We start from the raw sequence: 56,692 nt of genomic DNA, 5'->3' as shown, positions 1-56,692 counted from the left end.
CGCCGCGGCTCGCCACCAAGACCTTTCCCTCGGCCACGATCGAGGTCGCGAAATCGAGCACGATGGGATCCTTTCCCTGGCGCGGGATGCCGACACAATATGGCGCGGTGGAGAACCGCTTCTCGACTCCGCCATAGGGCGCCACCAGCAGTGAACCTGCGGCCGTGACGAAATGAATGGAGACGAGCCCCTCGGCGGCGGCCATTTCCGCCCAGTCGCCGACCCGGCCGAGATGGCCGGAATTGCGCAGCGCCAACGCAGCCAAGCCGCTCTTCTTGCAACGCTCGATGCCGATCCTCACGGCCTGTGGTGTCACGGTCTGACCGTAGCCGAACTTGCCGTCGACGACCACCAGCGACGGGGTGTCGACCACGACCTCTGCGGTCTGGTTGGGCACGATCGAACCCATCTTCTGCCAACGGATATAGACGGGCACGCGGATCACACCGTGGCTGTCATGCCCTGTCAGGTTGGCCGTCGTCAGATAGGTCGCGATCCAGCGGGCCTCCTCCGGCGAGGAATTGGCGTGTTCGAAGACGTCGGCAACGAAATCGATGAGATGCGCAACCTTGATAGTGACCATGACAACTCGCGGGTTCGATCAGCATGCGAAAACAGAGTTAGCATGGTTTGCCATGCCTGCGACGCACGCCCTCTCCGCTCGACTGCATCGCTTCTTATCAAAACGCCGAACGGCCTGCCAAGCATGAGACCGCGTCATTGCGCTTGGTCCGCGGCGGATCAGCCATCGCCGTCGTCGGAGGCGTCGAGATCGCCGCCGATGCTCTGCTCCAGCTCGCCCAGCATCTTGTGCAATGCGGCAAGCTTGCGGGCCCCATACCGGCTGGCAATCGATGCATAGATCGCCTCTGAGCTCGGCGCGACCTGTGCGATCAGCTTCATGCCCTTGGCCGAAATCGACAACACGCCCCTGCGCATGTCGCGGCTATCGACTTCGCGCTGAATCAAGCCGCGCGCCTCGAGATCGCGCAGGATGCGGGACAGGCTGGGCCCGAGCAGGAACGCGACCCGCGCCAGCTCCGTCACCTCGATTACATCGACCGCCGCCAGCGCGCGCAAGATGCGCCATTGCTGCTCGGTCAGGCCGTGCTGTCGCAGATTGGGGCGAAACTGCCGCATCACGGCCTCACGCGCCCGCAACAAGGCCATCGGCAGCGACTGCGAGAAGTCGCGCATCGGCACCTTGCGCACCTCCTTCGCAGCCTGCCTGGCGACCTTGGCCCTGGTCTCGCTCACATCAACCTCCCGTGGGCCATCCTGAATATTTGCACTGCAGCAAACGCCCTTTCGGTTTGCCGGCTGAAACTTAACATGTTAATCATCTGCCGCCATCTCTTTTCTGAGCGATAGACCATGCCTCTTGCGAGCGACCAGATTCATAGCTGCGCCTTACGCCTGGATCAGGCCGAAAAGAGCCGCCGCCAGATCAGGCAGTTGTCGCAGGAGTTTCCCGATATCACCATCGCAGACGCCTATGCGATCCAGGAGGCCTGGATCAGCGCCAAGGTGGCCGCGGGCAGCGTCATCAAGGGTCACAAGATCGGGTTGACATCGAAGGCGATGCAGAGCGCGCTGAACATCGATGAGCCGGATTCGGGCGTGCTGCTCGACGACATGTTCTTTGCCGATGGCGGGCTGGTGCCGTCCGACCGCTTCATCGCGACGCGTATCGAGGCGGAGCTTGCCTTCGTCATAAAGCACCGTCTGTCTGGACCGGACTGCACCTTGTTCGACGTACTCAACGCGACGGATTTCGTAGTGCCGGCACTCGAGATCCTGGATACGCGGATCGAGCGGGTGGATCCCGCGACCAAGGCGACCCGCAAGATCTTCGATACGATCGCCGACAACGCCGCAAATGCCGGCATCGTGCTCGGCGGCCGGCCGCTGCGGCCGCTCGATGCCGACCTGCGCTGGATCGGCGCACTCTGTTATAAGAACGGTCAACTGGAAGAGACCGGCTTGGCCGCCGGCGTGCTGAACAACCCGGCAACGGCCGTTGCGTGGCTCGCCAACAAGATCGCGGCAAATGGATTGGCGCTGGAGCCGGGACAGGTGGTCCTTGCCGGCTCGTTCATCCGGCCGATCGAGGCGCGCAAGGGCGACACGATCCAGGCCGACTACGGCCCGTATGGGACGGTGAGCTGTTACTTCGCCTGACGCCTGCCCCGGAGCGACCGCATCATGCCGCATTTCAGCATCGAATACTCCGCCAATCTCGACGGCTTTGTCATGATGGGCAACCTTTGCGAAGTGGTCCGCAAGGCCGCCAGCGAGACCGGGATCTTTCCGATCGGCGGCATCCGCGTGCGCGCGATCCGCTGCGAGCACTACGCGATCGCCGACGGCAAGCCCGACTCCGCCTTCCTCGCCATGGTGCTGCGGCTCGGCGAAGGCCGCGACCTCGCGGCACGGCAGAAGGCCGGCGAGCACGTCTTCAAGGCACTTTCAGATTACCTCGACCCAGTCTTCGCCAGCAGCAAGTTCGCGCTGTCCTTCGACATGCAGATCAACGATGCCGCGACCAGCTGGAAGCGCAACAACATCCACGACGCCCTGAAAGCGGAGGCATCCCATGGATAAGGCCACTCCCAAGACGGACATCTACAAGGCCAATCTCGACCGCGTTGCCCCCCTGCTCGCGAAGCTGAAAGACGAAGGCATCGGTCACTTCATCGATGGCAAGGTCGTGCCGGCGATCTCAGGCGCGACGTTCGAGACGAAGTCTCCGATCGACGGTGCCGTGCTCGCCAAGGTCGCGCGCGGAAATGCCGAGGACATCGACCGCGCGGCGACATCGGCCGCACTCGCCTTCAGATCCTGGCGCGACATGGCGCCGGCGATGCGGCGCAAGCTGCTGCATCGCGTGGCCGACGCGATCGAGGATCATGCCGACGACATCGCCGTGCTCGAATGCATCGACACCGGGCAGGCCTACCGCTTCATGGCCAAGGCCGCGATCCGCGCAGCGGAAAACTTCCGCTTCTTTGCCGACAAATGCACCGAGGCACGTGACGGCCTGAGTACGCCGAGCGACGAGCATTGGAACATCTCGACGCGGGTGCCGATCGGCCCGGTCGGCGTGATCACGCCATGGAACACGCCGTTCATGCTGTCGACCTGGAAGATCGCCCCGGCGCTCGCCGCCGGCTGCACGGTCGTGCACAAGCCGGCGGAATGGTCGCCGATCACGGCGCAGTGGCTGGCCAAGCTCGCCAAGGACGCCGGCATTCCCGACGGCGTCCTCAACACCGTTCACGGCTTCGGCGAGGAGGCCGGCAAGGCGCTGACCGAGCATCCCGCGATCAAGGCAATCGGCTTCGTCGGCGAGAGCTCGACGGGATCTGCGATCATGGCGCAGGGCGCACCGACCCTGAAGCGGGTGCATTTCGAGCTCGGCGGCAAGAACCCGGTGATCGTGTTCGACGATGCCGATCTCGACCGCGCGCTCGACGCCGTCGTGTTCATGATCTACTCGCTCAACGGTGAGCGCTGCACCTCATCCAGCCGCCTGCTGGTGCAGCAGAGTATTGCCGAGACCTTCACGGCCAAGCTTGCGGCGCGCGTGCGTGCGCTGAAAGTGGGTCATCCGCTCGATCCCGCCACCGAGATCGGGCCGCTGATCCACGAGCGGCATCTCGCCAAGGTCTGCTCCTATGTCGACGTTGCACGCGAGGACGGTGCGATCATCGCCGTCGGCGGCAAGCGGTTCGACGGCCCGGGTGGCGGGCATTACGTCGAGCCGACGCTGGTGACCGGCGCGCGCCAGACCATGCGCGTGGCGCAGGAAGAGGTGTTCGGGCCGTTCCTCACCGTGATCCCGTTCCGCGACGAGGCTGACGCGATCGCGATCGCCAATGACGTGCAATACGGCCTGACCGGCTATGTCTGGACCGGCGACATGGGCCGCGCGCTGCGCGTCGCCGACGCGCTCGAAGCCGGCATGATCTGGCTGAACTCGGAGAATGTCCGCCACCTGCCAACCCCGTTCGGCGGCATGAAGGCATCGGGCATCGGCCGCGACGGCGGCGACTATTCGTTCGACTTCTACATGGAGACCAAGCACGTTTCGCTCGCCCGCGGCACCCACAAGATCCAGCGGCTCGGCGCCTAGGGAGAACAGCCCATGACCTCCCCTCGCCTCGCCACCTATGCCGTCGATGGCTCGGTCTGCTACGGCCTTGCGACCGACAAGGGCCTCGTCGATCTCTCCGCGCGGTTCGCCAGGGATTATCCGACCTTGCGTGAGGTGATCGCCGCGGCCGCCCTGCCCCGGTTGATCGATGCCGCAGCCGGGCTGTCGCCCGATCACGGCCTCGATGCCATCACCTGGCTGCCGCCGATTGCTTCGCCCGAGAAGATCATCTGCATCGGCGTCAATTATCCGGACCGCAATGCCGAATACAAGGATGGCCAGGACGCGCCGAAATATCCGTCGATGTTCATGCGGACGCCGCGCTCCTTCGTCGGCCATGAAACGCCCCTGGTGCGTCCACGCGCCTCGCCGCAGCTCGACTATGAAGGCGAGCTCGTGCTGATCATCGGCAAGGCCGGCCGTCACATCCCGGAGGCCCAGGCGCTGGATCACATCGCCGCACTCACGCTTTGCAACGAGGGCACCATCCGCGACTGGGTGCGGCATGCCAAGTTCAACGTCACCCAAGGCAAGAACTTCGATTCGACCGGCAGCCTCGGGCCTTGGATCGTGCCCTACACGAATGAGAGCCAGATTGCCGATATCCGGCTGACGACGCGCGTCAATGGCGAATTGCGCCAGGACGACCGCACGTCACGGCTGATCTTCGGCTTCCGCTACCTCATCAACTACATCTCGACCTTCACCACGCTCGTCCCCGGTGACGTGATCGTGACGGGCACGCCCACCGGCGCCGGTGCGCGGTTCGATCCGCCGCGTTATCTGAAGCCCGGCGACGTCATCGAGATCGAAGCCGAGGGCGTCGGCACCTTGCGCAATGGCGTCGTCGACGAAGCTCTGTAAAGTCAGCAACGGAATGTCAGCATGACCACCATGACCGGCGGCGAAGCCATCGTCAGCGGGCTCGTCGCCCACGGCGTCGACACCGTGTTCGGCCTGCCTGGAGCGCAGGTCTATGGCCTGTTCGATGCCTTCCACCAGGCGCAGCTCAAGGTCGTCGGCGCCCGCCACGAGCAGGCCTGCGGCTACATGGCGTTCGGCTATGCCCGCGCCAGCGGCAGGCCCGGCGTGTTCAGCGTCGTGCCGGGTCCCGGCGTGCTCAACGCCGGCGCCGCACTGCTCACCGCCTTCGGCTGCAACGAGCCGGTGCTGTGCCTCACGGGCCAGGTGCCGACCGACTATCTCGGCCGCGGCCGCGGCCATCTGCACGAGATGCCGGACCAGCTCGCGACCTTGCGCACCTTCGTCAAATGGGCCGAGCGCATCGAATATCCCGACAGCGCGCCGACGCAGGTCGCGCGCGCGTTCCAGGAGATGATGTCGGGGCGGCGCGGCCCCGCTGCGCTCGAGATGCCGTGGGACGTGTTCACGCAGAAGGCGGCCACCGCTGCGGCGATGCCGCTGGCCCAGTTCGCGCCGCCGCAGCCCGATCCCGACCGCATCGCCAAGGCGGCCGGGCTGATCACGTCCGCGAAGGCGCCGATGATCTTCGTCGGCTCAGGCGCAATCGAGGCGCGCGAGGACATCCTCGAACTCGCCGAGATGATCGACGCGCCGGTCGTCGCCTTCCGGTCCGGGCGCGGCATCGTCTCCAATGCACACGAGCTCGGGCTCACCATGGCCTCAGCCTACAAGCTGTGGCCGACCACCGATCTGATGATCGGCATCGGCACCCGCATGGAGCTGCCGACCACGTTCCGCTGGCCGTTCAAGCCGGATGGATTGATGTCGATCCGCATCGACATCGACCCGGTGGAGATGCGGCGCCTGATCGTCGACGCCGGCATCGTCGCCGATGCCAAGGCGGGCACGGCCGCGCTCGTCGCTGCTGTGAGCAAGACGGGCTACCGCAAGAGCTCGGGACGCCGCGCCGCGATCCGGGAGGTCACCGCAGCGACCTTGCAGGAGATCCAGAAGGTCCAGCCGCAGATGGCCTATCTGAACGTGCTCCGCGAGGTGCTGCCGCGCGACGCCATCGTCACCGACGAACTGTCGCAGGTCGGCTTCGCCTCCTGGTACGGCTTTCCCGTCTACGAGCCGCGCACCTTCATCACCTCGGGCTATCAGGGCACGCTCGGCGCGGGTTTTCCCACCGCGCTCGGTGCCAAGGTGGCGCATCCCGACAGACCTGTGATCGCGATCACCGGCGATGGCGGTTTCATGTTCGCCGTGCAGGAGCTGGCGACTGCCGTGCAATACAACATCGGCGTCGTCACCCTGGTGTTCAACAACAATTCCTATGGCAATGTCCGGCGCGACCAGCGTGAGCGCTTCGACGGCCGCGTCGTCGCCTCCGATCTCGTCAATCCGGATTTCGTCACGCTCGCCGAATCCTTCGGCGTCGCCGCCAGCAAGGTCACGTCACCCGATCAGTTCAAATCCGCGCTCGAGACGGCGCTGGCGCATGGCGGGCCATATCTGATCGACATCGAGGTGCCGCGCGACTCCGAGGTCTCGCCCTGGGCCTTCATCCATCCGTCGAAGCCTCCAGGGATCTGATCGACCTCACGGCGGGGACGCGCGGCGTCCCTGCAATCCGGCGGCGGCCATCGCCAGCAGGCCCGCGCCGGCCACGAGCCAGCACGCGACCGGCGCCCACTGCACCAGCGGCGCATAGTCTGGCAACTTCTGCAGACCGCCGGCGACGGCAGCGATCCGCGCGAAGGTTGCCAGCGCCAGCGCCGAGAACACGAGCCCGGTCACCTTGCCCTCGGCGCCGTTCGTCCCGATCGCGAGCGCCGCGGAAATGGCGCTCATCATCATGCAGCCCCAGGCCGCCCCGGCGATGAACTGCGCCACGATCAGCACGGTCAATGCGCCCGCGAGCTCGGCGATCACGATCGCGAGCGCACCGAGCAGACCGGCGAATCCCATCACGATGAGCCCGCCGCGATGCTTGACGACCACGCTGGCCGGGAACAGCACGAGGTTGAAGCCGATCCAGAACACCGGCATCAGCCAGGAAAGGTCCTCCGGCCTGGCGAAGCGGAGATAGAAGGCCGAGCTGTTGATGCTGAAATGCAGCTGGTAGCCGAGCGCGAGGATCACCATGGCGCCGATGAACAGCAGGGGCAGTCCCCGCAGTGGCCTGGGCTCGAGCTTGGCCGCTGCTTGCGCTGCCCGACCGCTATCCTGCGGAATGCGCGAGAGACCGAGCGCCGTCAGCAGCAGCACGGCCGATGAGATGACGAACGGCAGGCGCGGATCGTAGTCGCGCAGGATCACGCCGAGATAGGGCGACACGGCGCCGGCCACGCCATAGCCGAGCATGACCAGCGCTGCCAGGAACGGAATGGCCGGCCGGGCCGCATGGCGCCCGAGCAGCGTCAAGGGCGGCGCGCGCAAGACCGACGAGGTCAGCGCCCAGATCGCGATCAGTCCGATGAAGACCGCTGGACCTGCGGACGCCGCCACGAAAGGCAGCGCGACAAAGGCGGCGCAGGATACCGCAGTCAGCAGGCCGATGAAGAGACCGAACCGCGCGGCGGCGCGCCCGATGCGATCGGCCGCAAGTCCCATCGCGGTATCGGACAATGTGAAGATCGCCTGGTCCAGCATCAGGATCAGAACGACGGCGGAGGGCGCGATGCCGGCCTGGGCGGCGAGCTTCGGCAGATAGATCACGTAGGTCGTCCACAGCAGCGTGAACACCAGCTGCAGCAGCGCAAGGTGAAGTCCTATTCGCGCCGCCGCAGGCGCCCGCTCGTCCGCAAGTTCGACAGTGCTCATGGCCCCTCTCCCGGGCGCAGCATAGAGCCAGGGATGCCCGCTGCAAAATGAGGAACGTCACAGAGCGGCCAGGACTATCGGGCGCGGCGGAACGTCAGGTTGATGCGCCGGCGGCCGAGCCGAGCATGCTCGCCATCGGCGAGCGGCGCGACGCCGTGAAAGGCGAGCCGCGCCGGGCCGCCCCAGACGACGACGTCGCCATGGGCCAGCCGATAGCGTTGCGTCTTGTCGGAGCGCTTGAGGCCGCCGAACAGGAACGTCGCGGGAAGGCCCAATGACACCGAGACGATCGGCGCGCCGACGTCGCGCTCGTCGCGATCCTGATGCAGCGACATCTTGGCGCCGGGCTCGTAGCAATTGATCAGGCAGGCATCGGGCGCGAAGGCGGCAAAGCCTGCCTCGCTCGCCGCCTGCTCGGCGAGCTGTCGCAACAGCGGCGGCATCGCCGGCCACCTCTGTCCGCTGTCTGGATCAACGGGATCGTAGCGATAGCCGCTGCGGTCCGTCACCCAGCCGACCGAGCCGCAATTCGTCATGGCCACCGACATCTGGTGCCCGCCGGGCGTGATCATCCGGCGGAACGGCGCCTGCGCGGTGATCGCCTCGATCGCGGCCAGAAGCTCCGTCGCATGTGGCTGCGCAAAACCACGCAGCAGCACCGCGCCTGGGGCGAGCGGCTCGCGCGCCGGTCCGGCGATCTCAAATCCATCGAACAGATCCGTCATATGCTACTTCGCATCGTGAAAGATCACACCGAGCGTATGCCGCCGGCCGGAACGCAGCCGGCTCACGCCATGACGCATGTTGACGCGGTAGCTGCCGCGCGTGCCCTGGACCGGGCGATTGTGGACCGCGAACACCACGGCGTCGCCCTGCCGGAGCGGCACCACCTCGGCGCGCGACTGCATGCGCGGCCGCTGCTCGGTCAGCACGAACTCGCCTCCCTCGAAATCGCGCCCCGGCTCTGACAGCAGGATCGCGATCTGCAACGGAAACACGTGCTCGCCATAGAGATCCTGGTGAAGACAATTGTAGTCGCCCTCGACATATTGCAGCAAGAGCGGCGTCGGCCTGATCTGGCCGGCCTGATGACAGCGCGCCAGGAAGTCGTCGTGCTCGGCGGGATATTGGATGTCGATCCCCATCGTCGCATTCCAGCGGTTGGCGATCGCGACCAGATGCGAATAGAGCCGCGGCCGCAACTGCGCGATCGGATCGGGCAGCGGATAACTGAAATATTTGTACTCGCCGCGGCCGAAACCATGCCGCGCCATGACGACGCGGCTGCGGAAGTGCCGGTCGTCCGGATAGAACGCGGCCAGCGCGCGGCACGCGTCGGGCGACAGCAGCTGCGTCAACACGGCGCAGCCGCTGGAATCGAGATCGCGTTCAACCATCGCCCAATCGAGCTGGTCGATCCCGATCGCGGCGGGAGTATCGATGTCGAGCGTAGCCTGTTTGAGCCTGGTCATTCGGACATTCCAGCTGTCATTCCGGAGCGGCGCAAAGCGACGAGCCCGGAATCCATACGCACGGTCGTGGTTATGTATTCCGCGCCTGCGCGCAAGGGCGCGCATCCCGGAATGACGACAGTGTTACGGAGTGGCCAGCGGGGCACCACCCGATTTCCGGTAGCATCCATGTCGATGATACCGTAACGACGACAGGTTCCCATCCGGCGTCGGAACGCCGGGCTCTTTCCCTACTCACCCCCGCACCACGCCCTCGATGCCCGCCGCGATCTCCAGCAGCTTGCGGTCGTGGCCGCCGGACTGCGCCAGCATCAGGCCGACCGGGACCTCGCCGTGGCGGTGCGCCGGCAGCGAGATGGCGCAGCCGTCGATCATGTTGATGAAGGTGCAATTGCGCAAAGCGCGGATGTTCTCGCGGGCGAAGGCCTGGTCGTCGGCGAGATCGGCGATGACAGGCGGCGCGTTGGCCGTAGTCGGCATCGCCAGCGCATCGTAGGGCGCGATGCGTGCAGCGGCGCGCTTCACCAGCGAGCGGCGCGCGTTGAGCATCTCGATGTAGTCGGGCACGGTGATCGCCTCGCCGCGCATGATGCGGACGGACACGCGCGGATCGTAGACGTCGCCCTTGGCTGTGAGCAGGAAGCGGTGCCAGGCATAGCTCTCGGCGGCGGCGAAGCCGCCCTTCATGCCGATCAGGCCGACGTCGAGGAACTCGGGGAATTCGATACGCTCGATGAGCGCCCCCTGCTTCGCCAGCGTCTCCAGCGCCCGCTCAAAGGTCTCGGCGACCTCGGCATCGAGCTCGTCGAGCACGACCGTGGTGGGCACCGCAAGCCGCAAACCCTTCACCGGGCGCGACGCGAGCGGGCGGACCGGCTCGTCGGCCAGCACGGAATCGAGGACGGCACAGCAGGCGACCGTGTTGGCGAGCGGCCCAAAGCTGTCGAGCGTGGTCGACAGCGGCACGCCGCCGTCGAGCGGCACGCGGGCCTGCGTCGGCTTGTAGCCCGTGATGCCGTTGAAGGCCGCGGGAATGCGGCAGGAGCCGCCGGTGTCGGTGCCGAGCGCGCCATAGGCCATGCGGTCGACGATCGAGACCGCGGCGCCCGACGACGAGCCGCCGGGCACATGGCCGACGTCGCGCTTCCAGGCGCTCTTCGGCGTGCCGTAATGCGGGTTGATGCCGATGCCGGAATAGGCGAACTCGGTCATGTTGGTGCGGCCGATCACGACGAAGCCGGCCCGGCGCAGCCGCGCCACCGCCGGCGCATCGGCCTCGGCCGGCGCGGAATCCTCCAGCGCCCGCGAGCCGGCGCGGGTGACCTGGCCCTTGATGTCGAACAGGTCCTTGATCGAGACCGGAATGCCGGCGTAGGGCGACGGCGCCGCATTGGCCTTGCGCAGCGCATCCATGCCGTCGGCCGCCGCCAGCGCGGCCTCCTTGTCGACATGGATGAAGGCGCGCTGGCCCTCGCCGGCGGGATCGGCGATCCTGGCGAGACACTCCTCCACCAGCTTGCGGGACGTGGTGCGGCCGGCGGCGAGATCGTCGGCCAGCGCGGCCAGTGTCGGAATTGAAACGGTCATGACATCCTATCGCGTGTCTGCGGCATCGGCCGCGATGTCCAGATCGAGCAGCGCGGAACTCAGCGACTTGCCGTGCGCATCCAGCGCGAGCGACCGGGTGACCCCGCCGCCGAGCGCCCGGCTCATCGCGAAATTCAGCGCCGCAATGTTGGGCAGCTCATAGCGGACCACCTCGCCCTGGACAATGCCGGCGAAGTGCGCCTTCACACGCTCGGCCGTGACTTGTGCGAGCAGCAGCGGGTAATCCTTGGGGTCGTAGGCGATGACCGAGATGTTCGAGGTGTCACCCTTGTCGCCGGTTCTGGAATGGGCGATGTCACGCAGCTTCATCTCGGCTCCGATCATACTCCCAGCATCAAAGACCAATTTTCATCAGGCGGCAATTGCCGTCCAAACACCTCTGCGCCTCCCGGAGGGCCGCATGCGTGGCGTGATGGACCGTTGACGCGTCTGCGTCAAATGGCGCATCACGGATGCAAAGGAGCGGGCGACGGAGCCCGCCGCAGGGAGGATCAACCGGGATGGCCGAGCCGATGCGTGCACGCCCCAAACCGACACCCGAGACGCAGCATTTCTGGGACGGCACCCGGGCCGGCGAATTGCGGCTGCAGCGCTGCGACGCCTGTGCCCACGTCTACTTCCCGCCGCGCCCATTCTGTCCGGCCTGCGCCAGCCGCAAGGTCAGCATCTTCAAGGCCACGGGCAAAGGCACGCTCTACAGCTACGTCATCAACCATCGTCCCCCTGCGCCCGGCTTCACGCCGCCCTACGCCATTGCCGTCGTGGCGCTCGAAGAGGGCCCGCGCATGATGAGCAACATCACGGGCTGCCCGCAGACACCGGAGGCATTGGAGCTCGACATGGCCCTCGAAGTCACATTCGAGAAAATGGACGAGCAGATCACCCTGCCCCTGTTCCGGCCGGCGAAAGGATAGCGCCATGCGTCGAAACCAGGTGGCCGTGGTCGGCGCGGCCGAGACCACCGAGCTCGGAATCATCCCGACGATGTCGCAGATCCAGCTGCATGCGGACGCGGCACTGAATGCCATCGCCGATGCCGGGCTCAAGCTGTCGGACATCGACGGCTTCGCCACCGCGGTCGAGACGCCGCAGCAGATCTGCCATTATCTCGGCATCACACCGACCTGGGTCGATGGCACCTCGGTCGGCGGCTGCTCCTTCATGCTGCATGTCCGCCACGCCGCGGCTGCGATCGAAGCCGGGCTATGCAAGACCGTGCTGATCACCCACGCCGAGAGCGGCAAATCGATGATCGGCAAGCTGCCGCGCTCGATCCCGCCGGACAGCCTGCAGGGCCAGTTCGAGGCGCCGTTCGGCGTCTACGGGCCGCCCAGCATGTTCCCGATCCCCGTGCTGCGCTACATGAAGACGTACGGCATCACCCATGAGCAGCTGGCGATGGTTGCGGTCGTACAGCGCGAATGGGCGGCAAAGAACCCGCGCGCGATGATGAAGGACCCGATCACCGTCGAGGACGTGCTGAACTCGCGCATGATCGCCTATCCGTTCCGGCTGCTGCAATGCTGCCTCGTCACCGACGGCGGCGGCGCGCTGATCCTGACCTCGGCCGATCGCGCCAAAGATTTTCCGCAGAGGCCAGTCTATGTTCTCGGCACCGGCGAAAGCGTGGAGACGCCGATGGTCAGCCAGATGGAGACGTTCAATTCATCGCGCGCCTTCAAGGTCGCGGGCCCCCTCGCCTTCAAGGAGGCCGGCATCGGCCATGCCGACGTCGACCATCTCATGATCTACGACGCGTTCGCGCATCTGCCGCTGTTCGGTCTCGGTGATCTCGGCTTCATGCCGCATGAGGAGACCGGGCCGTTCATCGCCGCCGGTCACACACGGCCCGGCGGCAAGCTGCCGCTCAACACCAATGGCGGCGGCCTGTCCTACATGCATTCGGGCATGTACGGCATGTATGCGTTGCAGGAGAGCGTGCGCCAGATGCGTGGCATCGCCCCGGCGCAGGTACCAGGAGCCAAGATCTCGGTGTGTCACGGCGTCGGCGGCATGTTCGCCGCATCGGGGACGATCATCTTTACGAACGAGAAGTAGCAGCACTCGTCATTCCGGGATGGTGCGAAGCACCAGACCCGGAATCTCGAGATTCCGGGCTCGATGCTGCGCATCGCCCCGGAATGACAACAAGGAGAGCCTCTCATGACCAAATCGCTGCAGGACAAAGTCGTCATCGTCACCGGCGCCGGCCGCGGCATCGGCCGCGAGATCGCGCTGCTGTGCGCCGCCGAAGGTGCCAAGGTCGTCGTCAACGATCCCGGCGTGGCGTCCGACGGCTCGGGCACCAGCGCAGCGCCGGCGGAGGAAGTGGTCGAGGAAATCAAGAAGCGCGGCGGCACGGCGGTGGCGAATTTCGAGAGCGTGTCCGAAGCGATCCCGGCCAGCAAGATCGTGAAGGCCGCGACCGACCACTTCGGCAAGCTCGACGGCGTGGTCAACAATGCCGGCATCCTGCGCGACATGATCTTCCACAAGATGAGCATCGAGGCGTTCGAAGCGGTCATCAAGGTCCACCTGATGGGGTCGTTCTATGTCGCTCACTCCGCCGCGCGGCTGTTCCGCGAGCAGGAGAGCGGCTCCTTCGTCCATTTCACCTCGACCTCGGGCCTGATCGGCAATTATGGCCAGGCCAATTACGCCGCGGCGAAGCTCGGCATCGTCGGCCTGTCGAAGTCGATCGCGCTCGACATGGGCCGCTTCAACGTGCGTTCCAATTGCGTCTCGCCGTTTGCCTGGAGCCGAATGATCGGCACCATCCCGGCGGAGACCGAGGCCGAGAAGGAACGCGTCGAACGCATGAAGCGGATGGGGCCCGAGAAGATCGCGCCCGTCGTCGCCTATCTGCTCAGCGATGCCTCGAAAGACGTCACCGGCCAGATCTTCGCCGTTCGCATGAACGAGATCTTCCTGATGAGCCAGTCGCGCCCATTGCGCTCGGTGCACCGCGGCGAAGGCTGGACGCCGCAGACCATTGCGGAGCATGGCATGCCGGCACTGAAGCCGTCGTTCTACAAGCTCGATCGTTCCGCCGACGTGTTCGGCTGGGACCCGATCTGAGATTTGCAGCGCCCAAAATCTGCTTGCAGCGCACACCATCTCAAGTTGTTTTTTGTCCAAACGACCCGCGCGTTGCCATGATTTCGTCGTATGGTCGCCTCCCAACAAAACGTCGGGAGGACACAGATGACGAATTCACGACACGACATCACGCAGGATTCGCCGGCCGGAGCTGACGGCTTCGACCGGCGCACGCTCCTCAAGGGCGTCGCCGGCCTTGCCGCGGCGGCTGCGGCAGTCTCGCCGGCCCGTGCCCGCGATTTCGGACCGGGCGCGCAGCCGCAACGCTATCCCGATCCCGACATCGTCGTGATCGACGAGAAGCGTTTCAAGGCCAAGGTGGGCAACACCACGATCAAGCGCCTGTTCACCGGCTGCCTATGGGCGGAAGGTCCGGCCTGGAACGCGCAGGCGCAGTACCTGGTCTGGAGCGACATCCCGAACAACCGCCAGCTGCGCTATCTCGACGACGACGGCCACATCTCCCAGCAGTTCCGCAAGCCATCGAACGAATCGAACGGCAATACCTTCGATTACGAAGGGCGGCAGATCACGGCCGAGCGGACCCGCCTCGTCCGGTTCGAGCACAACGGCTCGGTCACCGTTCTCGCGGAGAAGGCGAACGACAAGCCCCTCAATGGCCCGAACGACATGGTCGTCAATCCCAGCGACAAGTCGATCTGGTTCACCGATCCCGGCTACGGCTCGATCAACCTGTATGAAGGGCAGAACGCCCGCAACGGCTCCAACCAGCCGTTCCAGAAGGAAGCCGTCTACCGCGTCGATGCGCAGTCCGGCGCGATCACCAAGGTCGCGGACGAGCCGTTCAAGCCGAACGGCATCGCCTTCAGCCACGACTACAAGAAGCTCTACGTCTGCGACACCGGCATCACGCACTATCCGAACGCCAAGAACGTGATCTGGCAGTACGACATCAATGGCGACAAGCTGGCGAACCCGAAGCCGTTCATCGACATGACGCTCGACGGCAAGTCGGGCTTCGCGGACGGGCTGCGGGTCGACATCGACGGCAACATCTGGGTCGGCGCCGGCTGGGTCGGCGAAGGCTATGACGGCGTCCACATCTTCGCGCCGGACGGCGTCCGCATCGGCCAGATCAAGCTGCCGGAGATCTGCGCCAATGTCTGCTTCGGCGGCAAGAAGCGCAATCGCCTGTTCATGACCGCGAGCCAGTCGCTCTATGCGGTCTATGTGGAGACGCAGGGGGCGCACATCTGTTAGCGAATAGCGAGTAGCGAGTAGCGAGTAGCGAGTAGCGAGTAGCGAGATCTACCCCCTATTCGCTATTCGCAACTCCCTATTCGCCCTCATCCGGTATTTCTCAACCCCGCCGAGATGCCGTTGATCGTCAGTTGAATCCCGCGCAGCACCTGCTCGTCCGGGTTCTGCGCGCGATGCTCCTTGAGCAGTTCGACCTGCACGTGGTTGAGCGGATCGAGATAGGGAAAGCGGTTGCGCACCGAGCGCTCCAGCAGCGGGTTGCCCTGCAGCAGCCGCTCCTGCCCCGTGATGTCGAGCAGCGTCTCGATCACCAGATTCCATTCGCGCCGGATGCGGCCGAAGATCTTTTCGCGCAGGGCCTCGTCCGGAACCAGCTCGGCATAGCGCGAGGCTATGGCGATCGAGCTCTTGGCGAGCACCATGTCCATGTTCGACAGCAGCATGCGGAAGAACGGCCATTCCTGATAAAGTTCGCGCAGGAACGGCATGCCCTGCTCCGGATTTTCCGCGATCCAGGTCTCGACCGCGCTGCCGAAGCCGTACCAGCCCGGCAGCATCAGCCGGCACTGCGCCCAGGAGAACACCCAGGGGATCGCACGCAGGTCCTCGATCGCGCGGGTTTTCTTGCGCGAGGCCGGGCGGCTGCCGATGTTCAAGGTCGCGATCTCGTTGATGACGGTCGAGGCCCAGAAATAGTCGACGAAGCCGTCGGTCTCGTAGACCAGGCCGCGATAGGCCTTGAACGCGAGCTCCGAGAGCCGGTCCATCGCGGTGAGATATTCGCGCTTCGGCGCCGGCTGCCGCGGATGCAGCAGGCTGGCCTCGAGCGTCGCGGCGGCGAGAATTTCCAGATTGTTACGTCCGACCTCGGCGTTGGAATATTTGCTGGAGATGATCTCGCCCTGCTCGGTGATGCGGATCTGGCCGTTCACCGCGCCGCCGGGCTGGGCGATGATGGCGTCGTAGCTCGGTCCGCCGCCGCGGCCGACCGATCCGCCGCGGCCGTGGAACAGCCTGAGCCGGATGCCGTGGCGCTCGAAGATATCGACGAGGCCGATCTCCGCCTTGTAGAGCTCCCAGCCCGAGGTGACGAAACCGCCGTCCTTGTTGCTGTCGGAATAGCCGAGCATGACCTCCTGCACGGCGCCGCGGCTGTCGACCAGGCGGCGGTAATCGTGCAGCGCCAGCATACGGTCCATGATGCCGCTGGACGCCTGCAGGTCCTCGATCGTCTCGAACAGCGGCACGATGTTGACGGCGCAGCGGCCCGAAGGGTCGATCAGGCCGACCTCCTTGAGCAGCAATGCCACCTCGAGCATGTCCGACATGCCCTTGCACATCGAGATGATGCACTGGGGAATCACGTCGGCGCCGAACGTCGCGTGCGCCTCGGCGGCGGCGCGGAACAGCGCGAGCTCGCCGACGGTCTCGTCGCTGTACTTGACGAATTGCGACACCAGCGGCCGCGCATTGCGCAGCTCGCTGACAAGCAGGCCGACCCTGGCATCCTCGCTCAGCGCCATGTAGGACATGCCGGGCATCGCGGTGTCGATCAGCTCGGCGACGGTGCGCTCGTGCACGGCCGAATTCTGGCGGATGTCGAGCCTGGCCAGATGGAAGCCGAAGCAATCCACGGCACGCCGCAGCAGCCGCAGCCGCCCGCGGGCGATCACCTCGGCATTGTTGGCGATCAGCGAGTGATGCAGCACGTCGAGATCATCCTGCATCTGCTTGACGCTGTCGTAAGGCGCCACCGCCGCCACGGGAAGGCGGCTGATCTGGATACCGAGCTTCTTCGCCGTCGCCGCCAAGCGCGCATAGATGCCGGACACCGCCAGACGATATGGCTCGCCGCGACGATGCGGCGACGTGTCCGGCGAGCGCTCGGCCAGCGCACGCAGCTCCTCGGAGACATCGGCGAGATGCGCGGCGATGGACAGCTCGCTGCCGAGCAGATGCAGTTCCTCGAGATAGTAGTGCAGCGCCAGGCTGGATTGCAGCTTGAGCGTCCCGCGCATCACCTCGGCGGTGACGAACGGATTGCCGTCGCGGTCGCCGCCGATCCAGCTCCCCATGCGCAGGAACGAGGCGAGATCGCCCGCCACCTCCGCTCCGTCATTGAGCCGATCCTCGAGCGAGCACAGCAGCCGCGGCACCTCACGCAGAAACGTGTAGTCGTAGAACGACAGCCCGTTGGTGACCTCGTCGAGCACCGTCAGCTTGGTCCGGCGCAGCAGGTTGGTCTGCCACAAGGTCAGCACGGCGCGGCGCAGCGCCTCGTCATTGGCCTCGCGCTCATCCGGCGTCAACTGCATCCGCTCGCGGCGGTCGAGCAGCATCGCGATCTCCATCTCGCGATCCATCGTGCTCTTGCGCCGCACCTCGGTCGGGTGCGCGGTCAGGACCGGGCTGACCAGCGCCGTCGAGAAGAACTTGCGCAGATCGGAAGCCTCGAACCCGGCGGATTTGGCGTGAGCGAGCGTTGCCGCCAGCATGCCGGCCCCGCCATTGGAGTCGCTCTTGGCACGCATGCGTCGGATGTTGTTCTGGTCCTCGGCAATGTTGGCGAGGTGCGAGAAATAGCTGAAGGCGCGGACGATGCGGACCGTCTCAGCCGTCGTCATGCCGTCGAGGATCTGCTCCAGCTCGCGCCGCGCCTGGCGGTCCTCGTCGCGGTGGAAGCGCACCGAGGTCTGGCGGATGCGCTCGACGAGGTCGAACAATTCGGCGCCTTCCTGGTCGCGGACGGTGTCGCCGAGGATGCGGCCGAGCAGCCGGATATCGTCCCGGAGCCGCGCGTCCTCCTCCATGGCCTGCGCCTCGGCGGCGCGGTTGGGACGGATTTCCTCTGTCATGGCTTGCGGCGACATGGATGCGCTCTCCAGCAGCTGCCCATTTACGGGTCAGTCTGCCGTATCTATACCGCAGCGCAAGATCAAGAAAGAGGCGTCGCCTGCCCTATTCAATGTCGGTCTCGTCTCCTTTCGCCGCCAGGTGCGGGCCCATCCTCATATCTTCCGCCCCGCCTGCTCCCAATGGGGATCGCGCAGCCGCCGCTTGAAGATCTTGCCGGAATCCTCGCGCGGCAGCTTCTCGTGGATCTCGATGTGCTTGGGCACCTTGTAATCGGCCAGCGACGCTCTCAGCCGGGCCCTCATCTCCCCAATGTCAAGCGTCATGCCCGGCTGCGGCTCGACCACGGCCATCAGGGCTTCTCCGAACTCGGCATCGGGGATGCCGAACACGGCGCAATCATGCACGCCGGGCACGGCATGCAGCACGGCCTCGATCTCGGCGGGATAGATGTTTACGCCGCCAGAGATCACCATGTCGCGCTTGCGGTCGCACAGGAAGACGTAGCCCTCGGCATCGATGTAGCCGACATCGCCCGAGGTGATGAAGCCGTCGCGGTCGATTTCGGCACGCTTCTCCGGCTTGTTGTGATAGGTGAAATCCGGATTGCCCGCGATGCGCGAATAGATCTCGCCGATCTCGCCCTGCGGCAGGATGCGACCGTCCTCGCCGAGAAAGCGCAGCTCCGCGCCCGGCGAGACCTTGCCGACGGTGCCGGGCTTGCGCAGCGCGTCCTCGGAGGTCGCGAAGGTCACGGCACCCGATTCGGTCGAGCCGTAGAACTCGTAGATGACCGGCCCCCACCAGTCGATCATCGCGCGCTTGACGTCGGCCGGGCACGGCGCGGCAGCGTGAATGACATGGCGCAGCGACGATACGTCGTAGCGGCGGCGAACCTCCTCCGGCAGCTTCATCAGCCGGATGAACATGGTCGGCACCATGAAGATGGTATCGATCCGCTCTGTCTGGATGACGTCGAGAAACGCCTCCGGCTCGAAGCGCGGCATCAGCACCAGCGCGCCGCCGAGCCGGCCCGCCCGCAGGCCGAAGGCGTTCGGCGCCGAATGATACAGCGGCCCCGGCAGCAGCGCGCGCGCGTTCGGCTTCAGCCCGTAGATCAACGCGCGCATGCGCTCGGCCGAGGCGGCCTGCTCCACCGTCGGCGCATTGCGGCGGACGCCCTTGGGATGACCGGTCGTGCCGGAGGTGTAGATCATGTTCTGCGGCTGCGGCACCTGCGGCCCCTCGTACGGGCTCTGCTGTGTCAGCCAGCTTTCCAGGTCGGTCGCGAACTCCGGTGTTGCGAGCAGATCCGCGCCGATCTTGTAGTTGGACAGGATCTCCGGCGGCGTCGGCACGCTGAGCACGGTGCCTCCGGGTGGAATCAGGCCGCGAAGCTGATGCAGCAGATCGGCGTGACCGATCAGCACCTTGGTCGCGGAGTCCTTGAGGATGTAGTCGATCTCCTCCGGCTTGAAGTGCCAGTTCACCGGCACGCCATAGGCGCCCAGCCGCATCGCGCCATAGGCCGCCTCGATGAAGGCGATGTCGTTGCGCATCAGCATGCAGACGCAATCGCCCTGGCGTACGCCGAGCTGCGCGAGGCCGCTGGCGATCCGCGCGGCGCGGTCGGCGATTTCGGCGTGGCTGCGCCGGCGCTCGCCGGAGATGATGCCGCAGAACAGGGAGGACGTTTCCATTTTCTTTGTTATCCGATCTGGCGTCGGTTTGAGTTTCCGCCATCAATCCGGGGCGATGCGCCGCGACAAAACGGCGGAGCCGTTTTGCGCGGAGCATCGAACTCAGGTGCGCAGTTGCGCACCGGAGAATCTCGAGATTCCGGGCCTGCTCCTTCGGGGCATCCCGGAATGACGGACTCAGTCCGCAAACTTCGGCGCGCGCTTCTCGATGTTGGCGCGCACCGATTCGAGCTGGTTCGGGCTGCCGATCAGCTTCTGCTGCTCGACCGATTCGGCGAGCAGCGCCGGCCCCGGATCGACCGAGAGATTGTTCAGCATCCGCTTGGCGGCGCGGATCGCATCCGGATTCTTGCCGGCAATCTCACGCGCGGTCTCCAGCGCAGCCGCGCGCGGATCGGCGCAGATGCGGGTGACGAGGCCGTAGGACTGGCCTTCCTCCGGCGAGAACACCCGGCCCGTGTAGGTCAACTCGCGCAGGATGTCGTCGCGCATCAGGGTGGCCAGGATCGGCGTGCCCGCCATGTCGGGCACCAGACCCCACTTGATCTCCATGATCGACATCTTGGTGTCCGGCGCGACGTAGCGCATGTCGGCGCCGAGTGCGAGCTGGAAGCCGCCGCCATAGGCGACGCCATGCACTGCAGCAATCACCGGCACCGGCAACTGCCGCCAGCCCCATACCGCCTGCTGCGCGAAGTTGGCCTTGCCGTGGGTGCGAATGGTGAGGTCGCGCTTCTCGCCGCCGGGTATGCCGTTGCCGCCGGAATCCTTCATCGCCGCGAAGCGGCCCATGTCGAGGCCAGCGCAGAAGGCGCGGCCCTCTCCGGACAGCACCACCGCCCGCAGACCCTTCTCCTTCGATAGCCGGTCGGTCGCCGCGACCAGCGCCTCGAACATCTCCATGTCCAACGCATTCATCTTGTCGGCGCGAACCAGGCGAACGTCGGCGACGCCGTCCTTGATCTCGATCGCGAGGCGGTTGTCCATCGAGCGGTCTCCCTACGGATGTCTTTGTGACTTTACAGAAGGCTGTCGGAGCGATTTAGTCAATCGACCAATTAACTCACAACATGTCAGGCGGAAACTCCCATGTTCAAGGACAATCTCCTCGAAGGTCGACGCATCCTGGTGACCGGCGGCGGCACGGGCCTTGGCAAAGCGATGGCTGCACGCTTCCTGCAACTCGGCGCCGAAGTGCATATTTGCGGCCGGCGGAAAATCGTCTGCGACGAGACCGCGACCGAACTCATGGACCTCTACGGCGGCCGTGTGACCAGCCACGGCGTCGACATCCGCAATGCCATGGCGGTGGAGGAAATGATCGAGGCCATCTTCCAGGAAGGCGGTCTCACCGATCTCATCAACAACGCGGCCGGCAACTTCATTTCCCGCACCGAGGAATTGAGCCCGCGCGGCTTCGATGCCGTCGCCAACATCGTGATGCACGGCACGTTCTACGTGACGCACGCCGTCGGCAAGCGCTGGATCGCCGCGAAGCAGCCGGGCAACGTCGTCTCGATCACGGTAACCTGGGTGCGCAACGGCTCGCCTTACGTGGTGCCCTCGGCGATGAGCAAGTCGGCGATCCACGCCATGACGATGTCGCTCGCGACTGAATGGGGCCGCTACGGCATCCGCCTCAACACCATCGCACCGGGCGAAATCCCGACCGAAGGCATGAGCAAGCGCATCAAGCCCGGTGACGAGGCCGGCGCGCGGACCAAGGCGATGAACCCGATGGGTCGGGTCGGCACCATGGAGGAGCTGCAGAACCTCGCGGTGTTCCTGATCTCCGGCGGCTGCAACTGGATCAACGGCGAGACCATCGCGATGGACGGCGCCCAGGCGCTGGCGATGGGCGGCAACTTCTATCAGCTGCGCGACTGGAGCGACGACGACTGGACCAAGGCCAAGGAGTCGATCAAGGCGCAGAACGAAAAGGATCGCGCGACGCGCACGAGCTGATGGCGCAATCACCCTGTTGATCGGCGACCTGCTCCCTGTAGACTGATCGAGAGATGCTTGCTCCGGCGCAATCCGGGGCGAGGACCACGACAAGACATCGAACAAAGAACAAGACGCAATCGGAGGGGAAACATGTCCGTCACGACGGCAGCGTCGACGCTCGTCGACGTCGTGCGCAGGCAGGCGGAAGCGCTTGGCTCCGCCACCGCCTATGAGTTCGAAGGCCGCCTCACCAGCTTCGCCGCATTCGACCGCAAGACCAACCAGGTTGCCAACGCGCTGAAGGCGATCGGCATCAAGCCGCATGAGCGGATCGCCTATTTCGGCAAGAACAGCGACATCTATTTCGAGCTGCTGGTCGGCGCCATGAAGGCCAACGTCGTGATGGCGCCGGTGAACTGGCGCCTCGCCGGTCCCGAGGTCGCCTTCATCGTCGAGGACTGCAAGGCGCCTGCCCTGTTCGTCGGTCCCGAGTTCGTCACGATGATCCGCAACATCCGCGACCAGATTCCGAGCGTGCGGCACATCATCACCACCGAAGGCGGCGCGCCGGAATGGCAGGACTACACGGCTTGGCGCGACGCGCAGAGCGCCGACGATCCCGGCGAGGCGATCACGCCGCAGGACATCGCGCTGCAGCTCTACACCTCCGGCACCACCGGCAAGCCGAAAGGCGCGATGCTGTCGCACGCCAACTTCCTCAACCTCGTCAACACCGGCAATCCCGAGGAGAAGCCGGACTGGAATAAATGGACGACCGACGACGTCTCGCTGATCGCGATGCCGATCTTCCACATCGGCGGCTCCGGCTGGGGCCTGATGAGCCTTTACCACGGCGCCCGCGGCGTGATCGCGCGCGAGTTCGATCCCACGAAGATCCTCGACTTCTTCGAACAGTCCGGCATCACCAAGCTGTTCATGGTACCCGCCGCGATGCAGTTCGTGGTCCGGCAGCCGCGAGCGCGGCAAGTCGACTTCTCGCGGCTCAAATACATGCTCTACGGCGCCTCGCCGATCCCGGCGGCGCTGCTGAAGGAATGCATCGAGGTGTTCAAATGCGGCTTCGTGCAGATGTACGGCATGACCGAGACCACGGGCACCATCATCGCGCTGCCGCCCGAGGATCACGTCGAAGGGCTGGAGCGGATGCGCTCGGCCGGCAAGCCGCTGCCGGGCGTCGAAGTCGCGATCATCGATCCCTCGGGCAACCCGCTGCCGCCGCGGCAGGTCGGCGAGATCGCCACCCGCTCCGGCTCCAACATGACCGGCTACTGGAACCTGCCGGAGGCGACCGCACGCACGCTCGGCAAGGACGGCTGGCTGCGCACGGGTGATGCCGGCTACATGGACGAGGACGGCTACGTCTACATCCACGACCGCATCAAGGACATGATCATCTCCGGCGGCGAGAACATCTATCCGGCCGAGGTCGAGAGCGCGATCTGCGACCACCCCGATGTCGCCGAGGCCGCGGTGATCGGCGTTCCCGACGACAAATGGGGCGAGGCCGTCAAGGCGATCGTCGTGATGAAGTCGGGCAAACGCGCCACCGAGACCGACATCATCAATTTCACCCGCACCCGCATCGCCGGCTTCAAGACGCCGAAGAGCGTCGACTTCCTCGACGCCCTGCCGCGCAACCCGTCCGGCAAGATCCTGCGAAGGAATCTGCGCGACCCGTATTGGGCGGGCAAGGATCGGCAGGTGAATTGATCAAGAACGAGGTGCTCGCTGAGACATTCTGGATCGCTTCGCCACGCTCGCGATGGCGTGGAGAGAGGGTACGCTCCTTCCACGCCGTCATTGCGAGGCGCCCTTGCGCCGAAGCAATCCAGGGGCCAAGTGACAAGGTCTGGATTGCTGGCTGACGCTCACGATGGCCGCCTTCAAACTACAACCGCCTCACCTCTTGTTCACCCCATATACCCGAACAGGAAGCCCGCCACCTTGCGCATCTGGATCTCCTCGCTGCCTTCGGTGATGCGGTAGCGGCGGTGGTGGCGGTAGATGTGCTCGAACGGCTTGTGGCGCGAATAGCCCATGCCGCCATGAACCTGGATGGCGCGATCGGCCGCCTCGCAACACAGACGGTTAGCCCAGTAGTTGCACATCGAGACCTTGTCGGAGAGTGTGTGCTCGACCTGCGCCTGGGTGAGCTGGTCCATCTCCCAGGCGGTCTTGCGGATCAGCAGCCGCAGCATCTCGGCCTGCGTCGCCAGCTCGACCAGCGGCCACTGGATCGCCTGGTTCTCGGCCAGCGCCTTCCCGAACGGTTTGCGCTCACGCGCGTAGTTCACGCTCTCATTGATGCAGAATACGGCCGCACCGAGCGAGCTCGCCGCCTGCCGGATGCGGTTCTCGTGCACGAAGCACTGCGCCAGCGACAGGCCGCGCCCGACCTCTCCGAACAGCGCGTCCTCCGGCACGAACACGTCGGTGAAGCTGACCCGCGGATGGTCGGTCGGCATGTTGAAGGTCCAGAGATACTCCTCGACCTTGACGCCCTCGCTCTTGGCCGGCACCAGGAAGCAGGTGATGCCGCGGGCATCGCCGTCCTTGCCCGAGGTGCGCGCGAACAGCGCGCAATGGGTGGCGACGTGCATGCCCGTGGTCCACATCTTCTCGCCGTTGATCAGCCAGCCCTTGACGTTGTCGCGAGTGGCCGGCTCCGCCTTGGTTTCCATGTGGGTTGCGTCCGAGCCGTGATGCGGCTCGGTGAGACCGAACGTGATGCGGTACTTGCCGGTGATCGAGCCGTCGATCATCGCCTTCTGGTCGTCGCGGCCATAGCGGTCGAGCATGGTGACGATCGGCAGATTGCCGACGATCGAATGCTCGTTCTGCAGATCGTTGTGCAGGCCGAGGCCCTTCGAGGCGAAATGCTCGCGGATCACCGCCATCCAGAGGTTCGAGCCGTCCTTGCCGCCGTAGCGCTTCGGGATCGCAAAGCGCAGATGGCCGGCCGCGTCGGCACGGTCCTTGGCCTTGCGCAGCAGCTGCTCCCACTCATGCCGCGGCAGGCCGCCATTCTCGAAATCGGTGCGCGCCCATTCGCGACGATGATCGAAGAAGCGGATGTTGTCGTCGGCCTGCTCCAGCGGCTTGATCTCGGCGGCGATGAAGCGATCGAGCTCGTCGAGGTAGGCGACCAATTCCTTCGGCAAGGAAAAATCCATGGCGTGTCTCCCTGTGCGTTTCGTTGTTGTTCTTGGTCCTGATGGGCGCGACCTCCCGTTGCGCGCTTGTGGCGCGCAGCGCCGTTGCGTATTTGGATGACTGCGACACCTGCGCAGGCGCTAAGCTGATGCGCGACAACCAATCAGAAAACAGGAGGAACGGCCGATGGAGCTGAAGTTTTCGAGAGTGACGCGCAAGGGGCCGATCACGATCGTTACCCTGGCGCGCCCCGAGGTCTACAACGCCCTGCACATCGAGGCGCATTACGAGCTCGAGCGCGTGTTCGACGGCTTCGCCGCCGATCCCGAGCAATGGGTGGCGATCGTCACCGGCGAGGGCGACAAGGCATTCTGCGCCGGCAACGATCTGAAATGGCAGGCGGCCGGCGGCGCGCGCGGCTGGGGCAAAAGCGGCTTCGGCGGACTGACCTCGCGCTTCGATTGCGACAAGCCGCTGATCGCGGCCGTCAACGGCGTTGCGATGGGCGGCGGCTTCGAGATCGCGCTGGCCTGCGACCTGATCATCGCCTCGGAGAATGCGACCTTCGCGTTGCCCGAGCCGCGCGTCGGCCTCGCCGCGCTCGCCGGCGGGCTGCAGCGGCTGCCGCGCCAGATCGGCATGAAGCGCGCGATGGGCATGATCCTGACCGGCCGCCACGTCGGCGCCCGCGAGGGCAACGAGCTCGGCTTCGTCAACGAGGTCGTACCGCAGGGCGAGGCGCTGGCGGCCGCGGAGCGTTGGGCCGACACCATCGCCAAGAACTCGCCGATGTCGATCCGCGCCTCCAAACAGGCGATCGAGAAGGGCCTCGCGGTGTCGCTGGAGCAGGCCATCACCGAGCAGCGCGACTACGCGGCGGTGCAGGCGATGATCCACTCGCAGGACTACGTTGAGGGACCGAAGGCGTTCTCGGAGAAGCGGCCGCCGAAATGGCTGGGTCGATAGAGCCTCACCGAGCTCGTTATGCCGGGGCGCGACGCAGTCGTGAGGGCGGGATCGATAACCACGATCGGGAGTATGGATTCCGGGCCTGCGCCTTGCGGCGCATCCCGGAATGACAGCTGAGGTGGTGGACGGACCTGCTCCGCTCTCACCACCGTCATTGCGAGCGAAGCGAAGCAATCCAGACTGCCTTTGCAGAAAGAATCTGGATTGCTTCGTCGCTGACGCTCCTCGCAATGACGGCGGAGAATTAGGCGCCATCTTGGCCTCTCCCCGCTTCGCGCTTGTAGGAGGCGTAGTTCGGCTGGTCGACGGCGAGCTTGTCGAGTGTGGTCTGCCAGAGGTGTTCCTTCAGCCCCGGCGTCGCGAGATCGACGGCGCCACTTGCAATCTGCTCCGCCAGCATGCGGTTGAGATCAAGCAAGGCAACGTCCTGTCCCAGCAACTCCCTCAACCGCGCATGCTCCGCAGCCTCCGCCGGTGCGGCCTGCGTCAGCTGCCGCACCACAAGATCGAGCGCGTTGATGCCGACCCTGAGCTTGAACGCCTGGTGTCCCGAAATCTGCGGCGCGATGTCGGTGCGCAGGAAATCCGCGACCGCCTTCACCAGCTCCGTCGGCGTCGGTTCGTCCTGCATCAGCCCTCTCCTCGCGGCGCCAAGAGCCGCAGCAGATCGATCTCTGTCTCCGACGCGCGGCGGCCGATCATGGCGCGCTCCATCGAGTGGTCGGGACCCAAGCGAAACCGCTGCATCATGCCGCAACACATCACGCCCCAGCGCAACGTGCCCATGACCTCCCAGAACTTCACCCTGCCGGCATCGACCGTGCGGCCAGCGGCCTCGTAGCCCGCGTACAGCTCCTCGCGCGAGCCAAAGCCGCCGACGGGCTTGTCGATCTCGCCGAAGCGCCAGGAGTTGACGCAGATCCAGCCGAGATCCTCCATGGGATCGCCGAGATGGGCGAGCTCCCAGTCGAGCACAGCGCGCACCCCGTCGGGGCCGATGATGAGATTGCCGTTGCGGAAATCGCCATGCACCAGCGTCACCTCCGCCGAGGGGCCGGGATCGTTGTGCGACAGCCAGCGCAGCGCGAGATCGAACACCGGGCGCGGCCAGTCGAAGCTTTGATATTCGCGCGCGAGCTCCGCGATCTCCCTGGTCGCGTTCATCTCGCGCAACGCGGGCAGCGTCTCGCGTCGAATCCCGTGGATGCCGGCAGCGATGCCGCCGAGCTGGCGCGCGAGGCGCGGCCGCGCCTCGGCGAATTCGGCATCGCGCAGGATCTTGCGCGCGATGGTCTCGCCCTCGACGCGGCGCATGATGAAACCGGCGCCGAGATCGTCCTCCGGCCGTAGCACGTGCAGTACCTCGGGCGACGGCACGCCGGCCGCACAAGCGAGCCGCATCAGCGCCGCCTCGTTGTCGAGCCCGGCGGCACGCCCGGGCGCGGCGCCGTAGCCCTTCGGCGAGCGGCGCAGGATGGCGCCGACATCACCACCGGGATGGACGATGTCGAAGCGCCACGTCTCCTGGCTGGCGCCGCCGGAGAGTTTCGCGGCGCCGCGCACGCCGGTCGCCCCCGGCATGAACGAGGCGACGCAGCGCGACAGCTCGGCCTCGATCATTGGCCCTTGAACTTGGCCGGGCGCTTTTCGAGGAACGCGGTGACGCCCTCCTTGAAATCCGACGTGCTGCCCGCGATGCGCTGCGACTGGAATTCGGCGTTGAGCTGCTCCTCGAACGAGTTCTCCGGGCTGTCCCAGTAAAGCTTGCGGATCTGCGCCAGCGCCACCGTCGGCCCGCTGGCGAGCTCGTGCGCGAGCTTCATCGTTTCCTCCTTGAGGGCCGCATCGTCATAGACGCGGTTGACGAGGCCCCATTGCAGCGCCGTCTCGGCCGGCAGCTTCTCGCCGAGCAGCGACAGCTCGATCGCGCGCGCCTTGCCGACGAGGCGCGGCAACAGCCAGGTCGAGCCGCAGTCGGGAACGAGACCGATGCGGCGGAAGGCTTGCAGGAAATACGCGGACTTCGCGCACAGGATCATGTCGCCCATCAGCGCGAAGCTCATGCCAGCACCGGCGGCCGGGCCGTTGACCGACGTCACGATCGGGCAATGCAGATTGCGCAAGCGGCGCAGGAACGGATGAAAGGCGGTCTCGAGCGCGGCGCCGGCATTGCTGCGGCCGGGCTTGGCCTGCGCATTGCGGCCCTGCAGATTGGCACCGGTGCAGAACGCTCGCCCCGCGCCGGTTACGACCAGGCAGCGCACCTCGGCCTTCTTCTCCTCGATCTCGTCGAGCGCCTCGGCGAGCCCGCCAAGCATGTCGATCGAGACCGCGTTCATGACCTCCTGATGATCGAGCGTGAGGACGGCGACGGGCCCGTCGAAATCGAGCGTGACGTGCTTGAACTGCATGTTTTCCTCTCAAGAGCTTTTCGGTCAGTGCATTCTTCGCCGCGGAAATTTGAAGCGCGGCATGGTTCTGTCAGCATATTTGATTTTTGCGCTTCGCTTGTCCATGGTTGGATCATCCCAATAACCGAAGCGGCGCGCAGCGCGCTCACATCATCACGGAAACGCCCAAGAGAACCCCATGAGCATGTTCGACCTCACCGGCCGTGTGGCCGTCGTCACCGGCGGCAATGGAGGCATAGGCCTCGGAATCGCCCAGGCACTTGCGTCCAGTGGCTGCAACGTCTCGATCTGGGGCCGCAACGCCGAGAAGAACAAGGCGGCTGCGGCGTCGATGGCCGCGGGGCCCGGCAGGGTCGATACCCATGTCTGCGACGTGACGAGCCCTGCTTCCGTCAACGCGGCGATGAAGGCGACACTGGACACCTTCGGTCGCGTCGACGGCTGCTTTGCCAACGCCGGCATCGGCGGCGGCGGCCGCAAGCCCTTCATCGAGCGCAGCGAGGAGGAATGGCGCACAATGTTCGCGACCAATCTCGACGGCGTCTTCCATGCCTTCCAGGCCGCCGCCAAGCACATGACCGCGCGCGCCGAAGCCGGCGATCCGTTCGGCCGCCTGGTCGCGACCTCCAGCCTCGCCTCGCTGTTCGGCACCGCGCGGAACGAGCACTATGCGGCAACCAAGGCGGCAATCAATGCGCTGTGCCGCGCGCTCGCCGTCGAACTCGCACGCCACGGCGTCACCGCGAATGCGATCCTGCCTGGCTGGATCAAGAGCGACATGACCGCAGGCATCATGGGAAACGAGAAGTTCGTTGCCAATGTCATGCCGCGTATCCCGGTGCGCCGCTTCGGCGAGCCGTCGGATTTCGGCGGCATCGCCGTCTACCTCATGAGCAAGGCGTCGTCCTATCACACCGCAGACTGCCTCGTGATCGACGGCGGCTATACCGCTTTCTGACTCCTCGGAGTGGAGGTGAGCCGGTGCGCCGGTTCACCAAACGCGGGTTGTTCCCGTGCTGCACTGCAAGATTTCGGAAATTTAATCCGCCCCTGGCTGCCACACCCCCGTGACCAGGGCGTTGTCGTCCATCACATAACGGAGAGACGTCCAAGGAAGGATACCATGAAGCGCGGTGTGACGGTTTTGGCCTGTGTGTCTGCCCTGGCTGTGGCCGGTTACTTTGCAATGGCCAAGTGGGGCATTCAGCACGAAAGCCGCGAGTTCTTCGATGCCGCGCGGCAGCGGTCGATCAATGTCGATGTCGCCGTGCGCAAGGACTACGAGATGAAGGCCAATGCCGGGCTGTGGCGGCTGCCGGTCGCCATCATCAGCAACGGCAACACAGTCAAGAACACCGAGTACTCCTTCCTCGCGAACGTGTTCGCCGCGCGCGGCTACCTTGTCGCCAGCGTCCAGCAGGACCTTCCCACTGATCCGCCGCTCGTCACCAAGGTCGGGATGCCTTATGTCGGCCGGCTCGACGTCTACCGGAAAGGCGAGGCCAACATCCTCTGCGTGCTGAACGAGATGAAGAAGCGTCATCCGAATGCCGACTACGATCACCTGACCCTGGTCGGCCACTCCAATGGCGGCGACACCGCGATGTATTTCGCCAAGGAGCATCCGAACATCGTCTCGCAGGTGGTGACGCTCGACAATCTGCGCGTTCCTTTCGTTATCAGGGACAAGCTCAAGATCCTGTCGTTCCGCTCGGATGATCCGCAGTTCAAGACCGACCCCGGCGTTCTGCCAACGCATGTCGACAAGAAGAGCGGCATCGACATCATCAAGACCGAGTTCCAGCACACCTGGATGAGCGACCGCGGCCCCTACACGGCGCGGGAACGGATCCAGGCGACGCTCGACAAATATCTCGGCGGCGATGCGACAAGCGAACTGGCCCCGGCAGACACCGACAATCTGATCGTGACCAACGGCGCAGCGGCCCTGCCCTGATCTGACGACACCTCAGCGCTGGCGTGCGATGGCAGCTGCGCGATTGCGCAGCTGCCATCGCAGGCGTCAGTCCTGCGGTTTGTTGGCCGGTGGGCCGTTCTTATTCCCCGGCATGCCCTTGATGTTCGACGGGTCCTGAGCGCTGACGTCCGGATTATGGCGGTTGATCGTGGACGAGCCGACGGTGCCGCCTTTCCTCTCAGTGCCCGGTCCGTTCTTGTTGCCAGGCGCGCCCTGGATGCCTGCTCCGGAATTCTGCGCACTCGGCGGCGGCGTGGTCTGTGGGCTGCCCTGCGCCAGCGCTGACGTGGCCGAGACGACGAATGCGCAAGCAACCAGACTGATCATTTGTTTCATGGGCGACCTCCATTTGTAGTTGCCGTGCTGTCCGAACGTGGCGCTGGCGGAGCCGTTCCCGGAAACATGGGAATTTCCCGCGACGACGCCGAGGGGCGCACTCCTTGCCCGCTTTATTGGCTTCCGGATCGCGTCACGGCCCACTACGGTCGGGGAACCGACGCATCAGAGGCCTCTACATGGAATACCTCGCCACCGATCTCAGCCCGCGCGAGCGCTACAAGATCCTGACCTCCTTCGTGCTGCCACGGCCGATCGCCTGGGTTACGACGAGAGGCGAGACCGGGGTGGTCAACGCCGCACCGTTCTCTTTCTTCAACGTGCTCGGCGAGGACCCGCCGCTGTGCGTGTTCGCGATCAACCTGCGGCCGGACGGCCGGATCAAGGACACGCTGGTCAACATCCGCCGCTCAGGCGAGTTCGTGGTCCACATCACCGACGAGCCCCTGGCGCAGGCGATGCACGAGACCGGCGGCGACTTTCCGCCCGAGATCGGCGAGCCGGATCACCTTGGGCTCAAGCTCAAACCGTCCCGGATGATCGGCGTTCCGCGGTTGGCGGAGGCACCGTTCGCGATGGAGTGCAAGACCTGGCAGCTCATCGACGTCAATGGCGATCGCGTGCTGGTGCTCGGCGAAGGCCTCGCCTTCCACATCCGTGACGAATTGTGGGACACCGAGAAGATGCGGGTTGAGATGGAGTTGTTCCATCCTGTCGGGCGCATGTTCGCCGACCGCTATTGCCGCACCGACGACCGGATGGATTTCCCGCCGGCCAAGGGCGCCAGCTGAGCGTTCGATGGCTTCCGCCGGCGCGAAACGTCAGTAGGTCGCGGCGAGATAGTCGACGATCTTGCCGACATCGGATTCATCGATCGGAGCACCATAGACCTTGATCATCTTGGTGACTTCGGCCTGCCAGAACTCCTTCTTGTTCTTCATCGGCGGCTGCGTCTTGATGTAGTCGGCGGAATGGCAGGCCGCGCAATTGCCCTGCACGACGGCGAGATCGGGCCCCGGCTTGAAGGCCGCCGTCTCCTGCGGAACCTTGTAGTTGACCGGTGCTGCGGTGAGGGAGACGGATGTGCCGGTAAGGCAGCCAAGTCCGACAGCCAGCATGGCGAGGAGGAAGGACGTCCGTTGCATGGTCATTCTCCTCAGGCGGCCGTGACGCGGACGGTTTCGACGACATTGCGCAGATAGCCGGCCGGGTTCCAGCGTGGCGTCTCTGGCTGAGTCTCGCCCGAATTGCTGGTGGCCCGCACCTTCAGATCGTGGGACCCCGGGGCAAGCTTCACCGCCAGCTTCCACTCCCGGAAGGAATACTTCCCGAGGTCCTTGCCGAGCTTGGCATCGGTCCAGGTCTGGCCGCCATCGGTCGAGACCGCGATCTGCTTGATCCCGCTTCCGCCGTCGAACGCGATGCCGCGCAGCGTCGCCGTGCCCGCCTTCAGCTTCGCGCCATCGCTCACGCTGGTGATGAAGGAACGGACCGTAAAGCGATTGATCGGAATCGTCGCCTTCGGCGCGGTCCCGGGCTCGATCGCATTGTTCGGCGTGTCCGGAATCCGATAGGCCGATTTCATCCAGAAGCCGTCGAACACGCTGTCGATGACGGTGATCTCGTTGAGGTGCTTGACCCAGTAGGTGCCGTAGTAGCCCGGCACGATCAGGCGCAGCGGAAAGCCGTTGAGGAACGGCAGGTCCTCGCCGTTCATGCCATAGGCGAGCATCACCTCGCCGTTCATGGCGTGATCGAGGTCGAGCGCCTTGACGAAGTCCGGCGTCTTGTCGATCACCGGGCCGTCCATACCGTTGAAGGTGACCTGCTTCGCGCCCGTCTGGACGCCCGCCATCTCGAGCACGGCCTTGAGCGGCACGCCCCGCCAGCGCGCATTGCCCATGGCGCCGTTGCCAAGCTGGCCACCTGCGACGCGCGGCTCGAAGAAGCCGCGGCTGTTGCCGGAGCATTGGTTGACGGCGACGATCTCGGTCGCCTTCATCTTGCGGATGTCCTTGAGCGACAGCTTGAGCGGCTTGTCGACCTTCCCCTTGACCGCGAGCGTGAACTTGTCCGGATCGAGATCGTAAGGCAGGCCCGCCAGATGATAGCGGACGAAGAAGGCATTGTTCGGTGTGATCACGCCGTCATTGAACACCCCGAATGGCGTTTCGAGTTGCGGCGGCCGGCTGGTCAGGCCGATCATCGGCCGCTTCTGCGGATACTTCACCAGCGGGCGCTCGCCGTTGGCGAAGGGCAACGTCACGGTGTCCTCGGCCAGCGCGCGAGTCGCGCCAAACCCGCCCAGCAGCGCCGCCAGCCCTGCTCCCTTGAGCAGATCACGTCTGTCGATCATGGCTCTCCCTCCGGAGTGGTCGTTCTCGCCCGGGGTCATCACCTCAAGACGATGTGGTCGGCTCGCGGCCTGCATTGCAGCGAGAGATGATTGTTGCACGATTCTCTTGTGACAAGAAAAGACATGAGCGTCAGAGATCAAACCATCGCGACTCATCGCACTGCGGCAAAACTGAAGACCGTGCGCGGGCCACGGAGTGCGCGCGAGTCGTGCCGGCGAAGGGGCCGGTTGGCGGGTCTCGTCGTCATGCGCGCGAAGCGAAGCAATCCAGAGCCCCACGTCGACTCTGGATGGCTTCGTCGCTGCGCTTCTCGCACTGACCGTTGTTAGGCCGTGCGCCTCGATCGCGCCACGGACTTATAGCCCGGATGAGCGCAGCGACATCCGGGGTCCCACGCGCCGTGTCGGTGAATCCGGATGTCGCTGCGCTCATACGGGCCATGGAGCCGCAGGCGAATTCCCTGCGGTACAGCGATAACCTCGGCGCGCCTTTGCCAAGGACAGTCGTGATGGACGGAGAGGCTACGGTGTGCTGGATGGCCCCACCTGCGCGGGGCATGACAGCAAGTCTTAGGCCCGATCGCGGCTCTAGCTCGCCTGCCCGATCTTGTCCTGCGTCTTGGTGTCGAAATCGCTGGCGTCGTGGCGCTCGTGGAGCTGGCTCTTGGGATCGCCGGAGACGCGGTTGACCATGCGGCCGCGCTTCACAGCGGTGCGCTGCGCGATCTGGTCGGTCCAGCGCTGGACATTCCTGTAGTCCTGCACCGAGAGGAACTCGCCGCCTTCGTAGAGCAGGCCCTTGGCGAGCGCGCCGTACCACGGCCACACCGCGATGTCGGCGATGGTGTAGTCGGGGCCGGCGAGATACTCGCTTTCGGCCAGGCGGCGGTCGAGCACGTCGAGCTGGCGCTTCACCTCCATCGCGAAGCGGTCGATGGCATACTCGATCTTGGTCGGCGCATAGGCATAGAAATGGCCGAAGCCGCCGCCGAGATAGGGCGCAGCCCCCATCTGCCAGAACAGCCAGGACAGGCATTCGGCGCGCTTGGCCGGCTCGGTCGGCAGGAAGGCGCCGAACTTCTCGGCCAGATGAACCAGGATCGCGCCGGACTCGAACACGCGGATCGGCTCCGGCCCGCTGCGATCCAGCAGCGCCGGGATCTTGGAATTGGGATTGATGGCGACGAAGCCCGAACCGAACTGATCGCCCTCGCCGATCCGGATCAGCCAGGCGTCATATTCGGCGCCGCTGTGGCCGAGCGCCAGCAGCTCCTCGAGCATCACTGTGACCTTTACGCCGTTCGGCGTTCCCAGAGAATAAAGCTGCAAGGGATGACGACCGACAGGCAATTCCTTCTCGTGCGTCGGACCTGCGATCGGCCGGTTGATGTTGGCGAAGCGGCCGCCGCTGGCCTTGTTCCAGGTCCAGACCTTGGGCGGCACATAGCTGTTCTGTTCAGACACGGCAGACTCCGGCGTGAGCGTCAGGAGCGAGCGTTTTAGGCGCATATGCCGTCGAGCGGAAGCCACGCTGCGCGCGGGCGCCATCAGCATTTTCTGCATTGCGCGGTCGAACCTGCGATGACAGAACGGAGACAAGACAACAATGACGGTCCGTCGCGGGCCGGCTCCTGGAAACGCCGATGACTGCAAGTCCCCTGCCCCCCGACCGCATTCCCGTGATCGTCGGCGTGGGCGAGATCGTCGATCGCCCCAAGGACATCGGCGACGGTCTCGAGCCGCTGGCGCTGCTCGAACAGGCGATCCGCCGCGCGGAAAATGACGCGGGCGCCAAGCTCATCCAGGACACCGGCTCGCTCGACGTCGTCAACTTCCTGAGCTGGCGCTACCGCGATCCCGAGCAGCTTCTCGCGCAGCGGCTCGGCGTGACGCCGGCGCACTGCCACTACGGTCCCGTCGGCGGCGAGAGCCCGATCAGCTTTCTGCACGAGGCCGCCTTGCGCATCGCGCGCGGCGAATGCGAGGTCGCGGTGGTCTGCGGCGCCGAGGCGCAATCGACGGCGACCAAGGCCGAACGCGCCGGCGTGCCCCTGCCGTGGACGCCGTTCGCGCATGACGTCGAGGAGCCGAAGCGCGGCGCTGCATTCCAGAAGCCGCTGGCGGTGAAGCTCGGCGTGTTCCGTCCGGTCACGGTCTATCCGTTCTACGAAGTCGCGAGCGCAGCCAAATGGGGCCAGACGACGCGGCAGGCGCTCGCCGAATCCTGCGAGCTGTGGTCGCGCTTTTCCGCGGTTGCCGCCTACAATCCCAACGCCTGGCTGAAGCGGCACTTCGCGCCCGAGGAGATCACGACGCCGTCGGCCGACAACCGCCCGATCGCCTGGCCCTACACCAAGCTGATGGTCGCCAATCCCATGGTCAACATGGGCGCGGCGCTGATCCTGACCAGCCTGGCCAAGGCGCGTGCGGCGGGCATTGCCGACAGCCGCATGATCTATCCGCTCGGCGGCGCATCGGCGGAGGATCCGCGCGACTACCTCACGCGCGATCAGTTCGCCGAAAGTCATCCGCAGAACGCCGTGCTGCGGGCCGCGATGAACATCGTCGGCGGCAACGGCGCGGCGTTCGACGTCATTGAGCTCTACAGCTGCTTTCCCTGCGTGCCGAAGATGGCGCGGCGGATCCTCGGCCTCGGCGCTGACGTGGAGCCGACCGTCACCGGCGGGCTGACCTTCTTCGGCGCGCCGCTCAACACCTACATGACGCATGCCGCCTGCGCGATGGTGCGGCGGCTGCGCGGCGGCGCCAGGCGCGGCCTGCTGTACGGCCAGGGCGGCTTCGTCACCAAGCATCATGCGCTGGTGATCTCGCGCGAGCCGCCGTCATCGCTGTCGCAGGAGGTGAGCGTGCAGGCCGAGGCCGATCGGCATCGCGCCGCAACGCCGGAGTTCGTCAGCGAGGCCGGCGGCGGCGGCAGGGTCGAGAGCTTCACCGCGCTGTTCGATCGCAACGGCGAGGTCGAGCATGGCGTGGTGATGCTGCGCACCGAGCAGGACACGCGCACGCTGGCGCGCGTGCCGGCGCAGGACGCAGCCACGCTGGCGCGGCTGATGGATCAGGACCGGTCGCCGGTCGGCGCGCTCGGCACGATCACGATGGCCGCCGATGGTGTGCCGGAGTGGCGGACGAATTAGTTCGCTTCCGTCGCCTCACACCTCCCGCGCCTCGTGCTGCCAGCGCGCATAGGCCGTCTCCCAATCGGGATCGCGCTCCGCCGCGAAGCCGAGCGTCCTGCCGCCACCGAGGTCGCGGAAGCCGATCATGGCGCGGCGGTGCGCGCCGCTTCTGACATAGGCGCGCATGCTGGCTTCGTCGGTCCAGACCGTCAGCGTGTGATAGATGCCATTCACCGGACGAAGCTCGACGCGCAGATTCCCGGGAGCCGCACGCGCCTGGCGGACGGCGCGCAGCGTGTGCCACCAGAATCGCGCCAGCCGCGTGAGGCCGCGATGCGGGCGGAAGCCGGTGACGGACACGTAGACGCTCATGGCGCGCTCCTGGATCGCAAACCGCCGCGCGATGGAACGGTCGCGCCGACAGGTGTGAGCACAACGCTGCCCACCGCGTCCTGGATGTCGAGTGCGGATCACGGGCCGGCGCTCAGCGCCCACTTCGCCTGGGCTTCACGTTGGCAGGCACCGTGCCCGTGGTCTCCGCAGCCGCCGGAGGCGCGCTGTCGTCGCCCGCCAATTGCTGGTCGCGCTTGCGCGCGAGCGCCTCGTCACGCCGGGCGGCCGCGACCGCCAATTCCGGATCCAGCTTGAGCGCCTGGTTGAAGTCGGCGAGCGCGCGGTCGTAGTGCCCCTTTGCCAGCCACACCGTGCCCCGGTCGCTGTACGTTGCGGCATCGCTGAAGCCCATGCGCACGGCGTGGTCGAGATCGACAAGGGCTTCGTCGAGATCTCCCTTGCGCTGGAACGCAAGTCCACGATCGTGGAACAGCATCGGGTTGTGCGGATCCAGCCGGATCGCCCGCTCATAATCGCCAAGCGCCCGGTCGAAGCGACCCATGCGGACCAGATCCTTGGCGCGGTAGTGATAGAGATCGGCATTGCGGGGCGCGAGCCGGATTGCTTCGTCGAAATCGGCGACGGCGCCCTCAAGATCGCCCTGTCGGCTGCGGTCCATCGCGCGCTTCACCAAGGATGCGGCGGTCATCGGCGCAGGCGGCACGACCGGCTCTGCCGCTTTCGGCTCTGCCGGCGGAGGCGGCGCGGGGGCCTCCGCCGCCGGAGGCGGCACCGGGAGCACGGCTCCGGTCGCGTCCTGGACGGCAGGCGCCGGGACGGTCTCACCTGCGACCTTGCGCTGCGGCCCCGATCGGGCCTGCGGCGACGGTGTCACGATCGAGCGCGTCGCCTGCCTGCTCATCCAGTCACCGGCGGAGGGCAACAGCAGAATCTCGAGGCCGATCAGGACCGCGCTGAGCACGGCGGTCGCCGCGGTAAACTGCAGGATGGCGTCCCAGCGTTCGCGGCGGACGCGGTCGCGCTCGGAGGCGAGATGGGCGTCGTATTCGGCACGCAGGCCCGCGTCGCGCAGCACGTTGTAGGCGACGATGATCAGCTTGAGCTGATGCTCCGACGCCGCATCGGCGCTGCCCCGGAGGTCGGGATGGTGCGCCTTGGCGGCCTGGCGGAACGCCCGCTTGATCGTGTCGAGATCGGCCCGCGGCGATACGCCGAGCACCTCATAATGCGTCGTCATGGCGCGATCCCGAACCTCTCTTCCGAGGCCGGTCCGGGATCACGCGGGGAGCAGGTCGAGCGCATAATGGGCGCCATCGCGGGTGAGCCGACCGAACGCGGCCCACGGAAAATGAGATCCACAAACCAACATCTTTTCTGCAACGATACGATCGAGCAATCTGCGCCGGCTGACCTCGGCAGCCGCGCCGTCCTGGTCATAGGCGCCGTGCCATTCCGGATGGCGCAGGCACAACGCCGGCACATAGGCGGTGTCGCCGGAGATCATCAGTTGCTCCGCTCCGGAGCCGAGATGAAACGCGGTGTGCCCCGGGGTATGACCGGGGACGCTGACGAAGCGGATGCCGGGCACCACCTCGTCCTCGCCCTCGACCGGCAGCACGTTCTTCCAGCCCGGGATCACGCTCTGGATGCGGCGCGCCAGCGCCTGCCGCCACGGCGGCAGCCGGCTGGTCAGAGATGCATCGGTCCAGAATTTGTACTCGGCCGCAGCCACGATGATCTCGGCGGTGGGAAACACCGGCGCGTCGGTGTTCTCGCCGAGCAGGCCGAAGATATGATCGGGATGGAAGTGCGAGATCAGGATGGTGTCGATGTCTTCCGGGCGAATGCCGGCTGCTTTCAGATTGTCCAGCATGCGACCCGAAACGAAGATCGAGTCGGAATTGTAGCCCTGCACCTGACCACCGCCGCCGGCATCGCAGAGCACGGTCTTGCCCTTCAGCCGCACCACGAAGGTGGAGATCGGGACCGGGACGAAGGCTGGGCTCAGACCAGCGGCGCGCAGTGCGTCCTTCACGTCGCTGATGCTGGCATTGCTGATGAAGCCGGCCTCGTGCGGCTTTTCCCACACGCCGTCGTAGAGGGCGATCACCTCCGCCTCGCCGATCGTGATCCGGCGATAGCCGCGTGCGGGATCCTCAGTGCGGCGGTGCGGCTTGGCGGCAACGACGGCTAGTCCCGCATCGAGACCCAAAGCAGCCGCGGCCGTCGCGGCCGATAGCACCAGGGTCCTTCGCGAAAAACCACCCGCAATCACATTGCCTGCCACTCAAATATACCGTCGGTTGAATAAATGCCTAACACAAGTTAATCTCCGCACCTTAGCGGGATTATGGCGCGACAACGGCCTTTCTGGCCGGGGCGTCAGGTGTGGGGAGTCTGCAACGGTGGGGGATGATCCGGTCGAGCGGGGCGCCGCCTGACGAACGGCGCACGCATGAGCGTCGACGTGGTTCGCGGGGGCGTCGTCGGCTCTGTCCGCGGCTATCGGTAGGGCTGTGTCGTTCGACTATCGGATGCGACAGCGGCCAATCTCGGCCGCTGTCCTCCGCTTCGTCATGTCTTGGGTCAGGCGGCGCGAACCGATTGCAGGAAGCGGCTGACTTCCTGCTTGAGACGCTGGCTATCACCGGAGAGCTGGCGCGCGGCGCTGAGCACTTGCCCCGAGGTGTCGCCGGTCTCGCTGGCGCCGCGCTGGACATTGGAAATGTTGGCGGACACCTGCTGTGTACCCGCGGCGGCGTGCTGGATGTTGCGCGAGATCTCGGCGGTTGCTGCGCCCTGCTCCTCGACCGCGGCCGCCACCGTCGCGGCGATCTCCGACAGCCGCTCGATCGTCGTCGAGATCTCCCTGATGGCGCCGACCGACTCCTGCGTGGCCCCCTGGATGCCGGAAATCTGTTGGCCGATCTCGCCGGTCGCCTTGGCGGTCTGTTCGGCCAGCGCCTTGACCTCGGAGGCGACGACGGCAAAGCCGCGGCCGGCTTCGCCCGCCCGCGCGGCCTCGATCGTGGCATTGAGCGCCAGCAGATTGGTCTGCCCGGCGATCGTGTTGATCAGTTCGACGACGTCGCCAATGCGGGTCGCCGCCTTCGACAGCTCGCCGACACGATCATTGGTGCGGCGTGCCTGCTCGACCGCATCGGAGGCGATGCGCGCGGACTCCTGCACCTGGCGGCTGATCTCACGGACCGACGAAGTGAGCTCCTCGGTCGCCGAGGCGACGGCCTGAACATTGGCCGACGCCTCTTCGGAGGCCGCGGCGACGGTGGTGGAAAGCTCCTGCCCTCGCACGGCGGTGCTCGACAGCGAGTTGGCCGAGCTCTCGAGCTCGCTGGAGGCCGAGGACACCGTATTGACGATGTTGCCGATGGCGCCTTCGAAACTGTTGGCGAGCTCCGACATCTCCCTCTTGCGCGAGGCGGCTGCTCGCCGCTCCTGCTCACCGAGCTCCCTGGCGTTGAACCGCACCATCGTCTGGACGGTCTGCAGGTTACGCAAGGCGCGACCGATCTCGTCGTCGCGCTGGATGCGCATGCGGGTGTCGAGCTTGCCCTGGGTGATGCTTTCCATCGTCTCGTTCAGATGATCGAGCGGCGCCACGATCACGTTCATCGTGCGCAGTCCGACCAGGCCACACAGCACGACACCGGCTACAGCAATCGCGACGGCGGTCATTCCGGTGAGCCCGCCCTCTCCGAACGAGATGACACCAAGCACGAGCAGGAACAGCGTCTGCAATCCGACCAGCGTTCGCAGCCGTGCCGCGATCGTGCCGGTGAACATCGAGAGATGGTCGAACACCGAGCGGCGGCGGACGATGCCGTCGTCGATCTTGTAACCATGTGGCCGCTTTTCGCGGATCGCCGCATAGACCTGCTCGGCCTCTGCGCGCTGGTCGGCGGGCAGCTTGGTGCGCACCGAGGTGTAGCCGACGACCTGGCCGTCTTTGCAGATCGGCGACGCCGTCGCCAGCACCCAGTAATAGTCGCCGTTCTTGCGGCGGTTCTTGACCGCGCCGACCCAGGGACGGCCGGCCTTGAGCGTGGTCCAGAGATTGTCGAAGGCTTCAGGCGGCATGTCCGGATGACGCACGATGTTGTGCGGCTGCCCCATCAGCTCGGCTTCGGTGAAGCCGGCCGCATCGACAAAATCCTGGTTGAAGAAGGTCAACTTGCCCTTCGTGTCGGTCTTGGACACGATCAGCGTGTCATCCGTGATCGGATACTCGACGTTGGTGACGGGCAAATTCTTGCGCATGGCGAGTCTTTCAATGGCCGTGAGCCATGCCGGCATCGGCATGACTAGTTTTGCTGCAAACGATGCATCGATTATCGCAGTCGCCGATTAACCTAAGATAAAATGCCACAACCGTCGAAATACGGGTCGCAAGACCCCGTTCACGGACGGCCGCAATCTCACAAGGCCTATCGCCGGCGTGTCGCCTCGACGCGAGCCACACAGAACGGCGCAACCATGTTGCCGCCGTTGATGGAGGGATCTGGATCAATCGGTGCGAACCGCTTGCAGGAAGCGCGAGAGCGCCAGCAGGTTGGTTTGGCCGGCGGTGGTGTTGATCAGCTCGACGGCTTTGCCGATGCGGTCCGCGGCCTTCGACAGCTCGCCGAGGCGTCGGTGGTCCCGCGCGCCTGGCCGGCTGCCTCGCCCGCCATCCGCGCCGACCGGCCCACGAAAAAGGGCGCGGCCTCGCGGCCACGCCCTGGTCTGGTCGGGATCTGCGCGCCGGGATCAGGCTGCGCGCACGGTGTCCAGGAAACGTCCAACCTCGAGCTTCAGTCGGTTGCTGTCGCCGGACAGCATTTGCGCCGCCGAGAGCACCTGGGACGACGCCGAGCCGGTCTCGCTGGCGCCGCGCTGCACCCCGGCGATAGCCGCGTCATTCCAGCTCGATCGGCTGATAGGCGCCGGTCTCGTCGAGCGCCGTGCCCCAGATCTTGTGCGAGGCCTGATGTTCGGCGGGGCCGAAGTTGAGCGAGGCGCCAAGACCGAGATCGATGTTGCGCATCGACTCCAGCGTATCGATCAGCCGCTCGGTATCGAACTGCGGACCGGCCTGCTTCAGGGCTTGAACCAGGATGCTCGCCTCGATGTAGCCCTCGAGCGAGGTGTAGTCCGGCGGTTCGCCGGGGAAATGTCGAGCCAGCGCGGCCTTGTAGTCGAGCACCACGCTCGAATAGCCGGAGACGGCGGGAACGGTCTGGGTCACGATGACCCCCGCTGCGTAGCGCGAACCGAGCAGCATGAGCTCATTGGCAAGCGCCGATGCGCCGACCGCCGACACATTGACGAAGAGGACGCCGGGAAGCGCGTCGCGCGCTTTTTCGATGAACTTCGCCGCCGCGCGCGAGGTCGCGACCATGATGACCGCGCGGACGGGCACCTTCTGGGCCTTGAGCTGGTTGATCGCCGGCTCCACATCCACGGTGTTGCGGGTGTAGTTGACGCGCAGGATCGCGGCGTCGCTGAGGCCGAGGACGCGAAACGCCTTTGCCACGCCGGCAAAGCCTGCATCGCCGAACGAATCGTCCTGCGCGAACAGCGCAATCTGGCGTGGCGGCACGCGGCGCAGCTTCACCAGGTAACGGACCAGCGCATCGGCTTCTTCCGAATAGCTCGGACGATAGTTGAAGACGTAGCGGTCCGGCGGATCGTGGCGCGAGACGTTCGCACCGGTATAGGGGCTGAAGAACAACATCCGGCGCTCGAGCGAATATGGGATCGCGACGGCCGCCGTCGCGGTCCCGAAACTGCCGACGAAGCCGAACACGCGCTCCTTTTCGTAGAGCTGCTTCATGGCGTCGAGCGTGCGGTTCGGATCATAGCCGTCATCGGCGACGACGAGCTTGAGCATCCGGCCATTGACCCCGCCGGCGTCGTTGGCGCGGTTGAAGGCGGCTTCGATGCCGACCTTGAGCAGCCGGCCCGATTCCTTGTTCGCGCCCGACAGTGGCAAGACGCTGCCGAACGTGATGTCGCGCTCCGTGACGCCGCGAACCGATGGAGCAGGCACGGCGCTCGTCGCACCAGCCGCAGCGATGGAGGGCGCAGAGTCCGGCAGCGCGCCGGCCGCCGTTGCGGGCGCGCCGATCGATCGCTCGATGTCTGCGAGCTGAAGCTCGGCCCGCCGGCAGTCCTGGCGGCCACTCGCCACGGCCGCGCGACCGTCGGCGATGGAGCGGTCGAACTCGCGCGTCAGCTCGTTGCGATCGCCGTCGTCGCTCGACGCCTCCCGGATGACGGCTTGGAACTTGCCGATGATGGCCTGGATCCGCGGCCGAGGGATCTCGCTGCAGGCAAGGGCCGCTCCGATGGCGGGACCGATCCTGCCGCCGAGGTCGCGCACGACGGCGAGGTTGTCGCCGGGCGCGGCACCGACCGAGGTCGTGAGCATGAGGGTGAGGATGATCACCGAGGAAGTCGCGAGCGATCGCATCCGGTTCACCACCTCGTGGCGGGGCCGGAGGTCAAGGAAGGCCATCATGACGGGATTTGAACTCGTTGAGACACGCTGGTCGGATCGTTGATTGAGCTGATGAGGTTGCCGCGGGCCTGTCAGGCCGCGCGGACCGTCTGCAGGAAGCGGCTGACCTCGCGCTTGAGGCGGTTGCTGTCTGTCGACAGCCCCTGGGCCGCCTCCAGCACCTGGGTCGAGGCCGAGCCGGTCTCGGTGGCGCCGCGCTGCACGTCGGTGATGTTGACGGAGACCTGCTGCGTGCCGTGCGCCGCCTGCTGCACGTTGCGCGAGATCTCCTTGGTCGCGGCGTTCTGCTCTTCGACAGCGGCTGCAATCGTCGAGGAAACCTCCGACAGCCGCTCGATGCTGCCGGAGATCAGCCTGATCGCCGCAACCGATTCCTGTGTCGCCGCCTGGATGCCGGCCACCTGCTGGCCGATCTCATCGGTCGCCTTGGCGGTCTGCTCCGCCAGCGCCTTGACCTCGGCGGCGACCACGGCGAAGCCCCGCCCCGCCTCGCCGGCACGCGCCGCCTCGATCGTGGCGTTCAGCGCCAGCAGATTGGTCTGCCCGGCAATGCTGTTGATCAGCTCGACCACGTCGCCGATGCGGCTCGCCGCGCGCGACAGCTCGCTCACCCGCTCGTTGGTCTTCTTCGCCTGCTCGACCGCTTCGTTGGCCATGCGCGCGGATTCATGCACCTGGCGGCCGATCTCGGTGACCGAGGACGTCATCTCCTCGGTGGCCGAGGCGACGGATTGCACGTTGGTGGACGCTTCCTCCGACGCAGCCGCCACGGTGGTTGCGAGCTCGCCGGCGCGGACCGCCGTCTTGCTCAAGGTATCCGCCGAGACTTCCAGTCTGGACGATGCCGACGAGACCGTCTCGACGATCTCGCCAACGGCGCTTTCGAAGTCGTCGGCCATCTTGTGCATGTCGGCCTTGCGGCGGGCCAGCGCCCGCTGCTCGGCTTCCTTCTGCTCCGCTTCCAGCGCGTGACGTGCGACCGCATTGCTCTTGAACACCTCGACGGCGCCGGCCATCTCGCCGATCTCGTCGCCGCGTCCTACGCCGGGGACCTCGACGTCGAGACGGCCGCCGGCGAGGCTCTTCATCGCGCTGGTCATGCGATGCAGAGGGCTGGTGATGCCGCGCCCGACGAGCGTCGACACGACGAGCAGGATCAGCAGCACGATCCCGGCCGCCATCAACGACTGCCGCGTCGAGGCCCAGGCCTGAGCCGAGAGGTCATCGATATAGACGCCGGTCCCGACCAGCCAATTCCAGGGTGCGAAGCCTGCGACATGGGTGAGCTTGGGCTGCGGCGTCTCGGAGCCGGGCTTCGGCCAATCGTAGTCGACGAAGCCGCGGCCATGCTGGCGAACCACGTCGATCATCTCTTGGAACAGCTTCTTGCCGTTCGGATCCTTCATGTCCGCGACGTCCTGCCCGATCAGCTTGGTCGAGATCGGATGCATCAGCATCTTCGCGGTCATGTCCGTGACGAAGAAATACTCGTTGCCGCCATAGCGGAGCTGGGAGGCGCGCTCCAGAGCGCGCTTCTGCGCGTCGGCGACCGAGATCGTCCCCTTCTGCGCGGCAGCATGCTCCTCGGCGAAGATGGCGAGCGCGAGCTCGGTCAGATGCCGCAGCTCGAGCTGCTTCTGCTGCTTGAGGCCGGCGGCGAGCTCACGGGAATTGAAGGCAGTCAGGCCGATCAGACCGAGGAAGCTCAGACCGATCAGGGCGTAGATCTTGATCCCGATGGTGAGCTTGAGGCGATGAGGCATTGCAAACGACATGTCAGTCTCCACGGGCGCGACTCATGCTTGGGGCGCTCGGGGACAGATCACGTCGACGGTCGGGGGGCTCGCCCTCGTCGTCACGCAAACGGGCCCGCAGCCCACGCGTGGAAGCTACGGAACCCAATATTAAGTCTGGTTAAGACGATGTCCGTGCAAATACGGAGCAACGATCGAAAACTGATCGTTGCCCGTCCAGATCGGTAACGCGCTCCGGCTTGCCGTGCGACGCGTCGTCTCGTGCCATGCGACCGAACGAGAGAAGCGCCGTCTGCCCGTGGGACTCGACTGCGCGTTGGCCGCGAACGTCCGGACCCTACGCGCCGATTCTTAACACAAGTTAAAAACGCAGATTGACTACGCAGGTTAGTTTGCCGGCGTCGATGCAACGCGAACAGAAAAGCCGTAGGCAACGGGGCCACGGAGTGTCTCGGCGGGGTCAGACAACGCAAAAGGCCGGAGCGTTCGATGCTCCGGCCTTCCAATCCCCTGCGCGACCGGGAGTGGCCGCTTCCGCGGCTCGGCGTTACGCCGCCCGCACCGAACCGAGGAAGCTCGCGACCTCCTGCTTGAGACGATTGCTGTCGCCGGACAGCGCCTGTGCCGCTGAGAGCACCTGGGCCGAGGCCGACCCGGTCTCGGCCGCACCGCGCTCGACGTCGGCGATGTTGGACGAGACCTGCTGCGTGCCATGCGCCGCCTGCTGGACGTTGCGCGAGATCTCCTGCGTCGCCGCGCCCTGCTCTTCGACGGCGGCTGCGATGGTCGAGGAGATTTCCGACAGCTTCTCGATCGTGGAGGAGATCTCCTTGATCGCGCTGACCGACTCCTGCGTTGCGACCTGGATGCTCGAGATCTGCTGGCCGATCTCGCCAGTCGCCCTCGCGGTCTGCTCCGCCAGCGCCTTGACCTCCGAGGCGACGACCGCGAAGCCGCGGCCGGCGTCGCCGGCGCGTGCGGCCTCGATGGTGGCGTTGAGCGCCAGCAGGTTGGTCTGGCCGGCAATCGTGTTGATCAGTTCGACGACGTCGCCGATGCGGGTGGCAGCCTTGGACAGCTCGCTGACGCGCCCGGTCGTGGTGCGGGCCTGGCCGACGGCGTCGTTGGCGATGCGCGCCGATTCCTGCACCTGGCGGCTGATCTCGGTGACCGACGAGGCCATCTGCTCGGTCGCAGACGCCACCGACTGGACGTTGGTCGTGGCTTCCTCCGAGGCAGACGCAACCGCCGTCGTCAAGCCTTGCGAGCGCGTCGCGGCCTGGGTCAGCGTGGTGGCGGACTGCTCGAGCTGGCTCGAGGCCGACGAGACGGTGTTCACGATCTCGCCGACCGCGGCTTCGAACTGCTCGGCCAGCCGCTGCATGTCGGCCTTGCGCTGGCGCGCCGTGATCGCGTCCTGCGCGCTCTTTTCCTCGGCCTCGGCGCGCGCCTTCTCCTCCGCATTGCCACGGATCACCGTTACGGTCTTGGCGAGATCGCCGATTTCGTCACCCCGCGATGCGCCGGGAATGGCGATGTCGAGCCGGCCGCGCGCCATCTCGCCGAGCGCCGCGTTCAGCCGCGTCAACGGCCGCGCGATCCCGAGGAACGAGAACACGACCGAACCGATCACCGACAACAGAACCGCCAATCCGACAAACAGCGTGATATAGCTCGCTTGCGCGGCGACCTGGTCTGCCTCGAACCGGGCGCTCGCGTTGCGCGCGCGCGCGTCCTGGATCGCAGAGGACATCAGCTCGCCGGCCTCGCCGAGATAGATGAGCGTGCGGTCGCGCAGCACGGCCTCCTTGATCCCCTCGGTCTTCACCACCTCGTCGTTCGCGGCGACGAAGTCCGAGGCGAGGCCATTGAGCTTGGTGATCGTGGCCTGGATCTCGCGGTCGTCGGCCAGCATGCGGGCGTCGGTCAGCGAGCTCTTCAGCCCCGGCACCGTCTGCTTCACCGTCAGGATCGTCGCGGCATCGCCAGTCATACCGAACCGCCAGGCCTGCGACCGCATGTAGTTCAACTTGGCATCGGCGGCGTGAAGCTGGCGCTCGACCCGCTCGCGGAAGGCGAGCTTCGGCAGCGACGGCGAGGCGAGCAGAGCCTTCAGGCTGGTGTTCCAGTCGTTGGAGACGGCACTGCGCTTCTCGATCTGCGTCAGCAACTTCTTCTGCGCCTCGGCGAGATCGACCGCTCCCGCGGCATAGCTCGTCATCAGCTCCTTGATCCGGGTCAGCCGGGCGCGATCGTCGGCGGTCGACACGTTGGCGAGCGCGGCGTCGATGTCCGTCACCATCCCGGTCGAGAACTGCTGAATGTCGGCGGCTGCCTTCTCTGCCTCGGCCGGCGCACGCGCCAGCCGCGCCGAACGGCCACCGAGCTGGGTCTGCTGCATGTTGATGCTGGCCGACAGCACGCTCTCGACGACGCGCCGCGCGCGCTCGGCCTGCTGATTGGCGTGGTTGACCGCTCTTTCCGCCATCAACTGGTTAGCGATCATGCCGACGGCGAGAGATGCGCCGATGGCGCCAGCGAGCCCGAGTTTGTAGCCGATCCGATTCAGTTTCATTGCCCTACCCACAGAGGGACGCGTCACGCGACGGTCCGTACTGGAGGTATAGCGGTGAGGTCCCTAGAGACCGTTAATTTACGGGAGTTATCGGGCATTACACGCAAAAAACTTCTGCTTTTTCAGTGTGCGTCCCGATGCTTATGGCGGCACGGCGGCGCTGCCGCGCCGAGCGACGGCTCACAAACTAAGCAGATGATGAGATCGGGACCGAGGCCCAGCACGTCGTTCCAAAATCCGGCACGGGCCGACGCAGCCGGCAGTCGGCTGACGCGCAGTTAGCGCATCAGCCCGAGCGCGTCGGCGAAGAACTGCGGCCCGCCGAAATTGCCGGACTTCAGCGCCAACAGCATGTCGCCTGCGTCGGCGCCGATCGTGCGAAGCACCGGAACGCCGGCCGCGATCTCCGGACCGACGAGAAAGCCGGGAATCCCCAGCCGGTCAACGACAGCGCCCGAGGTCTCGCCGCCGGCGACGATCAACCGCCGCACGCCGGCCTGGATCAGCCCCTCGGCGAGATCGGCCATCGCCTGCTCGATCGCGTGCCCTGCCGCCTCGCGGCCGTGCCTGGATTGCAGCGCGCTGACCTGATCCGGCGTCGCGCTGGAGGCAATCAGCACGGGCCCCTTGGCGATGCGCTCACGCGCCCAGGCGAGCGCGCGCTGCGCCTCGTCCGGACCGGCGACGAGGCCCGCCGCATCGAGATGCAGCACCGGCATGATGGTCTCGGCCTGCGCGATCTGCTGCAACGTCGCCTGCGAGCAGCTGCCGGCGAGGCAGGCGGCCAAGCCGCCGACGGGGGCATCGGCGTGATGCGCCAAGCCGTGGGAATGCACGCGCCTGGCCTCGACCAAAGCGCGCGCCAGGCCGAGCCCGATGCCGGACGCGCCGACGGAGACCCGGCTCTTCAAGGCGGCCGCACCGATCGCGGTCAGGTCCGCATCGAACACGGCGTCGACGATCGCCGCACCCATGCCCTGCCCGGCCAGTTCCTGCAGCCGGTGGCTGATCGCCTCCGGCCCATGCACCACGGTGGCGAGATCGACCAGGCCGATCTTCCGTCGGCTTTGCCGGCCGAGCACGCGCACCAGATTGGCGTCATGCATCGGGTTGAGCGGATGATCCTTGAGCGGGCTCTCATTGAGCGGCACGCCGCCGACGAACAGGTTGCCCTGGTAGACGGTCCGCCTGGTTTCCGGGAACGCCGGCGTCACCAGCACGATCGTGTCACCGGCATCGCCCGCCAGCGCGTCCATGACAGGACCGATATTGCCGGCGTCGGTGGAATCGAACGTCGAGCAGATCTTGAACAGCACGTGGTCGGCGCCTCGTGCGCGCAGCCATGCGTCGGCCTCGCGTGAGCGGGCCACGGCAAGCGACGCCTCGATCGAGCGGCTCTTCAGCGACACCACGACGGCATCGACCTCGGGCAGCGTGAGGTCATCAGCCGGTACGCCGATGGTCTGCACCGTGCGCAGGCCGGCGCGGGTCAGGGTGTTGGCGAGATCGGAGGCGCCGGTGTAGTCGTCGGCGATGCAGCCGAGCTTCAGGCTCACGGCTTCACTCCCTTGTAGGGCGCGAACCAGCCGAGCCCGTCCTCGGTGCGGCCGCGCGGATTGTACTCGCAGCCGACGAAGCCGGCATAGCCGAGCCGGTCGAGCTCGGCGAACAGGAACGGATAGTTGAGCTCCTCGCCGTCGGGCTCGTTGCGCGAGGGAATGCTGGCGATCTGGATGTGGCCGATGATGTCCATCATCTCGCGCAGCCGCATCGTGACGTCGCCATGGATGATCTGGCAATGATAGATGTCGAACTGCAGCTTCAGGTTCGGAATCTTCAGCTCGCGGATCAGATCGCGGGCGAAGCCGAAATCGTTGAGGAAGTAGCCGGGCACGTTGCGCGGATTGATCGGCTCGATGACGATGTCGAGGCCGTGGGGCGCGAAGAACTCCGCCGCCCAGGCCACCGACTTGGCGTAGGCCTCCACGGCCTTGGCGTCGCTGCGCTCGGCGATCCCCGCCATCATGTGCAGCCGCTTCACGCCGGTCGCCATGGCGTAGGGCAGCGCGGTCTCGAGGCTCGCCTTGAGATCGTCGAAGCGCTCCGGCAGCGCCGCAAACCCCTTCTCGCCGGCATCCCAATTGCCGGGCGGCAGGTTGAACAGCGCCTGCGTCAGGCCGTTGCCGTGCAGCCGCTTGCCGACCTCCTCGGCCGGATGGTCATACGGAAACAGGAATTCGACCGCAGTGAAGCCGGCCTTGGCGGCGGCCGCGAAGCGGTCGAGGAACGGATGCTCGGTGAACATCATCGAGAGATTGGCGGCGAAGCGGGGCATGGCGTGAAGACTCGTCGTGCTGCTACTTGGAGGGGCCCGGCAGCGTCGTGCCGGTGACCTGCGCATACATCCGCGCCACAGAGGCGTCGTCATCGCGGCCCATGCCGGCGGCCGACGTCATCAGGAACATCTGCAGCGCGGCGGCCGAGATCGGCACCGGAAAACGATGGCTGCGTGCCATGTCCTGGATGATGCCGAGGTCCTTGACGAAGATCTCGACCGCGCTGCGCGGCGTGTAGTCGCCGTCGAGCACGTGCGGCATGCGGTTCTCGAACATCCAGGAATTGCCGGCCGAGGCGGTGATGACCTCATAGACCTTTCTGATATCGAGACCCTGCTTGGCGGCGAAGGCGATGGCCTCGCTGGCGGCAGCGATGTGAACGCCGGCGAGAAGCTGGTTGATCATCTTGAACGCAGCGCCCTGCCCGGCGGCATCGCCGAGCTCATAGAGCTTGGCCGCCATCGCATCGAGCGCCGGCCGCGCCTTGGCAAACGCCGCCGCGCTGCCCGAGGCCAGGATCGTCAGCTCGCCTTGCGCGGCGCGCTGCGCGCCGCCGGAGATCGGCGCGTCGAGGTAGTGCCGGCCGGTGGCTTCGAGCTGCTTCGCCAGCCGCCGCGCAACGTCAGGATCCATGGTCGCGGAGGAGACGAACACGGCGTCCTTCGGCATGGTTTCGGCAGCACCGCCCGGGCCGAACAGGATGGCTTCCGTCTGCGCCGCATTGACCACGACGCTGACCACGATGTCGGCGCCATCAGCCGCCTCGGCGGGAGTCGTCGCGCCCTTGCCGCCGTCGGCCACGAAACGCGCCACCGCGTCCGCCGAGACGTCGCATCCGGTCACCTCGAAGCCTGCGCGCTTCAGCGAGGTCGCCATGCCGAATCCCATCGAGCCAAGCCCGATCACGGCGACTTTCAATTGCGATGGCGACGGCATGCGGCAGATCCCTGAAGCGTTTCCCGGAGATGTCCGGTTGCCCCGGACTGCACTCTGGGTATCACGGCTTGGCCGCGTTGCCAAAGCGTGAGACAAAGCGGCAAAACAGCGACATGCGAGGAAAGACCCGTGGCGGAAACTGCGATTCGCGAGGCCATCTGCCGGTTCGGCCGCTCGCTGTTCGAGCGCGGACTGACGCCGGGCTCGTCCGGCAACATCAGCGTGCGACTCGATGATGGCGGCTGGCTGGTGACGCCGACCAATGCCTCGCTCGGCTTCCTCGATCCGGCCCGTTTGTCGCGGCTCGATGCCGAAGGGCGACTGGTCTCGGGCGATGCGCCGACCAAGGAGGTGCCGCTGCACACGGCGCTGTACCAGACGCGCGACGCCGCGCGCGCCGTCGTGCATCTGCACTCGACCCATTCGGTCGCGATCTCGATGCTGCCGGAGATCGATCCGCGCGCCGCGCTGCCGCCGCTGACACCTTATTACTTGATGCGCTGCGGCCAGACCGCGCTGGTGCCCTATCATCGTCCGGGCGATCCCGCGGTAGCCGATGCCATCAAGGGTCTCGCCGGCAAATACGCCTCGGTCCTGCTCGCAAATCACGGGCCCGTCGTGTCCGGTGACACGCTGGAAGCCGCCGTGTTCGCGATGGAGGAGCTCGAGGAGACCGCAAAGCTCTATCTGCTGCTGCGCGGGCTCAACCCGCGTCAGCTGTCGCCGCAGCAGGTCGACGATCTGGTCAAAGTCTTCGGCCTCACCCTGCCCGATCACAACGGTCATCACTGATCCCGCCGGCGGATGGATGGGCATGCAATATTTCGCAACAACGCCGGCCGAGATCGATGCCGCTGTCCGCGTGCTCTACGAGGAGGCCCGCTTCTATCGCTGGTTTCCGATCGCAGCCGACTCCTATGACGCGTTCGCCGCCTCTGATCCGATCGCGGTCAGCGAGCTGCGCGGCATTGCCGAGCGCATGCTGGTGGCCGCCGCGCAGGCGAGATCGCGGGCGCGGCGGATCTAGCGTCCCGCCAGCCTGGCCTGCATGCGAGGTAGCCTGCGCCGCCTTGTCGCTCATCAAGCTGCCTTGCCTCGGGAGGACAACGATGCCTAATATTCAGGCAAAGTGCGACTGCGGCAGCAATCAGGGACGGATCGGTCGAGCAAGGACAACACCGGCAGCTCGTCGCTGCCGCGGCGCGGGGATGCGCCCCGCTCTTCCACCATCGATTGCAGCCTATCGCTGAGCACGCCCGGAGCACGAAAGGACAGGGCAAAATGCCTCCACATCGGCGTGGGCGCGGCTGTTTGGCCGGATCGGCGGCCCATCTGAGCGGACTGACGCCGGGACCGGGGAATGCCCTTTCGAGCGTTGCATGCGCATCTCATCCAACGCGCAATCTTCACGCGCTGCTCCGCGCCCACGGCGACCCTTGGCATATCCGTTGCAGACATCAGACGGGCCGGATCGCGGGCGCCCGACGGAGCGAGCTGCGATCATGACCGACACGGGACAGGACGACGGAGGGCGGATGGCGGCGGGCGCGAGCTTGGAACTGGTGAAGGTGACGAAGATGTACGGTCACGTCACCGCCGTCGACGCAATCGACCTGCGGATTCCCGCCGGCTCCTATTGCTGTCTGCTCGGCCCATCCGGCTGCGGCAAGACCTCCACCCTGCGCATGATCGCCGGCCACGAATCCGCGACATCGGGCGACATCATCGTCGGCGCCAGGAACGTCACCGAGCTGCCGCCCGCAGGGCGCGGCACCGCGATGATGTTCCAGTCCTACGCGCTGTTTCCGCATCTGTCGGTGATCGACAACGTCGCGTTTGCATTGAAGATGAAAGGCGTGTCCAAGCCCGAGCGCCACGCCAAGGCACGCGAGCTGCTCGAACTGGTGGACATGCAGAGCTATGCTGGCCGCCTGCCGGCGCAGCTTTCCGGCGGCCAGCAGCAGCGCGTGGCGCTGGCCCGTGCGCTGATCACCTCGCCGCAGATCCTGCTGCTCGACGAGCCGCTGTCGGCGCTCGACCCGTTCCTGCGCCTGCGCATGCGCGCCGAGCTGAAGCGGCTGCAGCGCGAGCTCGGGCTCACCTTCGTTCACGTCACCCATGGCCAGGACGAGGCCATGGCGCTGTCCGACCTCGTGGTGCTGATGAATGGCGGCCGCATCGAGCAGCAGGGCAGCCCGCGCGACATCTTCAATCATCCGCGCACCGAGTTCGCCGCCCGCTTCATCGGCGGCCACAACGTGATCCCGCTGAACGGCGAGACCTTCGCCGTGCGCGTCGACCGCATCCAGCTCAAGGCGCCGAATGTGGCGACCGACGGCCCGGTGGTGCCCGGCACCATCAGCAAGATCGAATATCAGGGCACCTATGTGCTGGTCGCGGTCGCGACCGACGGTGGCCCCGAGATCTCGGCGCAGCTCAGCGACGATCAGTTCGATGCACAGACCCACAGCATCGGCGAGCGCGTCGTCGTCACCTGGAACATGGCCTTCGCTGACGCACTGACGCCCCGCCCTGCCGCAGCCGCTCCGGCTGCGGAGCTGGTCACCTGATTTTCGTTTGCTCGTTCTTTCCCAAGGAGATGATCATGACTGATCGATCGAAGACGACATCCATCAGCCGCCGCTCGCTGCTCAAGGGCGCGGCGGGCGTTGCCGGTCTCGCCGGCTCCGGCACGCTGCTCAGCGCGCCCTACGTCCACGCCGCCGACGCCAAGGTGCTGCGCTATCTCGGCACCGCCGTGAACGAGGGCGACGAGATCTCCAAGAAGTGCCTCGCCGACACCGGCATCAAGATCGAATACATCACGGCGACGACCGACGACGTCACCAAGCGCGTCATCACCCAGCCGAACTCGTTCGACGTGCTCGACACCGAATATTTCTCGCTCAAGAAGCTGGTGCCGTCGGGCAACATCTTCCCGCTCGACGCGCGCAAGATCAAGGAATTCGACAACATCACGCCCGTCTTCACCAAGGGCGAATTGCCAAACGGCAAGAAGATCGGCGGCCAGGGCACCGCGCCCTGGAAGGTGCTCTATCTCGACGGCGCCAACTCCAAGACCTTCTCGGCAACCCCGACCGAATGGGTCACGCTGATCCCGACCGTCTACAACGCCGACACGCTCGGCATCCGCCCCGACCTGATCAAGCGCCCGATCAACTCCTGGGCCGAGCTGCTCAACCCCGAATTCAAGGGCAAGGCCTCGATCCTCAACATTCCCTCGATTGGCATCATGGATGCCGCCCTCGTCGTCGAGGCGACCGGCCAATACAAATATGCCGACAAGGGCAACATGACCAAGGCCGAGATCGACCTGACGATGAAGGTGCTGACCGAGGCCAAGAAGGCCGGCCAGTTCCGCGCGTTCTGGAAGGACTTCAACGAGTCCGTCAACCTGATGGCCTCGGGTGAGACCGTGATCCAGTCGATGTGGTCGCCGGCCGTCACCAAGGTGCGCTCGATGGGCATCCCCTGCGTGTTCCAGCCGCTCAAGGAAGGCTATCGCTCCTGGGCCTCGGGCTTCTGCGTCTCCAAGGCGGTGGGCGGCAGCCCGAAGCTCGACTGGGCCTATGAGTTCGTCAACTGGTACCTGTCCGGCTGGGCCGGCGCCTATCTCAACCGCCAGGGCTACTACTCGGCCGTGCTCTCCACCGCCAAGGCCAACATGACCGAGGACGAGTGGGGCTACTGGATGGAAGGCAAGCCGGCGAAGAACGACATCAAGGCCCCCGACGGCACCCTGATGGAAAAGGCCGGCGCCGTGCGCGACGGCGGCTCCTACGAGGACCGCATGGGCAACGTCGTCTGCTGGAACGCCGTCATGGACGAGAACGACTACATGGTCCGCAAGTGGAACGAGTTCATCGCCGCCTGATGTGACCGCCATTGCTGCCGCGCCCGCGACGTCGTGGGCGCGGCAGACCCTTTCAGCCGTTCATCCGCGACTTGACGACAGGTATCTCCGTGGCCGTGACGATCGACAGTTCGCCCGACACCGTAGCGCCCGCGGAGAGCACCTTCCGCAAGCTGACCCAGCGCTCGATCGCGTGGCTGCAGGCCGGCCCGATGATGCTGGTATTCGCGCTGTTCTTCCTCCTGCCGCTGGTGCTCGTCGTCGTCGTCAGCGCCTGGGACTACAACGAATATGAGATGATCCCGGCGTTCAGCTTCCGCGGCTATACCGACACCTTCGAAGGCTGCGTCGCGAACCTGCCCGAGCTGTGCACGATCCTGAAGACCTATCTGAAGACGCTGAAGCTGTGCCTGCTGACCTGGGGCCTGACGTTGATGATCGGCTTCTGGGTCGCCTATTTCCTCGCCTTCCACGTTCGCAGCAAGACCTGGCAGATCGTGCTGTCGCTGTTGTGCACGATCCCGTTCTGGACCTCCAACGTGATCCGGATGATCGCCTGGATCCCGCTGCTGGGACGCAACGGCCTCGTCAATCAGGGCCTGCAAGGTGTGGGCATCGTCAACAAGCCGATCGAATGGCTGCTGTTCTCCGAATTTTCGGTGGTGCTGGCGCTGGTGCACCTGTTCACGTTCTTCATGGTGGTGCCGATCTTCAATTCGATGATCCGCATCGACAAGCGCCTGATCGAGGCCGCCTATGATGCCGGCGCATCGGGCTGGCAGACACTGGTCAACATCGTCATTCCGCTGTCGAAGCCCGGCATCGTGATCGGCTCGATCTTCGTCATCACCATCGTGATGGGCGACTTCGTCACCGTCGGCGTGATGGGCGGCCAGCAGATCGCCTCCGCCGGCAAGATCATCGAGTCCCGGCTGTCGGCACTGCAATTCCCGGCCGCCGCGGCCAATGCCGTGATCCTGCTCGGCATCACCATCATCATCATCTCCGCGCTGACGCGGATCGTCGACGTGCGCAAGGAGCTCTGAGATGGGAGACAAGCGCCCCCGCTCCTTCTACATCCTTGCGGCCTTCTTCGCAGCCTATGTGCTGTTCCTGTACGGGCCGATGATCGCGATCTACATCTTGTCGTTCCAAGGACCGGATGGCGGCCTGACGTTTCCGATGAACGGCGTGTCGCTGACCTGGTTCGGCAAGGTGTTTTCCGGCGGCGGCATCGTCGACATCGGCGCCGCGTTCAAGCGCTCGCTGGCGCTCGGCCTCGTGGTGATGGTAATCACGGTGGTGCTGTCGGTCGCGGCCGGCATGGCGTTCCGCAAGCCGTTCCGTGGCGCCTCGATCCTGTTCTACACAGCGATCGCCAGCCTGATCATGCCCTCGATCATCACCTCGCTCGGCATCGCGCTGGAGTTCCGGCTGATCGACGACTTCATCAACAAGCACGGCGCCGATGTCGGGCTCGGCTGGCTCGCAGACGGCTACACCACCGCGATGGGCCTGTTCACCTCGGGCCTCGGCGCGCATCTGACCTGGACCTTGCCGTTCGGACTCCTGATCATGTTCGCGATCTTCAACCGCTTCGACGGCCGGCTGGAGGAAGCCGCACGCGACCTCGGCGCCACGCCCTGGCAGACCTTCCGCCACGTCGTGCTGCCGATCATCCTGCCATCCGTGGTCGGCATCGGCCTGTTCGGCTTCACCCTGTCCTGGGACGAACTCGCCCGCTCCAGCCAGGCGATCGGCTCGGTGAATACGCTTCCGCTGGAATTGCAGGGCCTGACGACGACCGTCACCAAGCCCGACATCTACGCGCTGGGCACGCTGACATCGGCGGTGTCCTTCGTCGTGATCTTCGCCGCGCTGTCGGTGATCTTGGTCCTGCAGGCCCGCCAGCGACGGCAAGGCTCGGATGCCGGCAAGGGGATGGTGTAGCCGCGGCGGCTGACCGAACAGTCGCCGCTGTTGCTCGACATCTTAGCCAAAGAGACCTTTGCCTTGGCCCCTGGATTGCTTCGCTGCGCTCGCAATGACGGTTGTGGCGGGCACAGCATATCCCACATACTCCGTCATCGCGAGCGCAGTGTTCAGCCCGGGGACATAGCTGACGGGTGTTCGGGGAGATGGTTGACACTTCAAAATCGGCTCGATTCGTCAAGCA

At 65.8% G+C, this 56,692-nt stretch carries 50 protein-coding genes (1 of these 50 cut by a window edge); 22 read left to right on the top strand and 28 right to left on the bottom strand.

From position 1 onward, the window contains the following. Window positions 1–583, bottom strand: the 5' portion of a protein-coding gene (locus QW863_RS05880) for a malate/lactate/ureidoglycolate dehydrogenase (protein WP_315714913.1). Its footprint begins 503 nt before the window's first position; only the first 583 of its 1,086 coding nucleotides appear in the window; the start codon lies at window positions 581–583; its stop codon lies off the left edge, out of view. Window positions 584–741: 158 nt separating this feature from the next. Next, entirely contained in the window at window positions 742–1,197 is a 456-nt protein-coding gene (hpaR, locus tag QW863_RS05875) for a homoprotocatechuate degradation operon regulator HpaR (RefSeq protein WP_409977900.1), read from the bottom strand. Between the two features lie 177 nt (window positions 1,198–1,374). Here hpaR and hpaH point away from each other — a divergent pair, with 177 nt between their 5' ends. The 5 genes from hpaH to QW863_RS05850 are packed head-to-tail and all read left to right on the top strand — an operon-like array spanning window position 1,375 to window position 6,676. Further along, window positions 1,375–2,181 (top strand): 2-oxo-hept-4-ene-1,7-dioate hydratase, encoded by an 807-nt coding sequence (hpaH, locus tag QW863_RS05870; protein WP_315714915.1) that lies wholly within the window; start codon window positions 1,375–1,377, stop codon window positions 2,179–2,181. 24 nt (window positions 2,182–2,205) lie between these two features. Further along, window positions 2,206–2,604 carry a 5-carboxymethyl-2-hydroxymuconate Delta-isomerase gene (locus QW863_RS05865; protein WP_315714916.1) on the top strand — a complete coding sequence of 133 codons (399 nt, stop codon included), beginning with the start codon at window positions 2,206–2,208 and terminating at the stop codon, window positions 2,602–2,604. Continuing rightward, on the top strand, window positions 2,597–4,135 hold the full coding sequence (hpaE, locus tag QW863_RS05860) for a 5-carboxymethyl-2-hydroxymuconate semialdehyde dehydrogenase (protein WP_315714917.1): 1,539 nt from the start codon (window positions 2,597–2,599) through the stop codon (window positions 4,133–4,135). The genes QW863_RS05865 and hpaE overlap by 8 nt, the downstream gene beginning before the upstream one ends. A gap of 12 nt (window positions 4,136–4,147) precedes the next feature. Next, window positions 4,148–5,020, top strand: coding sequence for a fumarylacetoacetate hydrolase family protein (locus QW863_RS05855; protein WP_315714918.1), 873 nt, complete (start codon window positions 4,148–4,150; stop codon window positions 5,018–5,020). Window positions 5,021–5,041: 21 nt separating this feature from the next. Further along, the gene (locus QW863_RS05850) at window positions 5,042–6,676 is read left to right on the top strand and encodes a thiamine pyrophosphate-dependent enzyme (RefSeq protein WP_315714919.1); all 1,635 of its coding nucleotides are present in this window, start codon (window positions 5,042–5,044) and stop codon (window positions 6,674–6,676) included. A gap of 6 nt (window positions 6,677–6,682) precedes the next feature. On the opposite strand, the gene QW863_RS05845 is transcribed toward QW863_RS05850, so the two are convergent. The 5 genes from QW863_RS05845 to QW863_RS05825 form a co-directional block, all read right to left on the bottom strand. After that, complete coding sequence (locus QW863_RS05845) at window positions 6,683–7,906, bottom strand: MFS transporter (protein ID WP_315714920.1); 1,224 nt, start codon at window positions 7,904–7,906, stop codon at window positions 6,683–6,685. 74 nt (window positions 7,907–7,980) lie between these two features. Then, window positions 7,981–8,631, bottom strand: a complete 651-nt coding sequence (gene alkB / locus QW863_RS05840) for a DNA oxidative demethylase AlkB (protein WP_315714921.1) — start codon at window positions 8,629–8,631, stop codon at window positions 7,981–7,983. Between the two features lie 3 nt (window positions 8,632–8,634). Further along, window positions 8,635–9,378, bottom strand: a complete 744-nt coding sequence (locus QW863_RS05835) for a 2OG-Fe(II) oxygenase (RefSeq protein ID WP_315767475.1) — start codon at window positions 9,376–9,378, stop codon at window positions 8,635–8,637. A gap of 234 nt (window positions 9,379–9,612) precedes the next feature. Further along, window positions 9,613–10,965 carry an amidase gene (locus tag QW863_RS05830; protein WP_315767473.1) on the bottom strand — a complete coding sequence of 451 codons (1,353 nt, stop codon included), beginning with the start codon at window positions 10,963–10,965 and terminating at the stop codon, window positions 9,613–9,615. 6 nt (window positions 10,966–10,971) lie between these two features. Next, on the bottom strand, window positions 10,972–11,295 hold the full coding sequence (locus QW863_RS05825; RefSeq protein WP_315767471.1) for a hypothetical protein: 324 nt from the start codon (window positions 11,293–11,295) through the stop codon (window positions 10,972–10,974). A gap of 191 nt (window positions 11,296–11,486) precedes the next feature. Here QW863_RS05825 and QW863_RS05820 point away from each other — a divergent pair, with 191 nt between their 5' ends. The 4 genes from QW863_RS05820 to QW863_RS05805 all read left to right on the top strand — a co-directional run bounded on the left by QW863_RS05820 (window position 11,487) and on the right by QW863_RS05805 (window position 15,306). Next, on the top strand, window positions 11,487–11,900 hold the full coding sequence (locus QW863_RS05820) for a Zn-ribbon domain-containing OB-fold protein (protein ID WP_315714925.1): 414 nt from the start codon (window positions 11,487–11,489) through the stop codon (window positions 11,898–11,900). 4 nt (window positions 11,901–11,904) lie between these two features. Continuing rightward, window positions 11,905–13,044: a thiolase C-terminal domain-containing protein gene (locus QW863_RS05815; protein WP_315767469.1), complete on the top strand. Its 1,140-nt coding sequence runs from the start codon at window positions 11,905–11,907 to the stop codon at window positions 13,042–13,044. A 105-nt stretch (window positions 13,045–13,149) separates the two neighbouring features. Then, window positions 13,150–14,064, top strand: a complete 915-nt coding sequence (locus QW863_RS05810; protein WP_315714927.1) for an SDR family oxidoreductase — start codon at window positions 13,150–13,152, stop codon at window positions 14,062–14,064. 126 nt (window positions 14,065–14,190) lie between these two features. After that, window positions 14,191–15,306: an SMP-30/gluconolactonase/LRE family protein gene (locus tag QW863_RS05805; RefSeq protein ID WP_315767467.1), complete on the top strand. Its 1,116-nt coding sequence runs from the start codon at window positions 14,191–14,193 to the stop codon at window positions 15,304–15,306. A gap of 86 nt (window positions 15,307–15,392) precedes the next feature. Here the strand turns inward: QW863_RS05805 and ppc are convergent, their stop codons facing one another. The 3 genes from ppc to QW863_RS05790 form a co-directional block, all read right to left on the bottom strand. Then, window positions 15,393–18,176, bottom strand: coding sequence for a phosphoenolpyruvate carboxylase (gene ppc, locus QW863_RS05800; protein WP_315767465.1), 2,784 nt, complete (start codon window positions 18,174–18,176; stop codon window positions 15,393–15,395). Window positions 18,177–18,314: 138 nt separating this feature from the next. Beyond that, complete coding sequence (locus QW863_RS05795) at window positions 18,315–19,859, bottom strand: acyl-CoA synthetase (RefSeq protein WP_315767463.1); 1,545 nt, start codon at window positions 19,857–19,859, stop codon at window positions 18,315–18,317. 177 nt (window positions 19,860–20,036) lie between these two features. Continuing rightward, window positions 20,037–20,846 carry a crotonase/enoyl-CoA hydratase family protein gene (locus tag QW863_RS05790; RefSeq protein ID WP_315749194.1) on the bottom strand — a complete coding sequence of 270 codons (810 nt, stop codon included), beginning with the start codon at window positions 20,844–20,846 and terminating at the stop codon, window positions 20,037–20,039. 102 nt (window positions 20,847–20,948) lie between these two features. Here QW863_RS05790 and QW863_RS05785 point away from each other — a divergent pair, with 102 nt between their 5' ends. Further along, the gene (locus QW863_RS05785) at window positions 20,949–21,824 is read left to right on the top strand and encodes an SDR family oxidoreductase (RefSeq protein WP_006613814.1); all 876 of its coding nucleotides are present in this window, start codon (window positions 20,949–20,951) and stop codon (window positions 21,822–21,824) included. Window positions 21,825–21,956: 132 nt separating this feature from the next. Continuing rightward, window positions 21,957–23,537 carry a fatty acid--CoA ligase gene (locus QW863_RS05780; protein ID WP_315767461.1) on the top strand — a complete coding sequence of 527 codons (1,581 nt, stop codon included), beginning with the start codon at window positions 21,957–21,959 and terminating at the stop codon, window positions 23,535–23,537. Window positions 23,538–23,737: 200 nt separating this feature from the next. Here the strand turns inward: QW863_RS05780 and QW863_RS05775 are convergent, their stop codons facing one another. Continuing rightward, entirely contained in the window at window positions 23,738–25,000 is a 1,263-nt protein-coding gene (locus tag QW863_RS05775) for an acyl-CoA dehydrogenase family protein (protein WP_315714933.1), read from the bottom strand. 166 nt (window positions 25,001–25,166) lie between these two features. Between QW863_RS05775 and QW863_RS05770 the strand changes: the two genes are divergently transcribed. Continuing rightward, window positions 25,167–25,946, top strand: a complete 780-nt coding sequence (locus QW863_RS05770) for an enoyl-CoA hydratase-related protein (protein ID WP_315714934.1) — start codon at window positions 25,167–25,169, stop codon at window positions 25,944–25,946. Window positions 25,947–26,193: 247 nt separating this feature from the next. On the opposite strand, the gene QW863_RS05765 is transcribed toward QW863_RS05770, so the two are convergent. The 3 genes from QW863_RS05765 to QW863_RS05755 are packed head-to-tail and all read right to left on the bottom strand — an operon-like array spanning window position 26,194 to window position 28,360. Then, window positions 26,194–26,580, bottom strand: coding sequence for a DUF6285 domain-containing protein (locus tag QW863_RS05765; protein WP_315714935.1), 387 nt, complete (start codon window positions 26,578–26,580; stop codon window positions 26,194–26,196). Then, the gene (locus tag QW863_RS05760; protein WP_315714936.1) at window positions 26,580–27,569 is read right to left on the bottom strand and encodes a phosphotransferase family protein; all 990 of its coding nucleotides are present in this window, start codon (window positions 27,567–27,569) and stop codon (window positions 26,580–26,582) included. The genes QW863_RS05765 and QW863_RS05760 overlap by 1 nt, the downstream gene beginning before the upstream one ends. Then, complete coding sequence (locus QW863_RS05755; protein ID WP_315714937.1) at window positions 27,566–28,360, bottom strand: enoyl-CoA hydratase/isomerase; 795 nt, start codon at window positions 28,358–28,360, stop codon at window positions 27,566–27,568. The genes QW863_RS05760 and QW863_RS05755 overlap by 4 nt, the downstream gene beginning before the upstream one ends. 178 nt (window positions 28,361–28,538) lie before the next feature. On the opposite strand from QW863_RS05755, the gene QW863_RS05750 reads away from it, so the two are divergent. After that, the gene (locus QW863_RS05750; RefSeq protein ID WP_315714938.1) at window positions 28,539–29,318 is read left to right on the top strand and encodes an SDR family oxidoreductase; all 780 of its coding nucleotides are present in this window, start codon (window positions 28,539–28,541) and stop codon (window positions 29,316–29,318) included. A 165-nt stretch (window positions 29,319–29,483) separates the two neighbouring features. Continuing rightward, a complete protein-coding gene (locus tag QW863_RS05745) occupies window positions 29,484–30,317 on the top strand; it encodes an alpha/beta hydrolase (protein WP_315714939.1) in 834 nt (277 codons plus the stop codon). 66 nt (window positions 30,318–30,383) lie between these two features. Here QW863_RS05745 and QW863_RS05740 read toward each other — a convergent pair whose 3' ends face one another. Then, window positions 30,384–30,674 carry a hypothetical protein gene (locus tag QW863_RS05740; protein ID WP_315714940.1) on the bottom strand — a complete coding sequence of 97 codons (291 nt, stop codon included), beginning with the start codon at window positions 30,672–30,674 and terminating at the stop codon, window positions 30,384–30,386. 179 nt (window positions 30,675–30,853) lie between these two features. Here QW863_RS05740 and QW863_RS05735 point away from each other — a divergent pair, with 179 nt between their 5' ends. Then, window positions 30,854–31,465 (top strand): flavin reductase family protein, encoded by a 612-nt coding sequence (locus tag QW863_RS05735; RefSeq protein ID WP_315714941.1) that lies wholly within the window; start codon window positions 30,854–30,856, stop codon window positions 31,463–31,465. A gap of 30 nt (window positions 31,466–31,495) precedes the next feature. On the opposite strand, the gene QW863_RS05730 is transcribed toward QW863_RS05735, so the two are convergent. The 3 genes from QW863_RS05730 to yghU all read right to left on the bottom strand — a co-directional run bounded on the left by QW863_RS05730 (window position 31,496) and on the right by yghU (window position 34,539). Continuing rightward, window positions 31,496–31,825 (bottom strand): cytochrome c, encoded by a 330-nt coding sequence (locus QW863_RS05730; protein ID WP_315714942.1) that lies wholly within the window; start codon window positions 31,823–31,825, stop codon window positions 31,496–31,498. Window positions 31,826–31,830: 5 nt separating this feature from the next. After that, window positions 31,831–33,030, bottom strand: a complete 1,200-nt coding sequence (locus QW863_RS05725; RefSeq protein WP_315714943.1) for a molybdopterin-dependent oxidoreductase — start codon at window positions 33,028–33,030, stop codon at window positions 31,831–31,833. Window positions 33,031–33,618: 588 nt separating this feature from the next. After that, the gene (gene yghU, locus QW863_RS05720; RefSeq protein ID WP_409977899.1) at window positions 33,619–34,539 is read right to left on the bottom strand and encodes a glutathione-dependent disulfide-bond oxidoreductase; all 921 of its coding nucleotides are present in this window, start codon (window positions 34,537–34,539) and stop codon (window positions 33,619–33,621) included. Window positions 34,540–34,673: 134 nt separating this feature from the next. Between yghU and QW863_RS05715 the strand changes: the two genes are divergently transcribed. After that, entirely contained in the window at window positions 34,674–36,185 is a 1,512-nt protein-coding gene (locus QW863_RS05715; RefSeq protein WP_315714945.1) for an acetyl-CoA acetyltransferase, read from the top strand. A gap of 15 nt (window positions 36,186–36,200) precedes the next feature. Here QW863_RS05715 and QW863_RS05710 read toward each other — a convergent pair whose 3' ends face one another. From QW863_RS05710 to ltnD, 10 genes are all read right to left on the bottom strand, one after another. Continuing rightward, window positions 36,201–36,539: an antibiotic biosynthesis monooxygenase gene (locus QW863_RS05710; protein WP_315714946.1), complete on the bottom strand. Its 339-nt coding sequence runs from the start codon at window positions 36,537–36,539 to the stop codon at window positions 36,201–36,203. A 112-nt stretch (window positions 36,540–36,651) separates the two neighbouring features. Next, on the bottom strand, window positions 36,652–37,758 hold the full coding sequence (locus QW863_RS05705; RefSeq protein ID WP_315714947.1) for a tetratricopeptide repeat protein: 1,107 nt from the start codon (window positions 37,756–37,758) through the stop codon (window positions 36,652–36,654). A gap of 39 nt (window positions 37,759–37,797) precedes the next feature. Beyond that, window positions 37,798–38,763 (bottom strand): MBL fold metallo-hydrolase, encoded by a 966-nt coding sequence (locus QW863_RS05700; RefSeq protein WP_315714948.1) that lies wholly within the window; start codon window positions 38,761–38,763, stop codon window positions 37,798–37,800. 344 nt (window positions 38,764–39,107) lie between these two features. Beyond that, window positions 39,108–40,799: a methyl-accepting chemotaxis protein gene (locus QW863_RS05695; protein WP_315714949.1), complete on the bottom strand. Its 1,692-nt coding sequence runs from the start codon at window positions 40,797–40,799 to the stop codon at window positions 39,108–39,110. A 637-nt stretch (window positions 40,800–41,436) separates the two neighbouring features. Next, entirely contained in the window at window positions 41,437–42,993 is a 1,557-nt protein-coding gene (locus QW863_RS05685; protein ID WP_315714950.1) for an ABC transporter substrate-binding protein, read from the bottom strand. A 119-nt stretch (window positions 42,994–43,112) separates the two neighbouring features. After that, window positions 43,113–44,816: a methyl-accepting chemotaxis protein gene (locus QW863_RS05680; protein ID WP_315714951.1), complete on the bottom strand. Its 1,704-nt coding sequence runs from the start codon at window positions 44,814–44,816 to the stop codon at window positions 43,113–43,115. 526 nt (window positions 44,817–45,342) lie between these two features. Next, complete coding sequence (locus QW863_RS05675) at window positions 45,343–47,370, bottom strand: methyl-accepting chemotaxis protein (protein ID WP_315714952.1); 2,028 nt, start codon at window positions 47,368–47,370, stop codon at window positions 45,343–45,345. Between the two features lie 278 nt (window positions 47,371–47,648). Next, window positions 47,649–48,926, bottom strand: coding sequence for a 3-oxo-tetronate kinase (gene otnK / locus QW863_RS05670; RefSeq protein WP_315714953.1), 1,278 nt, complete (start codon window positions 48,924–48,926; stop codon window positions 47,649–47,651). Continuing rightward, window positions 48,923–49,705 (bottom strand): 2-oxo-tetronate isomerase, encoded by a 783-nt coding sequence (otnI, locus tag QW863_RS05665; protein WP_315714954.1) that lies wholly within the window; start codon window positions 49,703–49,705, stop codon window positions 48,923–48,925. The genes otnK and otnI overlap by 4 nt, the downstream gene beginning before the upstream one ends. Window positions 49,706–49,727: 22 nt before the next feature. Beyond that, entirely contained in the window at window positions 49,728–50,651 is a 924-nt protein-coding gene (gene ltnD / locus QW863_RS05660) for an L-threonate dehydrogenase (RefSeq protein ID WP_409977898.1), read from the bottom strand. Window positions 50,652–50,771: 120 nt separating this feature from the next. Between ltnD and QW863_RS05655 the strand changes: the two genes are divergently transcribed. The 6 genes from QW863_RS05655 (at window position 50,772) to QW863_RS05630 (ending at window position 56,466) form a co-directional block, all read left to right on the top strand. Beyond that, window positions 50,772–51,434, top strand: coding sequence for an aldolase (locus QW863_RS05655; protein WP_315714956.1), 663 nt, complete (start codon window positions 50,772–50,774; stop codon window positions 51,432–51,434). Window positions 51,435–51,456: 22 nt separating this feature from the next. Then, a complete protein-coding gene (locus QW863_RS05650) occupies window positions 51,457–51,669 on the top strand; it encodes a hypothetical protein (RefSeq protein ID WP_315714957.1) in 213 nt (70 codons plus the stop codon). 508 nt (window positions 51,670–52,177) lie between these two features. Next, the gene (locus QW863_RS05645; RefSeq protein ID WP_315714999.1) at window positions 52,178–53,212 is read left to right on the top strand and encodes an ABC transporter ATP-binding protein; all 1,035 of its coding nucleotides are present in this window, start codon (window positions 52,178–52,180) and stop codon (window positions 53,210–53,212) included. A gap of 35 nt (window positions 53,213–53,247) precedes the next feature. Continuing rightward, entirely contained in the window at window positions 53,248–54,537 is a 1,290-nt protein-coding gene (locus QW863_RS05640; protein WP_315714958.1) for a PotD/PotF family extracellular solute-binding protein, read from the top strand. A gap of 89 nt (window positions 54,538–54,626) precedes the next feature. After that, on the top strand, window positions 54,627–55,562 hold the full coding sequence (locus tag QW863_RS05635) for an ABC transporter permease (protein WP_315714959.1): 936 nt from the start codon (window positions 54,627–54,629) through the stop codon (window positions 55,560–55,562). Between the two features lies 1 nt (window position 55,563). Further along, on the top strand, window positions 55,564–56,466 hold the full coding sequence (locus QW863_RS05630; RefSeq protein ID WP_315714960.1) for an ABC transporter permease: 903 nt from the start codon (window positions 55,564–55,566) through the stop codon (window positions 56,464–56,466). Window positions 56,467–56,692: the final 226 nt, after the last annotated feature.

Source organism: Bradyrhizobium sp. SZCCHNR1017 (assembly GCF_032381375.1).
Lineage (GTDB): Bacteria > Pseudomonadota > Alphaproteobacteria > Rhizobiales > Xanthobacteraceae > Bradyrhizobium.
This window is presented reverse-complemented; position numbering and strand designations above follow the sequence as displayed.

What these genes read in the sequence shown, in the direction of transcription:
- QW863_RS05825 (WP_315767471.1), bottom strand. Translation starts at nt 11,295, where the DNA reads ATGAAGCTGCGTGACATCGCCCATTCCAGAACCGGCGACAAGGGTGAC.
- QW863_RS05780 (WP_315767461.1), top strand. Translation starts at nt 21,957, where the DNA reads ATGTCCGTCACGACGGCAGCGTCGACGCTCGTCGACGTCGTGCGCAGG.
- yghU (WP_409977899.1), bottom strand. Translation starts at nt 34,539, where the DNA reads ATGCGCCTAAAACGCTCGCTCCTGACGCTCACGCCGGAGTCTGCCGTG.
- QW863_RS05855 (WP_315714918.1), top strand. Translation starts at nt 4,148, where the DNA reads ATGACCTCCCCTCGCCTCGCCACCTATGCCGTCGATGGCTCGGTCTGC.
- QW863_RS05675 (WP_315714952.1), bottom strand. Translation starts at nt 47,370, where the DNA reads ATGAAACTGAATCGGATCGGCTACAAACTCGGGCTCGCTGGCGCCATC.
- QW863_RS05755 (WP_315714937.1), bottom strand. Translation starts at nt 28,360, where the DNA reads ATGCAGTTCAAGCACGTCACGCTCGATTTCGACGGGCCCGTCGCCGTC.
- QW863_RS05810 (WP_315714927.1), top strand. Translation starts at nt 13,150, where the DNA reads ATGACCAAATCGCTGCAGGACAAAGTCGTCATCGTCACCGGCGCCGGC.
- QW863_RS05830 (WP_315767473.1), bottom strand. Translation starts at nt 10,965, where the DNA reads ATGACCGTTTCAATTCCGACACTGGCCGCGCTGGCCGACGATCTCGCC.
- QW863_RS05745 (WP_315714939.1), top strand. Translation starts at nt 29,484, where the DNA reads ATGAAGCGCGGTGTGACGGTTTTGGCCTGTGTGTCTGCCCTGGCTGTG.
- QW863_RS05725 (WP_315714943.1), bottom strand. Translation starts at nt 33,030, where the DNA reads ATGATCGACAGACGTGATCTGCTCAAGGGAGCAGGGCTGGCGGCGCTG.
- QW863_RS05770 (WP_315714934.1), top strand. Translation starts at nt 25,167, where the DNA reads ATGGAGCTGAAGTTTTCGAGAGTGACGCGCAAGGGGCCGATCACGATC.
- QW863_RS05850 (WP_315714919.1), top strand. Translation starts at nt 5,042, where the DNA reads ATGACCACCATGACCGGCGGCGAAGCCATCGTCAGCGGGCTCGTCGCC.
- QW863_RS05710 (WP_315714946.1), bottom strand. Translation starts at nt 36,539, where the DNA reads ATGAGCGTCTACGTGTCCGTCACCGGCTTCCGCCCGCATCGCGGCCTC.
- QW863_RS05715 (WP_315714945.1), top strand. Translation starts at nt 34,674, where the DNA reads ATGACTGCAAGTCCCCTGCCCCCCGACCGCATTCCCGTGATCGTCGGC.
- hpaR (WP_409977900.1), bottom strand. Translation starts at nt 1,197, where the DNA reads ATGCGCGACTTCTCGCAGTCGCTGCCGATGGCCTTGTTGCGGGCGCGT.
- alkB (WP_315714921.1), bottom strand. Translation starts at nt 8,631, where the DNA reads ATGACGGATCTGTTCGATGGATTTGAGATCGCCGGACCGGCGCGCGAG.
- QW863_RS05835 (WP_315767475.1), bottom strand. Translation starts at nt 9,378, where the DNA reads ATGACCAGGCTCAAACAGGCTACGCTCGACATCGATACTCCCGCCGCG.
- QW863_RS05805 (WP_315767467.1), top strand. Translation starts at nt 14,191, where the DNA reads ATGACGAATTCACGACACGACATCACGCAGGATTCGCCGGCCGGAGCT.
- ppc (WP_315767465.1), bottom strand. Translation starts at nt 18,176, where the DNA reads ATGTCGCCGCAAGCCATGACAGAGGAAATCCGTCCCAACCGCGCCGCC.
- QW863_RS05760 (WP_315714936.1), bottom strand. Translation starts at nt 27,569, where the DNA reads ATGATCGAGGCCGAGCTGTCGCGCTGCGTCGCCTCGTTCATGCCGGGG.
- QW863_RS05820 (WP_315714925.1), top strand. Translation starts at nt 11,487, where the DNA reads ATGGCCGAGCCGATGCGTGCACGCCCCAAACCGACACCCGAGACGCAG.
- QW863_RS05750 (WP_315714938.1), top strand. Translation starts at nt 28,539, where the DNA reads ATGAGCATGTTCGACCTCACCGGCCGTGTGGCCGTCGTCACCGGCGGC.
- QW863_RS05815 (WP_315767469.1), top strand. Translation starts at nt 11,905, where the DNA reads ATGCGTCGAAACCAGGTGGCCGTGGTCGGCGCGGCCGAGACCACCGAG.
- QW863_RS05865 (WP_315714916.1), top strand. Translation starts at nt 2,206, where the DNA reads ATGCCGCATTTCAGCATCGAATACTCCGCCAATCTCGACGGCTTTGTC.
- QW863_RS05845 (WP_315714920.1), bottom strand. Translation starts at nt 7,906, where the DNA reads ATGAGCACTGTCGAACTTGCGGACGAGCGGGCGCCTGCGGCGGCGCGA.
- QW863_RS05640 (WP_315714958.1), top strand. Translation starts at nt 53,248, where the DNA reads ATGACTGATCGATCGAAGACGACATCCATCAGCCGCCGCTCGCTGCTC.
- QW863_RS05630 (WP_315714960.1), top strand. Translation starts at nt 55,564, where the DNA reads ATGGGAGACAAGCGCCCCCGCTCCTTCTACATCCTTGCGGCCTTCTTC.
- QW863_RS05765 (WP_315714935.1), bottom strand. Translation starts at nt 26,580, where the DNA reads ATGCAGGACGAACCGACGCCGACGGAGCTGGTGAAGGCGGTCGCGGAT.
- QW863_RS05790 (WP_315749194.1), bottom strand. Translation starts at nt 20,846, where the DNA reads ATGGACAACCGCCTCGCGATCGAGATCAAGGACGGCGTCGCCGACGTT.
- QW863_RS05730 (WP_315714942.1), bottom strand. Translation starts at nt 31,825, where the DNA reads ATGACCATGCAACGGACGTCCTTCCTCCTCGCCATGCTGGCTGTCGGA.
- QW863_RS05695 (WP_315714949.1), bottom strand. Translation starts at nt 40,799, where the DNA reads ATGCGCAAGAATTTGCCCGTCACCAACGTCGAGTATCCGATCACGGAT.
- QW863_RS05785 (WP_006613814.1), top strand. Translation starts at nt 20,949, where the DNA reads ATGTTCAAGGACAATCTCCTCGAAGGTCGACGCATCCTGGTGACCGGC.
- otnI (WP_315714954.1), bottom strand. Translation starts at nt 49,705, where the DNA reads ATGCCCCGCTTCGCCGCCAATCTCTCGATGATGTTCACCGAGCATCCG.
- QW863_RS05735 (WP_315714941.1), top strand. Translation starts at nt 30,854, where the DNA reads ATGGAATACCTCGCCACCGATCTCAGCCCGCGCGAGCGCTACAAGATC.
- QW863_RS05650 (WP_315714957.1), top strand. Translation starts at nt 51,457, where the DNA reads ATGCAATATTTCGCAACAACGCCGGCCGAGATCGATGCCGCTGTCCGC.
- QW863_RS05645 (WP_315714999.1), top strand. Translation starts at nt 52,178, where the DNA reads ATGGCGGCGGGCGCGAGCTTGGAACTGGTGAAGGTGACGAAGATGTAC.
- QW863_RS05705 (WP_315714947.1), bottom strand. Translation starts at nt 37,758, where the DNA reads ATGACGACGCATTATGAGGTGCTCGGCGTATCGCCGCGGGCCGATCTC.
- QW863_RS05775 (WP_315714933.1), bottom strand. Translation starts at nt 25,000, where the DNA reads ATGGATTTTTCCTTGCCGAAGGAATTGGTCGCCTACCTCGACGAGCTC.
- hpaH (WP_315714915.1), top strand. Translation starts at nt 1,375, where the DNA reads ATGCCTCTTGCGAGCGACCAGATTCATAGCTGCGCCTTACGCCTGGAT.
- QW863_RS05680 (WP_315714951.1), bottom strand. Translation starts at nt 44,816, where the DNA reads ATGTCGTTTGCAATGCCTCATCGCCTCAAGCTCACCATCGGGATCAAG.
- QW863_RS05740 (WP_315714940.1), bottom strand. Translation starts at nt 30,674, where the DNA reads ATGAAACAAATGATCAGTCTGGTTGCTTGCGCATTCGTCGTCTCGGCC.
- QW863_RS05795 (WP_315767463.1), bottom strand. Translation starts at nt 19,859, where the DNA reads ATGGAAACGTCCTCCCTGTTCTGCGGCATCATCTCCGGCGAGCGCCGG.
- hpaE (WP_315714917.1), top strand. Translation starts at nt 2,597, where the DNA reads ATGGATAAGGCCACTCCCAAGACGGACATCTACAAGGCCAATCTCGAC.
- QW863_RS05685 (WP_315714950.1), bottom strand. Translation starts at nt 42,993, where the DNA reads ATGCGATCGCTCGCGACTTCCTCGGTGATCATCCTCACCCTCATGCTC.